Genomic DNA, 57671 nt, shown 5'->3' with positions numbered 1-57671 from the left:
CGGGACGCATGGTCGGCGCCAGCACCTTGGCATAGGCCAGGGCATGGGCGGACTCCAGGGCCGGCATGATGCCCTCGACCCGGGTCAACTCGCGAAACGCCTCGAGCACGTCTTTATCGTTGGCCGCCACGTAGTTGACCCGCCCGACGTCCTTCCACAGCGCATGCTCGGGGCCGACGCCGGGATAGTCCAGGCCCGCCGAGATCGAGTGGGTGTCGGAAACCTGGCCACCCTCGTCGGACATCAGGTAGGTACGGTTGCCGTGCAGCACGCCACGGGGGGCGTTGGAGGCGAGCGGCGCCGCATGGCGGCCGGTCTCGACGCCATCGCCGCCGGCCTCGACGCCATACATCACCACGTCATCGTCTTCCACGAAGGGATAGAACAGGCCCATGGCGTTGGAGCCGCCGCCGACGCAGGCAACCAGCGCATCGGGCAGCCTGCCGAACTCCTCCAGCGACTGACGACGCGCCTCACGACCGACCACGGCGTTGAAGTCGCGCACCAGCATGGGATAGGGGTGCGGGCCGGCCACGGTGCCGATGATGTAGAAGGTGTCGTCGACGTTGGTGACCCAGTCGCGCAGCGCCTCGTTCATGGCATCCTTGAGCGTGCGGGTCCCGGACTCCACCGGAATCACGTTGGCCCCCAGCAGGTGCATGCGATAGACGTTGAGCTTCTGGCGCTGCACGTCCTCGGCGCCCATGTAGACGTCACATTTCAGCCCGAGGCGAGCGGCTACGGTGGCTGTGGCCACGCCGTGCTGCCCGGCGCCGGTCTCGGCGATCACCCGCGGCTTGCCGCTCTTCTTGGCCAAGAGAGCCTGGCCAATGGTGTTGTTCACCTTGTGGGCGCCGGTGTGGTTGAGGTCTTCCCGCTTGAGCCAGATCTGCGCCCCGCCAAGCTGCTTCGACCATCGCTCGGCATGATAGAGCGGTGACGGACGACCCACGTAATGGGCCAGGTCATAGTCGAATTCGGCCTGGAATTCGGGATCGTCGCGAAGGCTCAGGTAGGCCTTCTCAAGATCGTCCAGGGCGAAGCTCAGGGTCTCCGAAACGAACCGGCCACCATAGGCGCCGAAATGGCCACGGGCATCCGGCAGTCGGGTCAGGTCACTGAACTTGCTCACGAAAGACACCTCACAGGGTCGCCAGTAGGAACAGGGGAAGTACAACGAAGATACGGTCGACGCTCAACGGCACCCGCCATCGGCACCATGCACCGCCGCCGCAAAGGCCTTCAGCAGTTCGGGGGCCTTGCAGCCGCGAGCCGCCTCGACGCCACCGGAAACATCCACCGCAAAGGGGCGCACGCTGTCAATGGCTTGGGCCACATTGGCAGGCGTCAGACCTCCCGCGAGAATAACAGGTTTTGCCAGGCTTGCGGGGATTCGCGACCAGTCGAAGGTCTCCCCGGTGCCGCCCGGCACGCCCGGTCGATAGGCGTCCAGTAACAGCGCCTGGGCACTGGAATAGGCCGCTGCGGCCGCATGCAGGTCGAGACCGTCACGCATGCGCAGCGCCTTGACCCAGGGGCGTTCGAAGCCGGCGCAATAGGCAGGGGTTTCATTGCCGTGGAACTGCAGCAGGTCCAGATACCGGCTGACGCGCATGATCAGCTCAGGTGATTGGTCGACGAATAGCCCGACGCGAGTGACAAAGGCGGGCACCCGGTCGACGAGAGCCGCCAGGCGGGCATCGTCGACGCAGCGGCTGCTGCCAGGCCAGAATACGAAGCCCAGGGCATCGGCACCGGCGGCCACGGCATCGTCCACGTCCTGCTCACGGGTCAGCCCGCAGAATTTGATCCGGGTACGAGTCTTAATCCTGGAATTAACGTGATGATCAGACGGAGACATCAACTACCTCAAAGCGCTCTCCCAGCGGCTGGCGCTTGCGAGAACGACATCCTCATTTTTATGCCGATTGACAGAGGCATCGGCCGCTGGCTTGGCCAGATCGGCCTCTATGGCCCGATGCACGGCAGGCAGGTATTCATATCCGCTAGGGTAACATAAGCGTTTGACCGGTACAGACTGGGTGATGCGTGCCAAAAGGTGGAACCGGCTGGCCTTCAGGCCTTGTTTGGCACTCGAATGCGCCTGGCCGAGCAGGCGGCAATCGGCATGGGCGTCGAGAAGTTGTACCAGGAAGGCGTGCCTGACCAGCTGTATCATGGCCTCGCCGGCAGCCACCGGTTCTATTCGCACCCGCTCCGCTCCCCCTGCCGGCTTGCCGGGCAGACAGCGCTCCAACAGATAAATACAGGCTACCGGCAGGGTCGTCGACTGGACCTCCCCGACTCGACTGGCCGGCACGCTAAGCTTGGCAAAGGACGGATGCACCAGCGGAAAGTCATCAAAATCGCCAACGAAGCGCTCGACCTGCTCCGGTGTGAGCTTCATCTGAGGGAAGCCGTGACGGCAATACACGGTGCCGTCATGCGCCGTCAGGGCGGAAATATCGTCGGCCAGCAGCGGAAACCCTTCCTTCACCAGTGAAGCCACCATGGTGCTCTTGCCACCGGTTCGATCTGCGGCAAAAAGCACCGCTTTTTCGCCATGCACCACCGCCCCGGCATGCAGCGCCGCCAAGCCCGAGAGCTCAAGGTAATAGGCCATCACATGTCCCAGCAGACAGACCTCTACCATGAACTCGAGCGAGGGATCGTGAAGTTCGCAGCGGATCTTGCCGGGACACAGCCAGAAATCAGCGACCCGTGGGAAGCGCATTACTATACCGGTCGGCAAGGCATAGCCCTGCACACTGCTCTCCCCGAAGCGGTTCTTCTCGGCACTCTGAAAAAGGCAGGTAACGGGCTCAAACTTCTGGGGTTCTGCTACCCGCACAAGCAGAAACTGCAAATCGTGCGCTCTACCCGGCGGAGCAGCGGTCATGGGCGTACGGAAGCAGTAGTCAGTCTCCAAACAGAAACCGTACAGAACATGTCGATAGGGAGGCATGGCACTACGCTCCTTTGTGAGTAATCCCGATGGATTAACGAACTTCAAGGAATCCGTTTTTGTCGAGCTCCGCCACAAAGGCAGCAAGATCATGTCGCAAGGAGGGCAAATCAACATCGAAGCGCGTAAGCAGCGCCGCTTCGGCAGCGTCAAGGTTGACGTGTTCAAGCAGACAATGCCACATTTCGGCAGCCGAACCCTCGAGGCGGAAACAGGAGGCGCCTGCGTCTGGATCGCTGGGAAATCGGGCCAGCGCGACGGCATTGTCGATCTCTGTCCAGAGAACACGCGGCGCTGATCGGATTGCGCCGCTTCCCGGGACCAGCAGACTCGTTCGCTTCTTCTTCCCCGCCATGACCACCATCCTGATTCGCTCGGCTTCATGCTGACGATTCAAGGAGAATGACGGCGGCACCAGGCTCCAACTAGCCCGATAGCAGCCCGCTTCTGGGTCCCAGTACTTGGACTTCGGTTCACACCAGGCAAAGGCTACTGGCTCCGGTATGCCCAGCCAGTAGCCTTTCTCACCGACTCGTGATCTGCGCTGCTCGAGCCACTGCGGATAGGCTGTACCAAAACGCTCTGGCGCCACGTCTTGGAGGTCGACTGCATTGAGGCAGGCCTCCACCCCGGGCTCGGCTCGCTGGATAGCATCACAAAGCCCGGCGGGCGCAAAGAGTGGGCAAAAAATGACCGAGCGAAACTCGCAGCTTGTCATAAATTGCCGAAAGCGCACACCGGACAGGGCACAGTCGTCCACCACCACCCAGGTCTGTACTTCCCCGTTCTTGGTGAACAGGATCACCGGCACGCGCCGGCCCTCATGCTCGCGGATCAGGCCGGCAACGATCTGCTCCATGTAGCGCAGCGAGAACTCCAGATAGGCCGGCGTGGAGAGTACGCCACCCCAGGTGTCGAAGATCTGTNTCTCGCCAGCAGGGCGAAGGGCACAAAGGTCAAGAACGTCATCAGGATGCCATAGAAGGCCGATAACTGGATCGAGCGTCCGCTGAGCACCCCGTAGAAGAGCCCGCCCAGCGCAGCCAGGATTGGAATGATTCGTTCGGGACGAAGCACTTCCGGCCAGGTGGGCAGCTCGTCGTCACTGATCAGGATATCGCACCCCGCCTCGAGCAGCGCCCTGCCGCCCCGCGGACGGTCCGGATCCACCCCCACCGGCAGTCCGGTCTGGCGTGCCAGCATGCGCGGCTCGTCGCCACAGCGATCGACCGGCGTCGTCTCGGTTACCCGCAGCGGGTAGTCGGTGGCGCTGCCGCCATAGCCCCGCGAGACGATACCCGGGCGCCAGCCCCGCTCGGCCAGGTGCCGCCCCAGCCAGGCCACCATCGGCGACTTGCCGGTGCCACCGAGGGTCAGGTTGCCGACCACGATTACCGGCACCCCTGCCCGCCATGTCCTGCGCCTGCCCCTGCGGTAGGCGTCGACCCGGCGCGCCACCGCGAGACGGTAGAGGGATTCCAAGGGACGCAGCAGCCTGAGCCAGGCAGCTCCACCATAGGCGGCTTCCAGCCAGCGCTCTGCCACCCTCCCCTTCATGGCGTCGGGGTCTCCTGGAACTGCAGCCGGTGGAGAGCGGCATAGGCACCGTCTCGGGCCAGCAACTGATCGTGGGAACCCTGTTCGACGATACGGCCCTGCTCCATGACCAGGATGCGATCGGCCCGCTCGATGGTGGAGAGCCGATGGGCGATGACCAGAGTGGTCCGGCCCCGGCACACCGTCTCCAGCGCCTGCTGGATATAGCGCTCCGACTCGGTGTCCAGCGCCGACGTGGCCTCGTCGAGGATCAGCAGCGGCGCATCCTTGAAGATAGCCCGGGCGATGGCCAGTCGCTGACGCTGGCCGCCGGAGAGCATGACTCCGTTGTCGCCTACCACAGTGTCATAGCCCTGGGACAGCGGTTCGATGAACTCGTGGGCATGGGCCGCCCGAGCGGCGGCCTCGATGGCAGCCGGGTCCGCATCCGGAACGCCGTAGGCGATATTGTCGGCGATGCTGGCATTGAACAGGGTGACCTGCTGAGAGACCAGGCCGATCTGGCGTCGCAGCGGCGCCAGCCGATACTCGTCAATGGGCACGCCGTCTATCAGCACGCGCCCCGCAGTGGGACGATAGAAGCGCGGCAGCAGCCCCACCAGGGTCGACTTGCCACTTCCCGAACGCCCCACGATGGCGATCATCTCACCGGCCTTGACCGTCACGTCGATGCCCTTGAGTACCTCGGGCTGGTCGTCGCCATAGCGGAAGTGCACGTCCTGCAGCTCCACCTGCCCCTCGAGCCGTCCCGGCTCTCGGGTGCCTTCATCGCGTTCGGGAGGCACTTCGAGCAGCCCGAACAGCTCTGCCGCGGCGGCGATGCCCTTCTGGATCTCGCTGTTGACCTCGGTGAGCTGACGCACCGGCTTGGCCATCAACGAGGCAGCGGTGATGAAGGCGACGAATTCACCGGGGGTCATGTCGTCGAGCAGGGCCGGGGACATCGCCAGCCAGACCAGCACCGCCAGCGACAGCGCCACCAGCAGCTGGATGACGGGCGTGCTGATGGCCTTGGTCAAGGCCTCCTTCATGCTCTGCTGGCGATTGTAGTTGCTGGCCTCGGCGAAGCGGGCCTTTTCATACTCCTCGGCCCCGTGGGTTCGCACCACGCGATAGCCGGAAAGGGCCTCCGATGCCACGTGGGTAACGTCGCCCATGGAGTGCTGTATACGCTGTGAAATGCGCCGGAAGCGCTTGCTCGCATATCTCACTACTCCCGCGATCAGGGGAGTCACGGTCATGAAGAGCAGCGTCAGCATCCAGTTGGTCCACATCAGGTAGCCCAACAGGCCGATGACGAACAGTCCTTCACGCAACACGATGGTGACCGCCTTGGTCGCCGCTCCGGTCACCTGCTCGACATGATAGGTGACCCGGGAGATGAGATGGCCGCTGGAGTGGGAATCGAAGAAGCGGCCCGGCAGATGCAACATGTGGTTGAACACATCGCAGCGCAGCGCATGCACCACGTTACGCGCCACGTTGCTCATGAAATAGGTGCCGAGAAAGGTACCCAGCCCCCGGGCGGCAAACATGCCGACCACGAACAGCGGCAGAAAAAGACGAAAGGCGGCGTCCGGGCTCTGGATACCATCGATCAGGCGCTTCATCATTTCCGCCAGGGCGGTACTGGAAGCGGCGTAGATGGCATAGCCGACAATGGCGAGGCCAAAGGAAACCCAGTGGGGCTTCACATAGCCCAGCAGGCGCTTGTATAGGGTCCAGCCCGAATCTTGGGTACCGGGTCGTGTCACGGTGTCTCCGCTTGGGTAGGTGTAGCCTGGGGCTCACGGGTCGCGATTCGCACCTGCCGGATGCCCAGCGCGCCTGCCTGGTCCAATGCACGCACCACGTCCGCATGCATGGCCCGCGCGTCGGCCTCGAGCACCAGGCCGTGCATGCGTGCCTGCTCTGCTTCGGCAGTCAGCGCCTGGTTCAGCTCGGCGGCGCTCAGCTCGCGCTCACTCAGCCGATAGCGCCCCTGCTCGGTAACGACCAGGGTCACCGGCGACAGCTCCAGGTCGGCGCCCGCCACGCTCTCGGGCAGTTCGAGCTCCAGCGCCTGGCGGGTCTCGAAGGTAGTGGACACCATGAAGAAGATCAGCAGCAAAAAGACGACGTCTATCAGCGGAGTGAGGTTGACCTCCACCGGGTCGCGGCGACGGCGCGCAAATCTCACGACTGTTTGACCCCCGGCGCAAGGCGACCATCGGCCTCGACACGCTCCCCATCGCCGCCATCGGACAAGGTCACGTTGCCCTGATAGTGGGCGATGAACTCGACCACCTGGCTAGCCTGCTCCTCCATGCGCACCGTTATATCCTCGACCCGCCGCTGAAAATAGCGATGGAACATCAGCGCGGGAATGGCCACGGTAAGGCCCGCCGCCGTGGTCACCAGGGCGCGGGAGATGCCGCCGGCCAGGTCGGCGGTACGGCTTGCCCCATCGCCGGCAACGATGACTGAAAACACCTCGATCATGCCTACCACGGTCCCTAGCAGGCCGATCAGGGGCGTGATGGCCGCAATGGTTCCAAGAGGGCTCAGGAAGCGCTCCATATCATGGATTACAGCGGTCGCGGCCTCCTGCAGGCGGGCACGCACCTGCTCATGACCCAGGCGGGCATTGCGCAGGCCGGCGGCCAGCACGCCGCCCAGCGGTGAGTGCCCCTCGAGCCAGTAGAGATTGACCTGGCCACGGGATACCAGGGAGCAGACCTCCTGCCCCAGGCCATAGGGTGCAATACGCTTGGCGCGCAGGGTCCACAAGCGCTCGATGATGATAACCGTTGCCAGCAACGAACAGCCCAGCAGCGGAATCATCAACCACCCCCCGGCGATGAGCGCATCCATCATGTTCATCCAACCCCTCCTTACGTAGCCACGACGGCTGCGGTCAGTGGGGCGATTCTACCGCATGGCACTCACCTTCGACACCGCTGCGGCGCCAGGGCATGACACGCGTAGCCTGAATGAAGGACTCCCTTTCTCTTCCGAGCCAAAGGGTCACGGCCCCGTCGAGAGCGGTACTCCACTGGCAGCTCCCCGCTCGACGAAAGCGTCGCACCACTTCATCGTGCGGATGACCGAAGGCGTTATGGCGACCGGCGCTATAGATCACGTGTCGAGGCGCCAGGGACTGAACCAGCTGAGGCCCCGAACTTGTCCGGCTGCCATGATGGCCCGCCAGCAGCGCCGTCACCGGACGCTCGACGTCGAGCAGAAAGGCACGCTCCACCTCGCGGCCGACATCGCCGGTGAGCAGCAGTCGATCAGCCCCCACCGTCACCTCAAGGACGCAGGAGCGATCATTGCTGGAAAGTGCCGCGGTATCCTCGGGCGGCCACAGCACCCGATAGGTCACCCCATCGCGCTGCCAGTGCTGCCCCCGGAGACAAGGTGTAAAGGGTACGTCGATCGTCTCCCCCGGCGGTGCGAGAAACTCACCCACGAGATGCTCCTCCGCCAGCAGCGGCACCCCACCAGCATGATCGATATCATCATGGCTGACCATGACGCGGTCGAAGCGCTGCCCTGGCGGCCACAGCGCAGCCAGCGGAGCGAAGCCGGACGCGAAGCGCGGCCCGGCATCATACAGCATGCGGTAGTTGGCGCTGCGCAGCTCCACCAGTTGACCCTGCCCAACATCCTGTATCCGCACCCGCAGCGAACCGGGCTCCTGGGTTGGCTCCGCCAGCCCCAGCATCGCCGGTACCAGCAGCAGACTGCCACCGACACGCAGCGTCGCCGCCAGTCCCGGGAGTGCCCATAGCAGGGCGATCAGCCCCAGCATGAGCGCCAGCGGCAGAATCATCTCTGTTGACGGCCACCACAACGGTAACCAGGCGACCGCGAGTTCGAGCAATGCGATCAACGCCAGGGTGATGCGCTCGAAGAGCCACCAGCACAGAGTGGAAAGCACCGGCACCGGCGTGAGCAGCCAGCCCAGCAGACCCAGCGGGACGAGCAGGGAGCTGACGACCGGTACGGCCACCAGGTTGACGACCGGTGCGGCGGGGGCCAGCCGAGCGAAGGCAAGCAGCACAGCTGCCGCCATCAGCGGCGCCAGCAACAGCTGGGTTCGCAGCAGCGCCCAGGCCCATCCACGGGGGCCTGCAGGCCGCGGCCGCCCCTGCCAGATCACGATCAGCAGCGCCACGGCGATAAAAGACAGCCATAAACCGGGGCGCCACACCGATAGCGGGTCCAGTACCACGATCAGCCCCAGCGCCAGCCACCAGGCCTGCCACGGACCCGGCGCATGGCGGCCGCTGGCCACCCAGAGACCGATCAAGGTCATGATCATGGCCCGCATGGCCGGGGGCTGCAGCCCTGCCAGCCAGGCATAGCCGATGGCCACTACACCGGCCAGCCACCAGGGCCAGACCGCCAGCCGCCAGCGCCGTGGAGCGACCAGCCGTGCAAGCCCCCGCGCCATGAGCAGTGTAAAGGTCGCCACCAGCCCCACATGCAGCCCCGAAATCACCATCAGGTGTGTGGTGCCACTGGCATTGAGCAGATCCCACTCTTCCCGCGTAAGACGCTCACCCGCACCCAGCGTCAGCGCCGCCAGCCAGCGTGTCGTCAGCGGCGGCAGCTGTCATGCTTCGAGATGCGCCAGTGCCAGCTGCCGCGGGGAAACATCCGCCGGCTGAATACGTTCGGGCGGTGGTTCCCTGCGTACATAGCCGGTGGCCTGAATCCCCTCGCGCCACAGCCAGGCCCCGTAGTCGAACGCGCCTGGGTTGGCGAAGCCACCGGGGGGGCGCAGCCGAACGGTCAGGGCCCAGCGTTCTCCCGGTGACATCTCGGGGGCCTGGTAGTGGCTGAGACGCACTCGGCGCAGCCGATCGCAGGGCAGACCCTCGTCCGCCAGGGGACGGCACTCCTCGACGCGCACCAGCAACCGCGTCAAGTGATCCTCTTCCTCGACAGATTCCAAGCGCCCTTCCAAGGCCAGATCGACACGCAGCAGGCCCAAGGGCAGGTCGCCCCCCTTGGCCAGGAGAACCTGCCCCGCCGTCAATGCCACGAGCAGGACCACTCCCAAGCCTCGCCAGTTGCCTCTGGCCAGCAGCAGCAAAAGCGCAAGGCACCATAGTTCCACCAGGCCCTGAGGCGCCCACCAACCCAGACCGACACCCGCCATGGCAGCTAAAGCTGCCGGCAACGCCATGCCAATTCGCATTCCCTTGCCCTTATCCCCGCCCCCCGACTATTCACTGAGCGAGCCGCTGAACAATAGCCGGCCAGCCCTGGCATATCGGCGCTTTCCTCCTGCCAATCCCCACATACGGCATGGCGAGACAGCACCCTTCCATGGATAATAGCCGGGTCCCGAAGCAGCGAGCCAATCCGTCATGCCGCGCAGATTCCTGCAGCGCTACATGCCTCACCCCGAAACGCTCAGACGCCAGCGCTCGCTGCGTTTTGTGAGCCATATCATCGGCGACCCCGGCCTCTGGGCGCTGTCACGTCGCACCGTGGCCAACGCTTTCTCGGTCGGGCTCTTCAGCGCCATGCTGCCGATTCCCTTCCAGATGGTTGTAGCGGCATTTGGTGCCTGGCTGTTGCGCTGCACCCTGCCACTCTCGGTGGGGCTGGTATGGATCACCAATCCGCTCACCATGCCGTTGATTTTCTATGGCAATTATCGCCTGGGCGCCTGGCTGATGAATACCCCAGTCCGGGAGGCACCGGCCAGAGTTTCGACCCGCTGGATCGCCGACCGCATGGCCGACATCCTGCCGGCCCTGGCGCTTGGCTCGGTGGTATCGGCTATCGTCTTCGCTATCGTGGGCAATGTGATCATCAGGCTGGTCTGGCGATGGCATGTCTCACGCAGCTGGAAGCTGCGCGCCATGAGACGCCGCCAAGCGCGCCTGGACAGGGAGGATTGAGCCCGGCCAGCGGCCGGGCTCGGGTCAGTATCAGAGAGGGTCGTGCTGCTCGGTGAGACGCCCGCCATCGAGCTTGAGTACGCGATCCTGGTGTGCAGCCATGGCAGGGTCGTGGGTCACGATGACAAAAGCACAGGCCGTGGTTCGGGCCAGCTCGTCCATCAGTGCCAGGATGCTGGCGGCCGTGGTCTGGTCCAGGTTGCCGGTGGGCTCGTCCATCAGCACCAGGCTGGGATCGGTAACCAGCGCCCTGGCGATGGCAACCCGCTGACGCTCGCCGCCAGAGAGCTCCCCCGGCTTGTGGTCGGCTCGCTCGGCGATACCTACCCTGATCAGCAGTTCCCGGGCCCGCGACTCGGCCGCCTTCTTCCTCTGCCCACTCACGATCAACGGCAGCGCGGCATTCTCCAGGGCAGTGAACTCTGCCAGGAGGTGATGGAACTGGTAGACGAAGCCGATATGCCGGTTACGAAAGCGACCCAGTGCCGTCTCACCAAGATCGAGCAGTGATTCATCGGCGATGCGTACCTCTCCCCGGCTGGGCCGATCCAGGCCTCCCAACAGGTTCAGCAGCGTCGTCTTGCCGGAGCCCGAGCTGCCGACGATGGCGACCCGCTCTCCCGCCCGCACTTCCAGCTCAAGCCCCTCAAGCACGGTGACATCCTGGGGACCTTCGCGATAAATGCGGGTCAGGTCATGGCATGCCAGCATTATCTTGCCCTTGGCGTTCGCCGCCTGGGTCATGGCGCTCTCCTTCACGGTGGCCGGATCATTCATAGCGCAGCACCTCGGCAGGCTGGACACGTGCCGCTCGCCACGCCGGATAGATCGTCGACAGGAACGTCAGCCCGAAGGCGGCAGCAACGATGTCTCGCACATCGGACCAGTGCAGGCGTGACGGCAGGTCACTGATGAAGTAGACCCCGGCGTCGAGGAACTTGATGCCCAGGGCCGACTCCACCCAGCCGATCAGGTCCGAGATGGTCAGCGCCAGCAGCACGCCGAACCCGACGCCCACGGCAATCCCGATGACCCCGATCGCCATGCCCTGCACCATGAAGATGCCCATGATCGAGCGTGGCGTAGCACCGATGGTTCGCAGGATGGCGATATCGGCGTGCTTGTCGGTAACCACCATCACCAGGGTCGAGACGATATTGAAGGCCGCCACCGCAATGATAACGGTCAACAGCAGCGCGATCATGCGCTTCTCCATCTGGATCGCCTGGAACAGGTTGCCGTGGGTGAAGGTCCAGTCGGTACCGCGATAGCCAGTGCCGAGCTGATTGATGATGGCCCGGGTCTCGCTGGCGGCGACAAAGAGGTCGTCCAGCTCCAGACGCAACCCTCCTACCGCATCGCCCAGGCGGGCAAGGGTCTGCATGTCCTCGATGTTGGCATAGGCGAGGTTGGCATCCAGATCGGCGCCAACGCTGAAGATGCCGCTTACCGTGAAGCGCTTGAGGCGTGGAAAGACCCCCGCCGGGGTGATCGAGGCCTCCGGCACCAGCAGTGTAACCCGGTCGCCCACCCCGACGCCCAGATGTCGGGCCAGCAGGGAGCCCAGCACCACATTCCATTCGCCGGGGGCTAGATCATCGAGGCTACCCTGCTGCATGTGCCGCCCGATAATCGAGACGCGATCCTCCCATTCAGGGTGGATACCGTTGACCATGGCGCCCTCGTTGCGACCCGCCGAAGAGAACATTCCCTGCTGTTCAACGAAGGGTGCCGCACCGATCACCCGCTCGCGCTGCATCAGCTCTTCAGCCAAGGCCTCCCACTCCACCAGGCCGGCGCGCGACTCGATCTTGGCATGGGGCACCATGCCCAGGATGCGGGTGCGCAGCTCGTGATCGAAGCCGTTCATCACCGACAACACGAGTATCAGCACCGCCACGCCGAGCATCAGGCCCAGCATCGAGGTCAATGAAATGAATGAGATGAAGTGATTGCGGCGCTTGGCGCGCACATAGCGCAATCCGATCAACAGTGGCAAGCGGTCGAGCATGATGAGCGTTCCTTGTCAGCGGGGGGTCATGGTACGGTTTTTTGCCGTCCACTGCACCGGGTAGGATTACGTTTCCCCTATGCTTGCAACATTACCCGGCTGGGCCTACATTGCGCCGACTCGGCGATAGGACGCCGGACGACGAGACGCAAACCAGAGGCTCCCACCATGGCCAACCGCCTGCTTCCCGAATGGCACCCTCAGGACGCCATCCAGCTCACCTGGCCCAGCGCTACCAGCGATTGGGCGCCACTACTCGAGCGCATCGAGGCCACGATGGAAAACATCGTGGTGGCAGTCGCGCGCTACCAGTCCGTCGTGATCAGCGTGCCATCGACCGCGACACGCCACCACCTGCGGCGTCGCTTCGCCTACCTCGGCGTTCCTGCCGAGCGATTGCACCTGATCGTCGCCCCGGCCGATGACACCTGGACCCGAGACCATGGCCCCATCGGCATCGAGCGCGACGGTAGTCCCGCGCTGCTCGACTATATCTTTAACGGCTGGGGCGGCAAGTTCGAGGCCGAGCGCGACAACGGACTGACTCAGCGTCTGGCCGACGCAGGCATCTACGCCTGTGCGGCCGAAAGCCGGGACGTCATTCTTGAAGGCGGCGCCATCGAGACCGACGGCGAAGGCACCCTGCTCACCACAGAGGCCTGCCTGCTCAACCCCAATCGCAATCCGCAGCTCGACCGAGAGGCCGTGGAAGCCATGCTCACCGCCGATTTTGGCATAGAGCGTGTGCTATGGCTGGCCAATGGCCATCTGGATGGTGACGACACCGACAGCCATATCGATACCCTGGCCCGTTTCTGCGACCCGACCACCATTGCCTACGTTCGCTGCGATGACGAAGCCGACCCGCACTATCCGGCCCTGGCCGCCATGGAGGCCGAACTGCAGACATTCAGGCGTGCCAATGGCGAGCCCTATCGCCTGGTGCCGCTGCCCTGGCCGCGGCCCTGCTTCGATCCAGTCGATGGACATCGCCTGCCGGCCACCTATGCCAACTTCGTTATCATCAACGGTGCAGTGCTGGTACCCACCTACGGCGATGCCGCCGACAGCCGGGCGCTCGTTGCCCTGGGAGATGCCTTTCCCGGCCGCGACATCGTGCCGATCGACTGTACCAGCGTGATCCGACAGCACGGCAGCCTGCACTGTCTGACCATGCAGCTCCCTCGGGGCAGCCTGGCGACACACACCTGAATCAAAGGCGACGCTCATGCCTTGGGATGTTGCAAGGCACGAAACGCAGGGTGCCAGAGTCAAGTCGTCGAGGCGGTCCTACGTCATGGAAGGCGTCGGTTGCGTACAGGAAGTGTTCGCAGCGCCTCCTCGAAGACTTGACGCAAGGCCAACCCGAGCGGTGGTCGCCATCTGCGATAGCCTTTAGATTAAGCCTAGAGCGTTGACACACGAGGAGAGTTTGCATCATGTCCCGTCATCTCAAGATCGGCCTTGTCCAGCAGCCCGCGTGGCCCGACAAGAGCAGAAGTCTCGCCGAGAGCGAGGCCGGCGTGCGCGAGCTGGCGGCCGCGGGCGCCGAGCTGGTCATGCTTCAGGAGCTGCACGCCACGCACTACTTCTGTCAGTACGAAGATACGACGCTGTTCGACCTGGCCGAGCCGCTGGACGGCCCCACCGGCACTCGCCTGGCCGCACTCGCCGCCGAGCTCGATATCGTGCTGGTAGGTTCCCTGTTCGAGCGCCGCGCTCCCGGGCTCTACCACAACACGGCCGTGGTCTACGACCGCAGCCGTGGCCAGGTCGGCTACTACCGCAAGATGCACATCCCCGACGATCCGGGCTTCTACGAGAAGTTTTATTTCGCCCCGGGGGATCAGGACGACAGCCGCAAACAGGGTTTCCAGCCCATCGACACTTCGGTTGGCCGACTGGGGCTCCTGGTGTGCTGGGACCAGTGGTACCCGGAAGCGGCGCGGCTGATGGCGCTGGCCGGGGCGGAGCTGCTGCTCTACCCCACCGCGATCGGCTGGTGCCCCTCAGACGATAACGGCGAGAAGGCGCGCCAGAAGGAAGCCTGGACGCTGATCCAGCGCAGCCACGGCGTGGCCAATGGCCTGCCCGTGATCGTGGCCAACCGCGTCGGCCACGAGCCGGACCAATCCGGGGTTGGTGAAGGCATCGACTTCTGGGGCGGCAGCTTCGTCGCCGGGCCCCAGGGTGAGCTACTGGCCCATGCCGGCACCGAGGCCGAGCGCCTGCTGGTCACGCTCGACATGAGCCGCGGCGAAGACGTGCGGCGCATCTGGCCTTACCTACGCGACCGCCGTATCGACGCCTATGGCGACCTGACGCGGCGCTATCGGGACTAACGACAATGCGCGGCGCATCTGGCCTCTCTCTACCAGATGCGACCGCCGTATCGACGCCTATGGCGACCTGACGCGGCGCTATCGGGACTGAGTGAAGCACTGCGGTTGATCCGGCGAGAGCAGGAGTACTGGCAAGGAGGCGATGTTTTAGCACCTGTGGGCTCCGCCGGGCGCCTGACGGCGCCAGTCGTGATGCGGAGCATTCCTCCTACAGCGTTATTCTCAATTGAGGGTAGCTGTCTGTCACTTCCAGAAATCGCGGATCGAGGCAATGCCCTGGGCACCGACGGCGCGGGCGTGGTTGGCATCGAAACGGGTCATGCCGCCCAGGGCGAAGACCGGCATGGCGGCACGCTCGACCAGCTGCTGGAAATCGTGCCAGCCCATGGGCGGCACCTCTGGATGGGATGGCGTCGTACGCAGCGGCGACAGGGTCACGAAGTCGCAGCCGATGCGCGAGGCCTGGGTCAGCTGCTTCTGGTCGTGGGTCGAAGCCGCCAGCCACTTGGCCTCCGAAATCGGACGTCGCTCCAGCGACATCAAGCGCTCACTGGTGAGGTGGATGCCATCGGCATCGACCTGCTCCAGCAGCGCGGGATCGGCGTTGAGGAGCAGCCTCGCCCCGTGCTCTCGGCACAGCGCCAGGGCTCGCTCGGCGCGGGCCAGGTAGGCCGCCTCGTCAAGGGACTTCGCGCGCAGCTGCACCAACCGCACGTTGTCCTCGACCAGCGCCCGAGCCAGGCGGGTCTCGAACACCGCGTCATCCGCCTCCTCCGCCGTGATGAAATATTCGGTGGGCAGCATCACGGCCTGGAGTATCGGCAGGTTGGCCGCCGGGAAGGGGTAGTTGACCAGTTCCTGGAGCGGCACCCAGCGTACCGCCTGGCCTTCGCGACCAAACGGTTCGCCGCTGAATTCATGCACCTGCCAGACATCCAGTAGAATGTGCTTGTCAGAGTATTCATGATGGATGCGGATCAGCGGCTGGGCACGCTTGATCTCGACACCCAGCTCTTCATGAAGCTCACGCTTGAGCCCTTCCAGCCCCGTCTCGTAGGGCGCCAGCTTGCCGCCGGGAAATTCCCACAGGCCGCCATGATCGACATTGGACGGACGACGGGCGATCAGTGCCTTATCGCCATCGCTGCTGACGATGGCGGCGGCCGCCACATGCACCCTTCTCTTAACCATTACGTTCATTAACCCTTTACCCGCTTGGCCCATGCCGTCCACCCGGCACAGGGTTGTTCGTCTGCCAAGCTCGCCTCAGCTGCGGTACTCGGCGTTGATGCTGACATAGTCGTGGGAGAGATCGGAGGTCCAGACCGTTGCGCTCTCTTCGCCACGCCCCAGGGTAATACGTATCACGATCTCTTCTTCGCTCATCACCCGACTGCCGGCTTCCTCGGTATAGCCTGCCGCCCTGCCGCCATGCTCGACCAGGCGAATGTCGCCCAGGTCAATGGTGACTCGCCCCACGTCGAAGTCCGTCACGGGAGCGCGCCCCACCGCCGCGAGGATCCGCCCCCAGTTGGCATCGGAAGCGAACAGCGCCGTCTTGACCAGGGGGGAATGAGCGACGGTAAAGGCGACGTCCAGCGCCTCCTCCCGACTCAACGCCTCGTTGACCTGCAGGGTCACGAACTTGGTTGCCCCTTCGCCGTCACGAATGATCGCCTGAGCCAGTTCGGTCATCACACGCTGCAGACCATTGCGGAACACCGCAATTTGCTCGTCACTGACCACCTCGGCGCCTCGCCCGGTGGCGATCAACATGCAGGCATCGTTGGTGGAGGTATCCCCATCGACGGTGATGCAGTTGAAGGAGCGGTCCACTGTCTCGCGCAGCAGTGCATCCAGCAACGGCTGTTCGATAGCGGCATCAGTGGCCACGAAGGCCAGCATGGTGGCCATATTGGGCTTGATCATGCCCGACCCCTTGCTGATGCCATTGATGATAACGGTACGGTCGCCCATTTCCAGGCTCACGCTGGCACCCTTGGGCCGGGTATCGGTGGTGAGGATACCCTCGCCTGCCTGTTGCCACGCCTCGGCGCCCTCGCCCAGGGACGACAGCGCCGCCGGCAGGCCGCCCAACAGCCGCTCCATGGGCAGCGGTTCGCCGATCACTCCGGTGGAAAACGGCAGTACAGCCTCCTCTACCTCCGCCTGTCAGTTCAGCTGATTGCTGATCTGTTGACCTGAACAATTTAAACTTTGAGCTGTTCTCTGGCTGCGACCGAGCAAGGCCTGCAAGGTCGAAACCATTATTAACAAACTATCCCGCCATTAGAGATGGCACAATATTAAATAAGCATGAACACTGAGCATTAATTTTTACAACCTTGTAGCACTGTAAGTACTAGGTAAACTCATGCCCAGTAACGACGCAACCAAAGCTCGAGAGAAAGCGTAGGCCAGAGGTCGAAGATCGGCACCTCACCGCGCACGAAACGCTCGAAGCGCGCTTTCAAGGCTACCTCGTCGATGCAACCAAGATCAGCACAGCGACTGTTGGTCAGCAGGTCCATTACCTTATCGTGGGCCTTGAACCGTAGGGCCTCGATATAGAGAGATTCTGGCGAGACCTTGCCGATCGATTCAATAGCCTGACTGGGCATGATGCCTACCATGGCGCGGCGAGCCATCCTTTTCGACGCCAATACGTTGCCGACCAGATGCTGCGGGCAGGCCAGGATGAAGTCGGCAATTCTCCGGTCACTCCAGGGGTCGGCCAGGCCTATGCCGTGCCGTGCCGTGACGCGTTCGGCATAACCGACGCCTCGCGCCACCAGCGGTGAGCTGATATGAATCAAGCGGTCACGCGCCGCATAGCGAGGCCAGACACGAGAAGCCTCATAGTGGGGCTCAACCGCAGGCAGCCCCACCCGGCCCAGAAAGCTTTCAGACACATGACTTTCGGCATGCCGCACCGGTGCCGGGAGAACTCTTTTCTCACTTCCCTCCCCTTCCACCTCTCCAAATAGCGGAGGCAGCATTACTGCCTGGTAACGGCCTTTTAGCTGGTCATAGAGCAAGGGACGCAGCAGGAAGCGAACAACTGCTTGCCGACGGCCTAGCCCGTGTACTCTGGCCAGGCGGGCCAAAACCCGCCGTGTTTCGCTAAACCTCCCTCCGAGCAGCACTCCAGGTACGTCCTCGACACTGCCACCGCAAACCACATCGCCGCGAAACCCGTAAAACATGGTGCTCACCCTATCTTTCCCCGCTGCTGCCAGTGACATTTCCATGAAAGGCTGGAACATGGAAAAGAAGGGGTCATCCTCGTGAGGCTTGTTGAGATCATCATCGACAAAGGGATAGGTATGCTCGGCGGGGATTTCCGTGACCGGGATGCGGAAATGATCGGCAATTCGATAAATGGTCTCGCTTTCGTCGCATTCGGCAAGATTTTCGGGAAAGACCCAGCTGTAGGCACGCATTGACGGAAGAGTCTCGCCTTGCTGGCGAAGCCAGCCTGCCACGGAAGCCACGCAGGTGGAGTCGACGCCACCACTCAGGCTGATGCCCACGGGGTCACGAGCCCGCAGGCGGGCGCGTACCGATGTCGTCAGAATATCTCGCAGGTGCGCCGCATAGTCGCGCTCGTCTCTATAGCGGATTCGTGCTTCTGGGTCCGGCTGCCAGAAAATCCTGCTGCGTTTGACGGCTGAGGCATCAATGACCACCTCCTCGGCGGGGCGGACTTCATCGATGCCTGAGTAGAAAACCTCGCCCGGGGGCGTCTGCATGCAGCAGAGATGCCAGGCGACAGCCCGCTCGTTAAGGCTTCGGGGCACCCCGGGCACGGAGAGAATCTGCTGGGCCTCACTGGCAAAGAGGATGCGGTTCTCTTCAACTCGATAGTAGAGCGGTCTCAGGCCCATGGCATCTCTGGCCAGGTGGAGTCGTCGATGCCTGCCATCCCAGAGCGCGTAGGCAAAGTCTCCCAGTAGGCGAGAGGGCCCCTCCTCTCCCGCCTGCACCAGCGTGCTTAACATCAGCTCGACATCTGTTGCACTCTTGCCGCCGAAGTGGTTGGAGCCAGCAGCACACTCTTCACGGTTGTCCAGCCGGGCATCCGCCAGGAAAAGGAGCCCGTGGCGGTCTTCACGCGCCAGATGACAGGCTCCCGTGCCATCCGGAGTGACATCGAGCGAGAGGCAGGCAAGCCCCACCGGACCCACGAGATGGTAGTCAATGCCGTTGGGGCCTCGATATGCTGCCCGCTTTGCCATCTGCTCGAGCTGATTTCGCTCGACCGGTCTTCCATTAAGATGGATGATTCCACATATGCCACTCATGATGACCAGCACCCTCACAGTAAGCCTGCTTTCAGAAATCCCTTTAAACCTGCCAGCCCACTCCTGCTCGATGACAAACAGGCACCAGCCACTTCCAAGCTTTCCAGGGACGCACTCGTCAACCTAACGCCATTGACGAAATGTAGCAGAAACAAACATGGGCTTATGTCGACTTGCTGCGAAGATCACCACTTACTGCCGAAAGCTACCTTCTTCCAACGTAGCCTTTTCCAAAGCAGCCTCTTCCAACGTAGCCTCTGTCACCGGCCTTCCACGCCGGAACTGGACCATGGGGCAGTCGGGAAGCGCCCGCTCACCGGTCCACTCGCCCAGGAACGCCAGCAGGTTGGGCCCCAGTGGCTCCCGGGGTAGCTCCCAGACGTCGTCATAGAGCGAATCGACGAAGTGCAGGCCACAGGCCGGGGCCGTAACGTCGGAGAGCGAACGGTCCTTGAGTGCCATCAGCTCCGCCAGGTAGTCGTCATCGCGGTCTCCGCGCCCCACCGTGACCAGGGCGCCAACAATATTACGAACCATATGGTGGAGAAAGGCGTTGCCCTGGACGTCGACGACCACCAGGGGACCATGCCGATGCACCTCGATGAAATGCACCTTGCGCCACGGCGTCTTGGATTGGCAGCCCGCCGCCCTGAAACTGGAGAAGTCATGCTCACCCACCAGCGCCTGGGCCGCGCGATGCATCGCCTCGGCGTCCAGCGGGTCGCGACACCAAGTGACGTTGGCCCTTTCGAGTACCGGCCGACTAGGCTGATTGAGGATGATGTAGCGGTAACGCCGCGCCAGTGCCTTGAAGCGCGCATGAAAGTCATCGGGCACTTCACGCACCCAGCGCACCGCAATGTCCCGCGACAGGTTGGCATTCACGCCAAACACCCACGCTTTCTGGGAGCGCGGTACCGGCGGGTCGAAGTGAACGATCTGGCGGGTGGCATGTACGCCGGAGTCAGTGCGGCCACTGGAGTGTACCGTTACCGGCTGGCTGGCCACCTTCGCCAGCGCCCGCTCCAGTTCGGCCTGCACCGAGGGAGCATTCTTGAGGCGCTGCCAACCGCAGTAGGCGCTACCGTCATATTCCACCCCCAGGGCCAGGCGGCCGCTGAGGGGGGTTCGTTCGTCGAGACGTCGAAAGAGGGTCATTCGGCCATCAGAGTCGATAGTGTATGATCAGTTCCTTGGCCTGGGTCTGTATCCTGGGGTCGGCAGCACTATCTCGCAGGCGCTGAAGCAGGGCGTATGCCCTATCGGTTTCCCCGACGCCGAGCAGACGTCGTGCCTCTTCCAGCTCATCGAACCCGGCCACGGAGTCGTTTGCTCCCTCATTATCCCGCTCCAGCGGCGGAAAGGCCACCTCCTCCACTTCCCATTCGTCCGCTTCAGGCCGTGGCCGCTCGCCAAGCGACGCCTCACCGAGGAATCCAGCATTCTCCGGTGCATTCCTGCTGCCGTCGCCGTCGAACACGTCGGCCACCTCTCCCTTTCCAGCCCCGGTGGTGGGAAAATCGATGCTGGGCTGCATCGGCGTTTCCTCGCGCCTACCTGGCTCCGGATCGAGTGTAGGTGGTTGATAGTCGATCATGTCCCAATCCATCGTCGAGCTTTCACCGGCATGAGCACTATCAGCAGCAGGCGTTACGATCGCCCGCTTGTCCGTGTCGTCCAATGGCGACGGTTCAGGCTCACCACTCTGCGCCTCGGCATCATCGCTATCCGAAGGCTTTACCGCTTCGAAGCGTGGCAGCTGCATCTCGACCTCGTCGACCTTCTCGACCTTCTCGACCTTCTCGACCTTCTCGACCTTCTCGACCTTCTCGACCTCGTCGACCTTCTCGACCTCGTCGACCTCATCGTCCTTCTCGACCTCACCGCCGTGCGGCTCGAGCAGGGAGTCGAATTCCTGTGGTGGCAATTCTCTGGCGGCGACAAACTCGGCTGGCACCCTGCCCCGCCCATCGTCGCCACCGGACGCTGCCGCACGATGAGCGGCCATGAGTCGACTGGCTTCCGCCACCATGGAAGGATCGCCCCCTTCTGCAAGACGCTCCGCCTCGCGCTCGGCCGATGGCCAGTCCCCCTGCTCCACATGGACGGTGAGTAGCTTCAAGCGCAGGTCATCCCGCTCTGGCTCACGCGCAAGCCCGGCCAGTAGGCTCTCCCTGGCCTGGTCGTAGCGGCCATAGGCCATGAAAATATCCGCCTCGCTGATAGCCTCAGCTTGAGGCATCGGCGCAGGCCGCTCCACAGCCTCGTCGGCACTGGCAACGGACATGCCCGTCACGACAGGGGGAGCCGTGGAAGAGGCCGGCGGCATACTCACGGACTCAGTCGGTGCGCCATAAGTCACATTGGGCATGTTGGCGAAACTCTTTGTCGATGCTGTTTCGCGGCTGCGGCGACGGCGTATCAGCAGCCACAGGCCCAGCAGGGCTGCCAGCCCCGCTCCGCCCAGCATCAGTTGGCGATCCAGACCATCCTGGTAGACCGCTCCCCACCAGGGGGTCTCAGCCTCGAAAGTCTCCCCACCTGGCGGCACCATGCCGCCTCCACCAGGGGCATCGACACCCTGGCCCCCGGCGACCAGGGCGGCCAACTGGTCGCGCATGGCATTGACCTCGCTGCGCAGGTCACCCAGCTCTTCCTGCAGTGCATCACGCTCTGCCTGCACCGCCTCAAGCTCGCTTTGACTCTCCAGCCAGCGACGCTCCAGGCTTTCCAGCCGCTGCGATTCGCTTTGGGGGGCTAGCGCCTCTGCATCGAGCGATGCCAGCACTTCGGGGTCGAGTCGCGACTCAGACGACTGCCCTGCCTCGCTCAGGCTGCTCGCTTCCATCTCTCCACCGCCTGCCCCACCCTCGCCAGGTTGATCCAGGGATTCCGAGGCCTCGGCAGCCAAATCGGCGTCACTAAGCAGGGTCAAGCGGGGCTCCGCAGTCTCCTCAACGCCAGCCACCAACCCATTGGCAGACTCACCGCTTCCGGATGCCGGCTCAGGCTCGCCAGCCGTGTCAGCAAGTTCTGCAGCCTGAGCAGCCGCGGGAGCGGCAATGGCAACCTCGGCCGTTCCGAGGGGTACCCGTGCGGGGGAGCCGCTGCCACGGCTTGCCCAGGCCTGGTTCATGGCCTGCACCACATCGCCGGCCTGCTGGGAAGAGCGGGCCACGATGGCGTCGCGTGACGGCACGACCAGGGTATGCCCCGCCCGCATGGCGTTGATGTTGCCAGAGGGGAAAACATCCGGATTGGCCTCGACCAGCGCGACCATCATCTGGTCCATACTGATACCGCTGTCAGGCCGCAGCCGGCCGGCGACGGCCCAAAGCGTGTCGCCGCTGCTCACCCAGGCCGGATCCCCCGACTGCGTGTCTCGCGACTGAGTTACGGGCTGCGCCGGCGCTTCCTGCACAGGTTCGGTGGTGGAACGCTCAGCCGTTGAGGAAGGTTGCCCGGTCGGCAGCCCAACCAGGACCGGCAATTGGTCGTAATCGGGCGGATCCAGTAAAAGCGTGACCTCCCGAAGCTGGCGGCCCCCAGGCCACTCGAAGCTCAGCATCAAGTCCAGCCAGGGTTCACGTACGGCACGCTCGGTGATGAGATCCACCATCAGTTGCCCATCTCGAACGCGCACGGAAGTGCGCACGCTGGCTGCCAACGGCGAGCGGGTCAGCCCTGCGGATTCGAACTCACGCGGTTCTGCCACCGACACTCTCAACAGTTCCGGCTCCAGCCCGGAGGTATCGGTCAATGGGATCGTGGCACGCAATGGCGCATTGAGCGAAGAGCTTACCGCGGCCTCTCCGACCCCAAGTGCCAGCGCCTGGAGGCTCGAGGCCGAAAGCGATAGCAGCATGGCAATTGTCAGCTTGCGTCTCATAGGTTCCCTTGCGCCGCTGTCGTCACCGACGTGCAGCAGTTCGTTTGATTTTTCTCAGGCAATGACCAAGCCAATACGAAATTTGTATCACATTCTCCCTGGTCTGTGCTTGCCCAGACCCATGGGGACTCGTCTTTACCTGTTTTTTCCCAATCGGCATTCTGAGATGAAAACGGGGCGCCTCCCGAAAGAAGCGCCCCGCCATCGCTAGTTAAAGCGTTGGATCACTTTTCGCGCAGAATCTTAAGCATGCGCTTGAGTGGCTCGGCAGCTCCCCAAAGAAGCTGATCGCCGGCAGTGAAGGCGGAGAGGTACTCTCCCCCCATCTGCATCTTGCGCAGACGGCCCACCGGAACGGTCAAAGTACCGGTGACAACCGAGGGCGTCAGCCCGGCGATAGTGGCTTCCTTATCGTTGGGGATTACCTTGACCCATTCGTTGTGCTTGGCCAGGCGATCCTCAATCTCATCTATCGGCACATCTTTCTTCAACTTGATGGTGAAGGCCTGACTATGCGAGCGCATGGCACCGATACGCACGCAAAGTCCATCGATGGGGATCGGATTGTCCTGCAGGCCGAGGATCTTGTTGGTCTCCACGGTGCCCTTCCACTCCTCCTTGCTCTGGCCGTTATCGCGCTTGACGTCGATCCAGGGCAACAAACTGCCGGCAAGGGGAGCGGTGAAATTATCGGTGGGGAAATCACCGCTGCGCATGGCTGCTGTGACCTTGCGATCGATATCCAGGATGGCACTGGCCGGGTCGTCCAGTTCAGTGGCGACGCTGTCGCGCAGTGCCCCCATCTGGTTGAGCAGCTCGCGCATGTGCTTGGCACCGGAGCCGGAAGCAGCCTGATAGGTCATGGAGGTCATCCACTCGATCAGGTCGGCCTCGAACAACCCGCCCAGGCTCATCAGCATAAGGCTGACGGTACAGTTGCCGCCAACGAAGGTCCTGGCGCCACGGGAGAGCTGATCATCGATCACCTTGCGATTGACCGGATCGAGGATGATCGTGGCCTCGTCCTCCATGCGCAGGGTGCTGGCGGCATCGATCCAATAACCTTTCCAGCCGCCGCCACGCAGATCCCCGTAGACCTGCTGGGTGTAATCACCGCCCTGGCAGGTGATCACGACATCCAGCGCCTTGAGCTCCTCGATGTCGGTGGCATCCTTTAGCGGAGGAACGTCCACGCCGATGTCCGGGCCGGGCTTGCCGACCTGGGAGGTGGTGAAGAAGATCGGCTCGATGCCCTCGAAGTCTCCATCCTCCTGCATGCGCTGCATGAGCACTGAACCCACCATGCCACGCCAACCGACGAAACCGACTTTCAACATGTGAAGCCCTCCTGAAAAGTATGAACCAGCCATTATACAGAATTGCGCCGGGTCTTTTTAGCCGCGCCTGTCGCGAGACAGGCTTGCCGGGGCGTCCGCCCCAGGCAACCGATATCTAGGAGCCTGGCGGACTTAACGCTGATCTACTGCGAGATCCGATCTTTCGGCCAATTTCATTCGATCCGATTCGTTAAATAGCGGGCTATTCGCCGCATCAGATCGAAAACTTGTCTCGAAATCCAAATCTCTCGTGACGATCGGTCAAACCCGACAGGCTCCTACGAGGATAGCGGGCATAGCCACCGGCCTGCGTATCAAATTGCGTCGAAGGCCCTCAGCACGGCGTCACCCATTTCACTGGTGGAGACGGTACGCGTCCCCTCGGAGGCAATATCAGCGGTTCTCAGGCCGTCGTCCAGCACCTTGCCCACGGCCGCTTCGATACGCTCGGCTAGTGCAGCCTCCCCTAGGGAATAGCGCAGCAGCATCGCCACCGAGAGAATGGTGGCCAGCGGATTGGCCACGTTCTGGCCGGCGATGTCCGGCGCACTGCCGTGGCAAGGTTCATACATGCCCTGGCCGCTCTCGTTGAGCGAAGCCGAGGGCAGCATGCCGATGGAGCCGGTGAGCATCGCCGCGGCATCCGACAGGATATCGCCGAACATGTTGCCGGTGACCATCACGTCGAACTGCTTGGGCGCGCGCACCAGCTGCATGGCCGCGTTGTCCACGTACATGTGCGAGAGCTCGACGTCGGGATACTCCGGCGCCAGGCGCTCCATGACCTCGCGCCACAGGATAGTGACCTCGAGCACATTGGCCTTGTCGACGCTGCACAGGCGCTTGCCGCGCTTCTGCGCCATCTCGAAGGCGACCCGGCCGATGCGCTCGATCTCGCTCTCGGAATAGATATAGGTATTGAAGCCGACCCGCTCGCCGTTGCGCACCTCGATGCCGCGGGGCTGGCCAAAGTAGATCCCCCCGGTGAGCTCGCGGACGATCATGATGTCGAGGCCGGCCACCAGCTCGGACTTGAGGCTGGAGGCGGAGGCGAGCTGCGGATAGGTGATGGCCGGGCGCAGGTTACCGAACAGGCCGAGGTTCTTGCGCAGGCCGAGCAGGCCCTTCTCGGGGCGCTTGGTGAGATCCTCGAGCTTGTCCCACTTGGGGCCACCCACGGCGCCGAGCAGGATGGCATCGGCGGCCTTGGCCTTGTCCAGCGTAACGGCGGGCAGGGGCTCGCCGTGTTCGTCGTAGGCGCTGCCACCAACCAGACCTTCTTCCACCTCGACGTCGAGGCCGTGGGCCTGGCAGGCGGCCAGGATGCGGCTCGCTTGAGCGGTAATCTCGGGGCCGATGCCGTCACCCGGCAGTACCAGAATCTTGCGTGTCATTCTTTCGTTTCCTTAAGTAGCTACTACCAGTCGTCAAGCGGTGCGCCGGGGGCAGGCCGAAGAGGAGGTCTTTTTACCATGGATGGCAAAAGTAGCGCCCAGGGATGGGTTCACAGCGCCTCCTCGCAGGCCTGCCGCCGGATCAGCCCCGCGGGGCGCCGGGGACAAGCCAGAGAGGAGGTCTGTACCCTACGCCCTACAATTCTAGGTTGATCAGTCCGTTCCCGGATCAGCCCCGCGCTCCCGACGGCTGCAGTGTAAATTGTCAGGCTTGGACAGACTCGCGGAACAGCCACGGCCGCGCGGCGCGATGGCGTTGTTCGAAAGCGCGGATGGCATCCTCATCCTTGAGCGTCAGGCCGATATCATCGAGCCCCTCGAGCAGGCAGTGTTTGCGGAAGCCATCGACCTCGAACTCGATGATCTCGCCGGAGGGCGTAATCACCCGCTGGTTCTCCAGATCGACATCGAGGCGATAGCCTTCGTTGGCTTCCACCTCGGCGAAGAGACGATCGATCGTCTCCTCTGCCAGCGTGACCAGCAGCAGGCCGTTCTTGAAGGCGTTGTTGTAGAAGATGTCGGCGAAGCTCGGCGCGATCACCACACGAAAGCCAAAGTCCTCCAGCGCCCAGGGAGCGTGCTCGCGGGAGCTGCCGCAGCCGAAGTTGCGCCGCGTCAGCAGGACGCTGGCGCCCTGGTAGCGCGCCTGGTTGAGCACGAAATCGGGATTCAACGGACGCTGCGAGCAGTCCTGGCCGGGCTGCCCCTCGTCGAGATAGCGCAGCTCGTCGAAGAGGTTGACGCCAAAGCCGGTACGCTTGATCGACTTGAGGAACTGCTTCGGGATGATCAGGTCGGTGTCGACATTGGCCCGGTCCAGCGGTGCGACAAGGCCTTCGGTGCGTTCAAATTTGTTCATGGCTCAGGCCTCCTCTGCTACGGGCTGGTCGTCCAAACGACGCACATCGACAAAATGGCCGGCAATCGCGGCGGCAGCGGCCATCGCCGGGCTGACCAGGTGGGTACGTCCACCGTATCCCTGGCGCCCCTCGAAGTTGCGGTTCGAGGTGGACGCGCAGTGCTCCCCGGCGCCGAGCTTGTCGGCGTTCATGGCCAGGCACATGGAGCAGCCCGGCTCGCGCCACTCGAAACCGGCTTCGATGAAGATCTTGTCCAGGCCCTCGGCTTCGGCCTGGCGCTTCACCAGGCCGGAGCCCGGCACGACCATGGCAAGTTGAATGGAAGCTGCCACCTTCTTTCCGCGGGCCACCTTGGCCGCTTCGCGAAGATCCTCGATTCGCGAGTTGGTGCAGGAACCGATGAAGACCTTGTCGAGCCTGATATCGCTGATCTTCTGCTTGGGCTTGAGGCCCATGTACTCCAGCGCACGGGAATAGCCACGCTTGACCGTCTCATCGTCCTGCTCGGCCGGGTCGGGCACCTCGCCGGAGATGCCGGTGACCATTTCGGGGCTGGTGCCCCAGCTGACCTGGGGTTCGATCTCGGCGGCATCGAGATCCACCACCTTGTCGAACTCGGCGTCGCTGTCTGAAACCAGGTTGCGCCAATCGGCCACGGCAGAGTCCCACTGCTCACCGGACGGGGCAAAGGGCCGGTTGCCGAGGTAGTCGATGGTGGTCTCGTCCACCGCAATCAGCCCGACCCGGGCACCAGCCTCGATGGCCATGTTGCACACGGTCATGCGGCCTTCCATGGAAAGGTCGCGAATGGCGCTGCCGGCGAATTCGATGGCGTAACCAGTGCCTCCGGCGGTGCCGATCTTGCCGATGATGGCCAGCACAACATCCTTGGCGGTGACACCCGCGCCGAGCTCGCCCTCGACCCGAACCTGCATGTTCTTCATCTTCTGCGCCAGCAGGCACTGGGTGGCAAGCACGTGCTCCACCTCGGAGGTGCCGATGCCATGCGCAAGGGCCGCAAAGGCGCCGTGGGTGGCAGTGTGAGAGTCGCCACAGACCACGGTCATCCCCGGCAGTGTGGCGCCCTGCTCCGGCCCCACTACATGAACGATGCCCTGGCGCGGGTCGTTGATCTTGAACTCCTCGATGCCGAACTCGACGCAGTTGTCATCCAGCGTCTGCACCTGGATCAGCGACACCGGATCCTTGATGCCGGCGTTGCCCTCGGCACGCTCCTTGAGCGTCGTCGGCACGTTGTGGTCAGGCGTTGCCAGGTTGGCATCGAGCCGCCACGGCTTGCGCCCGGCCAGGCGCAGCCCCTCGAAGGCCTGCGGCGAAGTCACTTCGTGGAGCAACTGGCGGTCGATGTAGATCAGAGCTTAGCGCCTGGTCCGACTTTCGGGGACCCTACAGGTATTGGAAAAAACGCTTTAATTTTTTCCACTTTATTGCAGGGCGGCTGTTGGTCTCCATTGGCAAGACTAGGCAACACCGCGGTCGCGAGCTAAAGCTACCTCCAACAACTTCCTTTTCTTATACGGTGCGCGTCATGGGTGCTAGCTGATCAAACTAGCGCTTTGAGGTGCGAGCGCTAGATGCTGCTCAGCGAATCTTCGCCTCACCTTCAGCCAATACGCTCCATGCTTTGCGTTTCAGCGTAAGCGACCGGGCATCACCGCTTGTCAGTGATCAGGCAGTATGCTGCCAGTGGTGAGGCAGGAGTTCGTGGATCTGGCTGGCCTTCTGGGTCGGCAGCCGTTCCAGCACGTCTCGGAGATAGGCGTTTGGGGCCGGCTTCACCCTGGCCAGCCACGACATGGAAATCCGCGGCGCCGGTGAACTACTCGGCGAAGAACAGAGCGGCCAAATGGAGGCGATCGGCTATGGACTCTACATGCAGATGCTCGACCGAGCCGTGGCCGCCATTCGTGCCGGAAAGACACCCAACATCGACGCCCCGCTGGACGAGGGCGTGGAAGTGAGCCTCAACCTTCCGGCACTCATCCCGAGTGATTATCTGCCCGATGTCCAGCAACGCCTGGTGATGTACAAGCGCATCGCCAGTGCCGAGACCGAGGCCGACCTTAAGGAGCTGCAGGTGGAGATGATCGACCGCTTCGGCCTGCTTCCGACTCCGGTGAAAACCCTGCTGCGTCAGACCAGGCTGCGCCAGCGGGCCGAACGCCTGGGTATCGTGCGGCTCGAGGCCGGGGCCGCGAAGGGACGCCTGATCTTCGGCGCTCAGACCCGGGTCGACCCCTTGATCCTGGTACAGCTTATCCAGAAATCCCCGGAGTGCTATCGTCTCGACGGGGCCGATACGCTGCGCTTCACGCTGGAAATGGAAACGGAGGAGGCTCGCTTCCACGCCATCGAGCAACTGCTGACGGTACTCAACCGCAAGGCGGATGCCGCCTGAAACCACCCCCCGCACGGGTTTGTTTCATAGGAGGGACTCCCCGAGACCGGCCAGAGCGCTATAATGTCGATACGTGCTCTCAACATCGCAACCCAAGACACGAAACGGCATCACTGGCGTTCCGCCAGGATGCCTGAACCGTCGCTCCGCAGGGTACCGGGTGCTTCCTGCCTCGGCTGCAGACGACTCTCCAACGAGATCATGACGTTGATGAAAAACCCGACACTGGCCAAACGAACATTGCGCGCTGCCGCACTCTTCGGCCTTGTTGCCCTGCTCTCGGCTACGGCCTACGCCAATGAGTCCGATGAGGAAAGAACACTGCCCCGCGGCCACTTCCTGCTGCCTGAAGAGGGCAACATGATCGGCACGGCCTACACCGTTACCGTCGATGAGGGTGAAACCCTGATCGACATTGGACGTCGACACAATGTGGGCTATGACGAAATCCGCATGGCGAATCCGGATGTCAGCATCTGGGCGCCCTTTGCCGGTACCGAGGTCGTTATCCCGGCCAGATACATCCTGCCCGACGCTCCGCGTGAAGGGATCGTCATCAACCTCTCCGAACTGCGACTCTACTACTACTCCAGTGACGATGTGGTCGAAACCTACCCCATCAGTGTGGGCCGCGACGGCTTTGCCACACCCGTTGGCGTGACGAGGACCACCGTCAAGGTCAAGGACCCTCACTGGTCCCCGCCTCGCTCCATGCGAGAGGAAGCTGCCGCAAGAGGCGAGCCGCCGCCGGCAGTCGTGCCGCCAGGACCCGACAACCCCCTGGGAAGGCACGCCATCCTGCTGGGGCTGCCCAGCTACTTGATTCATGGCACCAACATGCCCGATGGGGTCGGCATGCGAGCCAGCCGCGGCTGTATCCGCATGTTCCCGGAAGATATCGAATCACTGTATGAGCGAGTGCCCAGCGGAACGAAGGTCAATATCATCGACCAGCCCTTCAAGGCAGCCTGGTCTCCCGACGGCATTCTCTATGCCCAGTCCTTCCCGCAGCTCGAGGAGAACCTGGGTGACTTTGAGCCGATTCTCAACGCCATTGAAGTGGTCGCCAGGACCTTCGGTGAAGAGAAACCGCCGGTGGACTATGCCCAGCTTCGCCGCATCGTCGAGAGTCCGAATGGCCAGATGGTCTCGCTGCTGAAGGTCGCCGATGAACAGCCGGGCGAACCGCGCCCTCGCCTGGATGGCATTGAAGAAGGCCTGTTCAGCGAACTGGAGCTGACCCAGCGGGAAGGGCTGATTTACGAGCTGGAGATCGTCCAGCGGTAACGCACCCCATCGCCTCAGTATCACAACGAGAAAACCCCGCCGAAGCGGGGTTTTCTCTTACTGCAGAACCGCCACCACCCTGACGGGCGATGCCGGCACTCCAACAGAATTACTTCTGCATGGAGCGCTGGAACATACGGTTCATTTCTTCGCGGTTCTGCTCGGACATCTGCAGAGCCGCCTGGGCGTCACGCTGAGCCTGGTTGGCAGTGTTCTGAGCCTGGGTCGCGATGCTGCGAGCTTCGGCAGCGTCAGCCTGAGCTGATTCAGCAGTCTGGCGAACTTCATCCAGAGCAGCGTTGGTAGCACAACCGGCCAGAATAGCCATGGATGCTGCAGCGGCGGTGAGCTTCAGGGTGGTCTTCAGAGTCATGGTGTTCTCCTTGAGTCTTCCTTGGTACTGCACGGGTTAGTACAGCGGCGTTAATGAAGCCTGAGATCAGGCGATCCTGCAAATGCAGGATTTCTTGCAGCGACTGCTGCCAAGCACAGGAGTCAAACGCTGTTTTATAATACCTTACGGCGCTTGTCCATAGCTCGAAACGTCCCTTACGCATATTGAGCCTAGCGGATCACGACGCGAGTGCCAATCTCGATTAGCTCGGAAAGCCTTTCGATCTGCTCGTTCGTCACCGCCACACACCCCTGAGTCCAGTGGTAGCTGGCATGCACATCAGGGTCTGCCCCACCGAGGCCATGGATACCGATAAACCCACCCAGCACGGTCTGCTGCGGTGGATAGCCGTGGCGCCGATAGTACGCGAAATAATCTTCGTAATCTCGTTCGGTGTAAAGCCCTGATTCGAGTGCCATGCGTGCGTGGGCCGGCGTCGGGTAGTCAAGGCCGATGAAGATGTGCCAATCGCTCTCGTTATTGAAGCGATTGACGCGAAATTCTCCCATTGGCGTCACATTGCCGCCTTGCAACCGTTCGGGCTTGGCTCCGGCTCTGCCCAGCGACACCGGGGCAAAACGTTCGACCAGGGTATTACCGCGAAAGACAGAAAGTACGGCCCGCTCGTCTTCAACCAGCACCCAGAGCTCATCATCATGGCGAGGAACCTGGGCGCGTGCGAGCAGGGTTTCGATCAAATTGGCTCGGGCGCTGCTAGGCAACAGAAGAGCGAGTGGCGCTGACAGGGCAAGCAGGCCGAAATGGCGTCGAGAGACAGAGGTCATCGGCTCCTCACAGGAGAAGAAGAAAGCAGAAATCAGGCCTTGTGGCGATGTTATAGCCTATCCGTTGTACAGCTGTCAGTCGAAATAGTACTGCAAAAAATTGTAGCTGGCGCGGCCTGCACCATTTCCGTGGCCCACAGAAGGGCCGTCATTTAGCCCCCCGCAGCGCGCTTGGGAAACAAGCACGCATTTATTTTGCGGACCATCATCATGAGCTATTCGCTTGCCATCAATGGGGGAGGATAGCGCCCATACGCAGCACTTCACGCAGCGTAGTCACGCCGGCCTCAGCCTTGGCCAGCCCATCGGAAAGCATCAAAACCTCACCTCTTTCGAGCAGCGCACGGCGCAGTATCGCCTCGTCAGCATGGCGCAAAATTCGTGCATGATCCTCAGGGGTCAGCTGCCACACTTCAAATACGCCGGTGCGCCCTCGGTAGCCAATATCGTTACAGTGCGCGCAACCGGTCGCCAACCAGACCCGCTCGGGTACGGGCAGGCCAATGGCATCCAGCCAATCGATATCACCGGGCGCCGGCTCCCCCGGCATACGACAATGCTCGCACAATCGGCGGACCAGTCTCTGAGCTATCACCAGACCCAGGTTTGCGCTGATCTCCGCATCGGTAAGCTCGAGATGGCGCAACGAAGATATAACGCCCACTGCATCACGACTGTGCAGCGTCCCCATGAGCGACCGGCCACTGCTGGAGACATTCAAGCACGCCTGCGCAGAGGCCGGACTGCGCACCTCGCCGATCAGCACATAGTCTGGATCAAGGCGCAGCACCGAGCGCGTGCCTGACACGAAGTCCAACCCGCTGTGGCTATCCACCTGGATCTGGTTGATGCCGGGAATTTCATACTCCACCGGATCTTCCAGAGTAACCACATGGCTGTCGGTGAGGCGAAGCTGGTTGAGCAGCGTGTAGAGTGTGGTCGTCTTGCCCGCTCCGGTGGGACCGGCTACCAGCAGCATGCCGCCCGTGGCATCCATCCAGCGGCGTATGCCCTGGGAGGCATGCTCGCCGATGCCCAGTTCGAGCGTATCGTCAAAGGAGCGCGGCGACGCGAGGAAGCGAATGGCAAGCTTTTCGCCAGCCACGCAGTTTACCGCTGTTACCCGTAGAAACACCTCTTCGTCAACAGAACGGGGCCAACTGAAGCTGCCCTCGGCGCTCACCAGCGTGGGAACGGGATTGAGCCCAGAGAGTACCTTGAACTGATTTACCAGACGCAGGCCAATGGCAGCATCCACTTGCACGGCATCAATGACACGACCGTCGATTCGCAATCTGATGCGATACGCCGCCTGAATGGGATCAAGATGTACGTCTGTCGCTCGGGCGGCAATCGCATCATCGAGCAACGCATGTGCCTCCAACGCCTCATCCCCAGGCCCCGGTGAGTTTTCCAACAGAGGGGCCAGGGAGGGCAACAATCGCGGATGGCGATCGGTGGTGGGTTTCATGAGCATCTCCTGCGTGCTTGGGAGCGCGAAGTCAGGTTTGACGTTACCGTAGCGTCCTGCCCAGTCAGCCTAGCCCCTGTCAGCGCTTCTGCACGCCCTGGCGCCGCTCATATCGACGAGCTCTAGCACCAGCCCTGCTCAGTTGGGCAGCCCCTGGCTCCTCAAGTAATCATCATAGCTTCCAGTGAAATCGACGATCCCGGTGTCGCTCATATCGAGGATGCGGGTGGCCAGGGAGGAGACGAATTCGCGATCATGACTGACGAAGATGAGCGTACCGGGGTAGTGCTCCAGCGCCAGGTTGAGCGCCTCGATGGACTCCATGTCCAGGTGGTTGGTAGGTTCATCCATCAGCAGTACGTTGGGTCGGGTCAACGTGAGCTTGCCGAAGAGCATTCGCCCCTGCTCTCCGCCCGAGATGACCTTCACCGACTTTTCGATATCATCGCTGGAAAAGAGCATTCGACCCAGGGCACCGCGGATCACCTGCTCCCCCCCATCGCTCCACTGGGCCATCCATTCGAATAGCGTCGCATCGTTGGAAAAATCGATGGTGTGGTCCTGGGCAAAAATGCCCAGCTCCGCACTGTCGGTCCAGCGTACCATGCCGCTTTGGGGATGGAGATCACCGGCCAGGGTCCGCAGAAGTGTTGTCTTGCCGATCCCGTTTGGACCGATGATGGCGATTCGCTCCCCGGCCTCGACGGTCATGGAGAGCCCTTCGAACAGCAACGGCTCACCCGCATACCCCTGGCTCAGGGCCTCGACATTGACCGCGTTGCGATGGATCTTCTTGCCCTGCTCGAAGCGAATGAAGGGACTGACGCGACTGGAAGGCTTGATGTCCTCGAGCTTGATCTTCTCGATCTGACGCGCCCGGGAAGTCGCCTGCTTGGCCTTGGAGGCGTTGGCCGAGAAGCGGCTGACGAAGGTCTGCAGCTCGGCGATCTGAGCCTTCTTCTTGGCATTGTCGGCGTACTGGCGCTCGCGGGCCGCCGTGGCAACGGTCATGTAGTCGTCGTAGTTACCGGGGAACAGCTTGATCTCGCCGTAGTCCAGGTCCGCCATATGCGTGCAGACACTGTTCAGGAAATGGCGGTCGTGGGAAATGATGATCATTGTGCTGCTACGGGCCGTGAGGATGCCTTCCAGCCAGCGGATCGTATTGATATCCAGATGGTTGGTGGGCTCGTCGAGCAGCAGCACATCGGGATCGGAGAAAAGCGCCTGAGCCAGCAGCACGCGTAGCTTCCAGCCCGGCGCCACTTCGCTCATGGGGCCGGCATGCTGCTCGATGGGAATTCCGAGCCCCATCAGCAACTCACCGGCACGGGACTCGGCGGTATAGCCGTCGAGCTCGGCGAACCGCACCTCCAGGTCGGCCACAGCCATGCCATCCTCTTCGCTCATCTCGGGTAACGAATAAATGCGCTCTCGCTCTGCAGCCACTTCCCAGAGTTCGCGATTACCCATGATGACGGTATCAATGACCCGCTCGTCTTCGAAGGCGAACTGATCCTGGCGCAGCTTACCGAGGCGGAGGCCCGACTCGACCATCACCTGACCGGAGGAGGGGTCCAGGTCGCCCCCCAGGATTTTCATGAAGGTGGACTTGCCGCAGCCGTTGGCTCCGATCAAACCGTAGCGGTGACCGTTGCCAAACTTGATGGAAACGTTCTCGAACAGGGGCTTTGCCCCGAACTGCATGGTGATATTGGCGGTGGAGATCACGTAGAAGGCCCAATCGTAGGGAAACGCTGAACAAATCACCGAGCGAGATGAAGCGCAAGGCGCACGGAGCACAGGAACCGGAGCATATGGGGTATATGTGAGGATCCGACGGTCCGACGCTTCGGCACCGCGCAACGCAGCGATTCGCTCGTGTAGGCTTTGGGTAGTGTTTCCGTATTGCAAAAGAGCGCGATTGTACCGCTTATGGCCGCCGATCACATGGCTATTGCCCCCACCGACCCTAACTATCGCCCCGCCAGAGCGGAATCCAGCGGGACGATAGCAAGGAGAGAGCTGGTGTCTGGGGCAATATCAGTCCTGTCGCTCCACGGTAAAGATGCTCTGCAGCTTGTGCTTCTTGCCGTAGATATGAACGGTGGTCTCATCGAAGGGGAAGCGGTCCCGATACTCGCTATGGTTATTGAAACGCGGCTTGTGGGCATTGATCATGGCCGCCGCAAGCCGCTCGCGATTGGCGTGACCGGCCAGCCCGACGGCATACCAGACCTCCTCGCCCGGCTGCAGGAAGGCCTCCCACTGGTCGTGATCCTCATGGTGTTCCAGGCCGTAGCGGGCACTCCGATGCTCGCCCACATAGAGCAGTTCCTGCACGTCCATTTCGCTGGTTTCGGGATCTTTGGCGGCCCGAAACACGCAGTAGATACCGGATTCATCCGGGGTATCATGCAGTTGATCTCGAGTCCAGTAGCCCAGCATCTTGGGAGATAAAAGCTGTTCTGACATGGGGGTCTTCCTCCTGGTTGCTCAGTAATCCTCGAGTCGCTGCATGTCGCGGACAATTCGCCGAACCTCAGCTTCATGCCCGGCAGCGAGGGCTTCGAAGAACGCTCTTTCGTCGCTCCCCCCGGCCAGCTCGCTGCGGTGTGCATAGAGATCCTGCAGCATTCTGTGCGCGGTCAGTGCCGTCGCCAATACGCTTTGCACACTCTCACTGTCGACCCCATCTGGCAGACGTTCAAGTACAGGCGCATGGGGAAAATCGTTGGGCTCGTCGAACCAGGCCTCAAGCACGGCTGTATGATCGCTGCCGTCATCCAGGTAGCCGGCCAGATCGGCCTGCTGCTTGCGCTCACGCTCCGCCAGATAGTCCAAGGCCATGCGCACACGGTCGTCAACGCCGCTGGCTGCCAACCTCGTGTAATTTGAGGCTAGATTGGCATGGTAGTCAGCCGCCCAATGCACCAGCTCCTTCACTTGGTGAAAGCGCATACGAATTCCCCCGTTAGCATCAACGGCAGCCGCCATCGGCTTACCTTGATTTCATCTTAGCCAATGCACGACAGGGGTGGCTTGATGCATATCAACGTGAAGCGATATGCACTAGCGAAGCAGTGAGGAGTCGATGGCAATGAAGTCGCTGGCCGCCCGTATCAGCGAGTCGGCCGTCAAGCGTTCCACCCCGACCACGTCCACGGGGATGTCGCAGCGCTGCCGGATTCGCTCGACCAGCAGGTCGAAGTCGCCGTCGCCGGAGACGAGTACCAGCCGCTCCACGGCTGGGGCCGCCTCCATGGCATCCAGCGCAATTCCCACGTCCCAGTCGCCCTTGGCCGAGCCATCGCTGCGCTGGATGTAGGGCTTGAGCTTCACGCTGAAGCCGATGCCACGCAGGATGTTCTGGAACTGGCGCTGCCTGGGATCGCCTCGCTCCACGGCGTAGGCGTTGGCCACGACCACGTCACGGCCGGCAGCAAAGCGGGCCCAGAAGGCGTAATAGTCGAAATGTCGGCCGAAGGCCTGACGGGTGGTGTAGTAGACGTTCTGCACATCGACAAAGATCGCGACACGCTCGGCTCGATTCACCACTCCTGGCTGGTCTCGCGCAGGGCCGCCACTTCGCGCTTGGCCTCCTTCAGGCAGGCGCGCAGCTCATCGCCCAGCGCCGCCGCGCTGCCCACTGCGATCAGGCCGGGGGCTGCTGTTGCGCCTCGACGGCGTGCCACTCCGCCGCTTTCATGCAACGCCTCGATCCTACCGAGTAGCCAGGCCAGCCAGCTCTCCGGACGGGCCGCGAGTTCACGAAGCCGATGGAGCTCTGCCACCGGCTCGCCCCGGGGATCGAGAAGCTCACGCCAGTCATGACGGGGCAGACGAGCGTGTTCTGTGACTTCCTGCAGCAGCGACTCCAGCGCCAGCTCCGCCAGAGCCAACGCCCCCTCCTCGGCCGCCATGCGGCGCGCTTCGGCATGCTCATCGCTACCCGGCGGCGTATCGAGCAGCAGTTCAGCCTGATAGAGCAGCTGATTGGTGCGGGCTCGCGGGGTCATTTCCGCTTGTCCTCCACCTGCCATCTGCCGTTGTCGAAGAAGGCCTTCCAACCGGTCGCCTTGCCCTCCTCCTCGGTCATCACGAACTGCTCCTTGGTCTTGCGCGAGAAGCGGATCTGGCTCGGTCGACCATCGGGATCCTCGACGGGAGCATCGAGCAGGTAGTGGTATTTCTCGGGCAGCGCCTCGGCATGCGCCTTGAGTTCACGCACCAGCGGCGGACGCGTTTCCCGATTCTTGGGAAACTTGCTGGCAGCCAGGAACAGCCCGCTGGCACCGTCACGCAGGACATAGTGGTCCTCCACCTTCTGACACGCCAGCTCAGGCATGGGGATCGGATCCATCTTGGGCGGTGCCACTTCGCCGCTCTTGAGCAACTTGCGGGTGTTCTTGCACTCGCTGTTGGTACAGCCAAAGTACTTGCCGAAGCGACCGGACTTGAGCTGCATCTCGCTGCCGCACTTGTCGCACTCAATGGTGGGGCCGTCATAGCCCTTGATGCGGAACCGACCCTGCTCGACTTCGTAGCCGTCACAGTCGGGACTGTTACCGCAGATATGCAGCTTGCGCTGCTCGTCGATCAGGTAGCTGTCCATGGCCGTACCGCACTTGGGGCAACGGTGCTTGGCACGCAGCGCCTCGGTCTCGGCTTCCTCGTCGGCATCGGCGGCTACCGCCTCCTCGCCGGGCAGCAGGTCGATGGTGGTCTTGCAACGCTCCTTGGGCGGCAGGTTGTAGCCGGAGCAGCCCAGGAAGACGCCAGTGGAGGCCGTACGGATCTGCATCTTGCGCCCGCAGGTGGGGCAGTCAATATCCGTGGGGACCGGCTGATTCGGCCGCATCCCGTCCTCGCTCTGGGCCGCTTCCAGCTCTTCACGGAATTCCGCATAGAAGGCATCGAGCAGCTCCTGCCAGTTGCGCTCACCTTCGGCCACCTCGTCGAGGCCATCTTCCATGCGCGCCGTGAACGAGAAATCCATCAGGTCCGGGAAGGACTCCTTGAGCCGCTCGGTGACGATATCGCCAAGCTTTTCGGCATAGAAACGACGGTTCTCGAGCTTGACGTAACCGCGGTCCTGGATCGTGGAGATGATCGAAGCGTAGGTGGAGGGCCGGCCGATGCCGCGCTTCTCGAGTTCCTTGACCAGGCTCGCCTCGGTATAGCGAGCCGCCGGCTTGGTGAAGTGCTGCCTTGGGTCCAGCGCCGCGAGGCTCATGGGAGTCCCGGTTGGCAGATCGGGCAGGGCCTGGTCTTCGTTCTTCCCGGCCGGCTTCATGACACGGGTATAGCCATCGAACTTGAGCACACGGCCCTTGGCACGCAACTCGTATCCTGCGGTTTCCACGGTCAGGGTACTGGAGAGATACTCCGCCGGCGTCATCTGGCAGGCCACGAACTGACGCCAGATCAATTCATAGAGGCGCTCGGCATCACGCTCCATGCCGGCCAGTTCACCCGCCTTGCGCTGCACCTCCGAGGGACGGATGGCCTCGTGCGCCTCCTGGGCCCCCTCTTTGCTGGAGTAGCGATTGGGTGCTTCAGGCAAGTACCGGCTGCCGAATTCCGCATTGATGTACTCACGCACGTTCTCAACCGCATCTTTCGACAGGTTGGTGGAATCGGTACGCATATAGGTAATGTAGCCTGCCTCGTAGAGGCGCTGGGCCAGTGTCATGGTCTTCTTCACCGAGAATCCGAGGCGGCCACTGGCGGCCTGCTGCAGGGTCGAGGTGATGAAGGGAGCATTCGGCTTCGAGCGGGTAGGCTTGTCCTCACGGGCGGTAATGGCGAGGCTCGCCTTACGCAGCGCCGCAATGCGTTCCATGGTTTCGGCTTCCGAGGTGGGCCGAAACGCCTTGCCATCCTGGCGAACCAGTTCAAAGCGAACGGGCTCACCATCGCTCGACACCAGATCGGCGTGTACATCCCAGAATTCCTCGGGCACGAAGGCACGTATTTCACGCTCGCGCTCGACGATCAGGCGCACGGCCACCGATTGGACTCGGCCTGCGGAAAGGCCACGGGCGATCTTTGCCCATAGCAGTGGCGACAGCATGAAGCCCACCACGCGGTCCAGGAATCGACGTGCCTGCTGTGCCTCGACACGAGGTATGTTGAGGCTGCCCGGCTCGGTGAAGGCCTCCTGAATGGCGTTCTTGGTGATCTCATTGAAGACCACGCGCTTGTAGCGTGAGTCCTCGCCGCCGATGGTCTCTTTCAGGTGCCAGGCAATGGCCTCCCCCTCGCGATCAAGGTCGGTCGCGAGATAGACGGCATCGGCTTTTTCAGCAAGCTTCTGCAATTCTGCCACGACCTTTTCCTTGCCGGGCAGAATCTCGTAATGCGCCTTCCAGCCATGTTCCGGATCGATACCCATCCGGCGGATCAGTTGATCCTTGGCCCGGTGCTGCTTGTACTCGGCCTTCTCCTCGGGCGACATCTTGCGGGTAGCCGCAGCCTGGCGTGCGCGCTCCTTGGGATCTGAGGCCGTCTTGCCCGAGCCGCTGGTCGGCAGGTCGCGGATATGGCCCACGCTCGACTTCACGATGAACTCGCTGCCGAGATACTTGTTGATCGTCTTGGCCTTGGCCGGCGACTCGACGATGACCAATGACTTGCCCATAGTGCTCCACTTTCTGCGCGGCGAGGACCCGATGGTCCCCCCTGACGGTTCCGGCCCGCCTGTCCGAGCGGACGATCCTCGCGGGGGTGAAAAATGCGCTTACCCTACCCCAGCAACCCGCTTTGCGCCAGTCACGGCCCGAATGGTAGCACGGCGCAAGTACTCTGAACGTAGCAGCAAGGCAGGCCTGTTGTCGTCTACGACAGCAGGCCTGCCAACGCCATGGCCATAATGCGTGTGCCCCCGCCGATGGAATCGGCAGGGGCACGATACTGCAACAAGCCATCAGCGCTTGCGAGGTTTACGAGTCGCTTTCGGCTTTGGTTTCGTCTCGGCCTGCTTGGGCTCGGCTTGCTTGGGCTCGGCTTGCTTGGGCTCGGCCTTGGTCTGCTTTGGCTCGGCCTGCTTGGGCTCGGCTTGCTTTGGCTCGGCCTGCTTTGGCTCGGCCTGCTTTGGCTCGGCCTGCTTTGGCTCGGCCTTGGTCTGCTTAGGCTCCGACTTGGAGGGCGAAGTGCTGCCAAGCAGCTTCTCGACCTCGCCACGGGCAACTAGCTCAGCCCTGGCGCCACTCTCCACATCGGCATGCAGCTCGGCCATTGCCTGGCGCTGATCCGCCGGCTCGACCCGCTCCAAGGCAATGGCAAAAAGCTGTCTAATACGCTCGTAGCGCTTGCTTGCCTGCTCGCTGAGCTCTCCGCTGGCGGCCAGCACATGATCGATATGCTCAAGATGACCGCGAATGGCATCGCCCTTCTCTCCGGACAGAAGCTCGGGAATTGCCTCCAGCGCAGCGTCCCGGTCCAGCTTGAGGATGAAGAACTGGTCACGCACGAGCTGCTTGAAATCAGCGAGGTCAAGGCCCGGCTCGAGTTCAGCGCGTGAGGCACGCAGGCGCTTGAAGTTCCTCTCATCGGTGGTAGGTGCGCCACCCAGCACGTGGATCACGGAACGCATCACGGCTTCATGACTGCTACCCTCGGCAACGTGTTGGCGAAGCTCTTCACGGCGATGCTCGATGAAGCGGCGATGCTCGGGCTCGCTTCCCGGGCGACGCCGGTGTGAATGGGCGTCTCCGCCCAGTCCCACCATGGCCTGCAGCAGCGGCTGGCCATAGATCTGCAGGAATAGCTGCTCGGTGGCGTTGTCGCGTAGCTCACGCCAGGCATCGAGCCCCCGGGTAAGCTGGTCAGAGGCGATTCCTTCGAAGGTGCGAAAGATATTATCCTTGCCCACCGGATGACGATCCTGGCGCACCCAGTCAGCCAGCACGGGTAGCGGGACGGAAAGCGGATTACGGTCTGAGAGCAGCTTGTAGCCCAGGCGAATGGGATGCGTGCGACGAATCAGCCGCGATGCCTCAGGCGTCATCACCCCCCTCACCCACGGCTGAACGAAGAGCCGATAGAGTCCCAGATTGATCTCCGAGATCCGTGCCACCGTGGCGAAACGCGTGTCATCGTCTTCCCTGTGCCGAATGACATCCCGGTTCATGCCTTCGATGGAGCGAGGCTTGAACTCGAGGAGGTAGTCACGTTCGATCAGTTCCGCATCGCTCCGCTCAGCCGCACTCGTCACCTTGGTCTCGTAGAGCCCCGGAGGCAACACATCGATGTAATCGATGTTGGCGGTGAATTCGGTATGCTCCTTGCGGGATACACTGCCCGAGACGAAGATGCCCAGGTGGCCGGTGGTGTCATGCACGCAGTAGACAATTGTCTGGTTGCTGGCGATGATGTCGTCCACGTCTTCATAGAGATCCCGCACCCAGCCCAGTGCCTGGGGCGGCGGCGTGATGTCATCGCCCTGGGAGCAGAACACCACTACCGGCGAACGCACGTTGCGCAGGTCGATGCGCCGACCGTCGGAAGTGACCAGCTGCGAGGTGGAGAGACGGTTGCCGATGAAGAGGTTATCGACGATGTACTGGATCTCCTCTCCACCGAGCACCACGTGGCCGCCCCACCAGCGTTCGAAGTTCAGGTACCGGTCGGCTTCGGTGTCGACGTTAGCAAATAGCTGGTACTGCTTGCCCCACCAGGTGTTGGCCGGGTTGAGCTTTTCGAAGTTCTGCACCAGCAAGGCGCCGTCGAACTGGCCGCTACCGATGTCGCTGGCCAGCGCAGTCATCCAGCTGCCCCCGGACATGCCGCCGGTATACCGCATCGGTGCCTTGCCACGCTCACCGGCCCAGTAGGAGAGCGGGGCACCGGCAATCAGAATCGGCCCGAACAGGTCGGGTTCGAGCGATGCGGCCATCATGATCTGCCACCCGGCCTGGCAGTTACCCACGACCATTGGCTTCTCTTCAGCCTCAGGGTGGAGCTCTATGACACGTCGCAGGAACGCGATTTCTGCTTCTACCACGTCCTCCACCGTCTGCCCCACTTCGGGATAGGGCAAGAAGCCGATGAAATAGCAGGGGTGACCGGCACGCAGGGCCACGCCGATCTCACTGTCAGGCTTGAAACCACCAATCCCCGGGCCGTGTCCCGCACGCGGATCCACTACCACAAAGGGGCGGGATTGAAGGTCCAGCTCAACATCGCGCGGGGGCAGAATTCTCATCAACTCATAGTTGACCGGTCGCGGCAGCGTGCGGCCATCCATTACAACCTCGGCATCGAAACCCAGAACATTGGGGTTGGATTTCTCGATATGCTCAAGGTACTGGTTGCCGCGCTCGCGCATCACATCCATGTACAACACGCTGCGTTCGGCGGCATCACGCCAGTAACCGAACGCGGCACGGCCGAAACCGAAGGGATCGAAAAAGCTAATCGCCGCTTCAGGCGGTGTCGGCATCAGTGAGGTCATGTGCGACTCCAGGGTTCGCTGGCACCGATTGTGTCGGGCACCAGGAGGAGAAATTGATTGCTGCAATGCAACAAGCATAGTACGTCGAGGGTCCTGATGACGAGTCATTTTGTCGACTTTCTGTATCGAGAATCCGTAAGATTCTGTTTTGGCTGCCTTTTCCACGACACTCTATACGCCACTCCACTCTGCCAAGGCGCGCCGCTCCCTGCGGTTTGCCTCGGCGGCATCACGCCCCCAGACCAGCAGCCGCGCATCAGGGGCACCGGCGCCCTCCCCCCGGGGCCGATCGAGCCTGACACCCGGCCCACCGCTCAGGAAACCACCGGGAAACGACAAAAGATGCAAGCGTGCCTGGCCGGGACGTCCCGGCCCATGCCCCATCTGCCCTACCCTCGGACGCCTCAGCCGACCGCCCCCCATCAGACGTAGCTGTTCAACGGCAAGGTCGAGCCCGGTAAGCACTTCTGCCAGGCCCTCATAGCCGGTCAAGCCGGCACGAATGCCGGTATAACCCAGGCGATTGCCGACCAGCGTAAAGCTCAACGTCGCCAGGCCAACCAACCCTATCGACCGGGCTCCCCTGACGGCAAGCTGGCCCAGGTAAGCGCGCTGTTCGGGCGTCAGCCTGTCACTGGGCGCTACCGCATGCCTCGGTCCGAGAATCTCATGCTCGACAAGAGCGAGCGACTGCCCTCGGGCATCGACCAGTACCGGCAGGTGGAGCGGAGGGGATGACGCCTCCAAGGGACTTAGCGGCACCCCCGCCTCTCGCATCAACTGTCGACTCACCGCCCGGTCATGCATTGCTGCCTGGAGACTGGCGTGGGGGCCAACAAATCCCAGACCGGCCTGCCGGCTGGTTCGCGCCAAGCAGCAGTGTTCGCCGCTTCCTGCCTCGCCGGGATGCAGGAGATCACAGCCTAAGCGCAAGGCATGCGCCACCAGTTCGGCGCCGGCCTTGCCATCGCTACCGTGCCAGGTCAGTCCCAGCTCGGTGCATGCCTGGCCGGGCCGTAGCGCCTCGAGGCCATTACCCGCCACCATGACCGTTTTCCAGGCGCTACGCTGGCTTGCACCAGTGTCGCTAGGCTCCATGACGCTGTTCCCCGTGATCGTGAACGCCCCCAACCGGGCATGACCGCTGCCCGCAGCGGTGATAGCATGAAAACGATGTTCAATGGGTGCCTGGCGCCCCTCCAGCGGATCGATCAATGACCACGCCAAGTCTGCTGAACCGCCTGACCTTCCGCCAACTCCAGGTCTTTCAGGCCGTCTATCGCCAGCACTCCTACTCCCGGGCGGCCGAGTCGCTGGGATTGACCCAACCGGCGGTCAGCGCCCAGATACGGCAGCTGGAACAGGCCCTGGGTCAGCCACTGTTCAAGTATTCCGGAAAGACACTGCATGTACTGCCTGCAGCCGATGCACTGTACGCTTCGTCCCAGGCCATTTTTGGCCAGGTGTCACGACTGCAGATGGCACTCTCGGATATGGCCGGCACGATTTCCGGGGAGCTCAACCTGGCGGCCGTGTCCACCGCACAATATGTTGTGCCGCATCTGATCGCACGTTTTCGCGCCCATTACCCCAATGTTCAGGTTCGCCTCCAGGTATGCAACCGGAGCCAGGCACTCCAGCGTCTGGCCGAGCGCCGCGACGACCTGGTGATCATGGCCATGGTGCCCGAAGACGATGATAGCCTGGAGTTTATGCCGATACTGGAGAACGAACTGATTCCGATAGTATGGCCCGGACATCCACTGCTGGCGGCCCACGATCCCACACTGGAGGATCTGGCCCAGCACTATCTGCTGATGCGCGAATCGGGTTCCGGGGTTCGTACCGCCTTCGAGCAGCAGGCGGCCGACCAGGACGTAGCCCTCCCTCACACCATGGAGCTGGGCACCAACGAGGCCATCAAGCAGGGCGTGATGGCACATTTGGGCGTGGCGGTCTTGCCGCGGCTGGCCGTGAGGCTGGAGCTGAGAGCCGGTCTGCTGGCCGAACTTGAACTGCCCGGCTTTCCCCTGCGCCGCTCCTGGTGCACGGTCTACCCCCGTGACCGCTTCCCCACCCCGGTGACTGAGCTATTTCTGCGCTTCGTCCGCGAGCGTCTCGGCGAGTTCGAGGCTCACTTCAAGGCGCCTCCGAGGCCGATTCCGGACCACGGCGTGGTGTGCCTGCCAATTCCGCCCCACTGAGCGGAGACACGCGTCCCTCCGCTGTCCCCTCCCGAGGCAAATATGGTAGATTAGCGGCCTGCGACCAACGTATCAATCTGCGGGCCATACTGTGCTCGTGCCATTGGCGTCGTCCCTTCCGGGCGCGTGCGGCACATACCCAAATGGCCCCGGCAGCCGCCGAGTGGAGGGGCTCACACCCTTATGAGCGACAGCACCTCAAAACGCGTTCCCAGCGGTGAGAAATTCCGCAACGAACATGGCATGGCCGTGATCAAGGATGGCATCAAGCAGCAGCGCAAACAGGCCGAAGAGCAGCCCGAGCCGGGCAGGAAGCCGCAGTGGCTGCGCGCCCAGATCCCCGGCGGCGAGCGCTTCGAGGCGGTCAAGAAGAATGTCAGCACACACCGCCTGAGTACCGTCTGTGCCGAGTCGCACTGCCCCAACATGGGAGAGTGCTGGAGCAACGGCACGGCTACCATCATGCTGATGGGATCAGTGTGTACGCGTGCCTGCCGCTTCTGCGCCGTGGATACCGGCAACCCCAAGGGCTGGCTGGACAGCGAAGAGCCTGCCAACACCGCCAAGTCTGTCGAGCTGATGGGGTTACGCTACGTAGTGCTGACCTCGGTGGATCGCGACGACCTGCCCGATGGCGGTGCGACACACTACGCCGATTGCATCCGCGCCATCAAGGCGAACACGCCCAAGGTGGTGGTGGAAGCCCTCACCCCCGATTTCGACGGCGACCTGCCGGCCATCGAGCGCGTCGTCGACTCCGGCCTGGAGGTCTTTGCCCAGAACGTCGAGACGGTGGAGCGCCTCACGCACCGGGTCCGCGATCCACGGGCCGGCTACCGCAAGACGCTCGACGTTCTGGCACATGCCAAGCGATACAAGCCGGAGGTCCTGACCAAGACAAGTCTCATGCTGGGCCTGGGCGAGACCGAGGAGGAGATCCTGGCCACCCTGGACGACCTGCGCGCCATCGGCGTGGATATCGTCACCCTCGGCCAGTACCTGCGCCCCACGCGCAACCACCTGCCGGTCGAACGCTGGGTCACTCCCCATGAATTCGAGCGCTATCGCCAGTTGGGCCTGGAAAAGGGCTTTCTGGAAGTGGCCTCGGGGCCGCTGGTTCGATCCAGCTATCGGGCTGATCAGGTTTTCGAGAAGAACAATCTCGGTCTCGCAGCGCCCGCCGAGGTGCCGGGCCAGGAAGCGAACCCCAACCGCATCGACGCCGTCAACGTGGGTTAACCAGCTCCCCTTCCAGCTCGAGCGCCAGGGCCTGTGCCAGGCGCTCTCCCACTGCCTCAACGCCGGGACAATCGACAATAAGGTCGGCAAGACGCGTCATGGCCATGCCCGCGTAGCCACAGGGGTTGATGCGGTCGAAGGGGGAAATGTCACCATCAACGTTGAGTGCCACCCCATGAAAGCTCGCCCCGCGACGAATGCGCAGCCCCAGCGAGGCGATCTTGGCCTGACCCACGTAGACACCTGGGGCATCGGGCCGCGCTCGCGCCTCCACATCGAACTCCGCCAGCACGGCGATCACGGCATTCTCCAGGGCTGAAACCAGATCTCGCACGCCTAGCCGGGCACGTCGTACATCCAGCAGCGGGTAGAGCACCACCTGCCCGGGGCCATGATAGGTCACCTGTCCACCGCGATCGGTCTGAACCACGGGTATATCGCCCGGCATCAGCAGATGCTCGGGCTTGCCAGCCTGGCCCTGGGTAAATACCGGATCGTGTTCCACCAGCCACAGCTGGTCGGGTGTACGTTCGTCACGGGTATCAGTCAGCGTGCGCATGGCTTGCCAGACCGGCTCGTAGGCACAGCGGCCCAGGCGGTGAAGCTCAAGTTCACCCATCAAACCACCATGTGGACACGCCCGGTGGCCTTGAGCTCGGCAAACAGCGCCTTGAGCTGGGCCTCACCGGTGGCGCGCATGGTCAGCCGTACCGACTGGAAGCGTGCGTTGCGGCTCTCCACCACTTCCAGTGTCGTCGCATCGAACTCGCTGTCATGGCGTGACACCACCTGACAGACCATGGCAGCAAAGTCCTCGGCGGCATCCCCCACCACCTTGATCGGGTAATCACAAGGGAAAGCGATCGTCGGCGGCGCACCGGGTGGCTCTGCCTTTGTCTTTGACGCCCGACGCAGGTCGCGCAGCTTCCTGTCGCTCATGTCCTTTCTACCCTTCAGCGCATTTGCGAATATGTTACTCGTCTATTCTACAGTGCCCAAGATCGACACCATCCAGGATGCCGACTAGCCGAACCAGCCACCGATCAGATTACTGAAGAAGCGCCTGACCTGGTCAAACAGCTGCTTGAAAATATTGCCCTCTTCGATCGACTCGAGGGCAACCAGGGCCTGCTCGCCGACGATGTCATCACCTAGGCGTACTTCCAGCGTTCCGACACGATCGCCCTGGTTGACGGGGGCACTGATGTCCTGATTAATGTCGAGACGGGCGCCGAGCTCTTGATTTCGGGCTCGGGGAACGGTCATGAAGACGTTCTCATCGACACCAACGCGCAATTCGTTTCTCTCCCCCCCCCAGATACGCGGAGTATTCAGCACGGCACCCTGCTCGTAGAGGTTCAGCGTCTCGTAGTAGCGAAAGCCATAGCTGAGCAATTTCTGCGTTTCCTGGGCCCGGGATTCTTCGGAGCTGGTGCCCATCACCACCGAAATCAGACGCATGTCGTCACGCATTGCCGAAGCCACCAAGCCATAGCCCGCCTCGGTCGTCCAGCCAGTCTTCAAGCCATCGACGGTGGGATCGCGCCACAGCAGGCGGTTACGATTGGGCTGACGAATATCACTGTAGGTGAAGTACTTTTCGGCGTAGACCGCGTAGTGCTCGGGATAGTCGTTGATGATGTATTGCGAAAGCAGCGCCATGTCGCGAGCAGAGGAGTACTGCTCCGGATGCGGCAGGCCGGTGGAATTGGTGAAATTGGTATTGTGCAGGCCCAGGCGCGTGGCGTGCTGGTTCATAAGGTCGGCAAAAGGCGCCTCTCCGCCGGCCAAGTGCTCTGCCACGGCGACGCTGGCGTCGTTACCGGAGGCGATGATAATGCCGTAGAGCAGGTCGCGAATCGATACTTCGGTATCGACCTCGATAAACATCTTCGAACCACCGGTGCGCCAGGCATTCTCACTGACACGTACCATATCGTCCATGCTGATATTACCGCGATCCAGCTCCCGCTCCACCAGATAGGCCGTCATCAGCTTGGTGAGACTCGCCGGGGGCAGGCGCTCATCGGCGTTATGCTCGACCAGCACCCGGCCGCTGTTGGCATCCATGAGAAACCATGACTTGGCCGCAATTTGCGGGGGAGCGGGAATCATGGTTTGAGGCGTCGGCACCGCCTGGGCCAGCGCCTGTGCGGTCATCAGAACCAGGCTCAGCAGCATCGCCGGCAACAATAGCGGGCGGAGTTTACGGAACAGCACTCTCATTGGTTTGGATCTCATCGGAAACATCGGAAAGTGAGAAGCAAGGCGCCGATCAGTCGGCGCCATTGACGATAAACGCCTGGTCGAAACCGGCGCGCCTGAGTTCGGCGCGGGCCGGCTCGACCTGGGTAGCACTAGACAAGGGTCCAACTTGTACCCGATACATGCCGGCCGAGTCGGCCACCCGTACCGGATGCGACAGCTCGCCATCGAGCCTCGCCTTCAGCGCCTGTGCATTGTCCACCGAACCCAGGGCCGCAATCTGCAGATAGATGGCGGCCTGGTCAACGGCGGGCTCCGTCGTGCCTTGACTCGACGCAGAAACCGCCTGAGCCGAACCGCTGGCTGGTGCGGAGACGGCCTGCTGGGCCGGCTCCGCCTGGATCGTCCGAGCCTCGGCGGCTGGCGAGGATTGGACCGCCGACGAAGCTGTCCGGTTCTCGCCGTTGCGACCATTTTCTGCCAGCCATCGCTCGGGGTCGATCGCCTCCACCTTCACCCGGCCAGTGCCGCGATCCAGAATATCCAGGCGCGCAGCAGCGGCATAGGAAAGGTCGATCTCACGGTCATTGTGGAAGGGACCCCGGTCGTTGACCCGCACGATCACTGAACGGCCGTTCTCGAGACTTGTCACCCTGGCATAGGTCGGAAGCGGAAGCGAACGGTGAGCGGCGGTCATCTTGTACATGTCGTAGATTTCGCCGTTCGAGGTGGCATACCCGTGGAATTTCTCGCCGTACCAGGAAGCGGTTCCCTGCCGGGCGTAGCCGCTGGCATCTGGCAGTACCCGGTAGGTCTTGCCCCACACCTCATAGGTCGAACGGTTGCCGCCTCGGGACAGTGGCTCGACACGGGGCACCGCATCCGGGATCTTGCTGACGTCCGGTGGGTTTTCGGGATAGGCATCGCCACTCATGGCATAGCGCCCACCGCCGGTGGGTGCCGACGAGGGTACGCTACGCGAAGCCTCACGCTCGCCCGAGGGCGGTGAACCACCGCCACCGGCACAGCCGGCCAGCAGCGTGGCCAGTGCCAGGCCGAGATACCAGGGCTTCATTCCCCACCCCCGCCGTTGCTCGTCGGCTCGAGCGGGTGGGCCTCCAGCTCACGCGCGGCTTCGATCGCCTCGGCAAGCTCGGTCACCGCCATGGCGTAGAGGTGACTGTGATTGTAGCGGGTGATGACGTAGAAATTCTCATGACCCACCCGGTAACGCCAGGCCTCTTCGGACACCTCCAGGGAGAGCGGCACCACCAGGGCATCGTCATCGAGGCCGGCCTCGACCCGGATACCCGCCTCGGCAAGCTCGGCGACGCTGGCATAGGGCCTGGCCGTGCGGTTGAAATCCACCGTCGCCGGCGGCGCGTCCGGCCCTTGGGCTTCATGATAGATCGGGCTGCCCGGCTGCCAGCCATGTACTGCAAAATAGTTGGCGACGCTGCCGATGGCGTCCACCGGGTTGGTCCACAGGTCCCGCACGCCGTCATCGTCAAAGTCCACGGCATAGGCGCGGTAGCTGGTCGGAATGAATTGCGGGTAACCCATGGCGCCGGCGTAGGAACCCTTCAGGCTGCCCGGGTCCACGTCCTGCTCCCGGGTGATTTCGAGAAAGGCCGTCAGTTCGCCATGGAAGAAACTGCCCCGGACGGGATGATGGAAGGCCAGGGTCGACAGCGAGTCGATGACCCGATGGCGACCGGTAAAGCGTCCATAGCTGGTCTCGACGCCGATGATGGCGGCAATCATTTCCGCCGGCACGCCATATTCGGCCTCGGCGCGGGCGAACGCATCATGATGCCCCTCGATGAAGGCCACGCCCCGCTCGATCCGCTCCGGCTGCAGGAAGATTTCCCGGTACTCGTCCCAGCGCAACCGACGCTCCGCGGCGCCTTCCATGGCGTCCAGCACACCTTGCTGGAACTCGGCACTGCGCAGGGCCGCCTCCAGCCACTCTCGCTCGATACCCCGATCGACGAGAGTATCGACAAGCTGCCTCGCTCCATCGTGTTCCGCTGGGTCGAAGTCTGCGGCACTCGACCCTGGCGCCAGCATCAACAAGGCCAATGCGGCAACGGCGGTACCGCTGGCCCTTTTCCATTTACCCACTGGCATCATTCGCTCGCCACTCCTGCTGGGGCTTGTCGTCCAAGTATGACCATCGCTCACCGTCGCTAACGCGGCAACAGGCGACGGTGGCCATGAATGGACATGAGAATACCGAAACCTGCCAGCAAGGTCACGCTGGAGGTGCCACCGTAACTGACCAGCGGCAGGGGGACGCCGACCACCGGCAGGATCCCGCTGACCATGCCTACATTGACGAAGACATAAATGAAGAACGTCAGGATAATACTGCCAGCGAGAAGCCGGCCAAAGGTGTCGTGTGCCCCTGCCGCCAGCCAGAGACCGCGGGTGACAATCATCAGGTAGAGGACCAGCACGACGAGCATGCCAACGAGCCCGAACTCCTCGCCCAAGACGGCGACGATGAAGTCTGTATGCCGCTCAGGCAGAAACTCCAGCTGGGACTGTGTGCCCTGCAGCCAGCCCTTGCCCCATACGCCGCCACTGCCGATGGCCGTGGTCGACTGGATGATGTTCCAGCCGGACCCCAGCGGATCGCTTTCAGGGTTGAGAAAGGTGAGTACCCGCTGCCGCTGATAGTTGTGCAGGTTCATCCACAGCAGCGGCAAGGCGGAGGCGGCCAATACCAGCAGGAAGGCGATGAAGCGCCAGGAGAGGCCGGCCAGAAGCACTACGAATACCGCAGCACTGGTGACCAGCAGGGACGTGCCCAGGTCAGGCTGTCGCGCAATCAGCAATACCGGGACACCGATCAGCACGCCACAGACCAGCAGGTCATACCAGCGGGGAGGCAGCTCACGCCGGCTCAGCCACGCTGCCACCATCAGCGGCATGGCCAGCTTCATCAGCTCCGATGGCTGGAAACGCACCACGCCGGGAATGGTCAACCAGCGCTGCGCGCCCATGCCCATGTCACCCACCAGCTCGACCGCCACCAGCATGAGCAGGCTGGCACCGTAGACAAGCGGAGCCCAGCGCAACAAGGTGGTTGGCGTCATCTGCGCCAACACTAGCATGACAACCACCGCCACCAGGAAACGAGACCCCTGGGCGATGACGGCATCCATGTTTTGCCCGCTGGCGCTATAAAGCACGCCCAGGCCGGCCACCATCAGTATCAGCAGCATGAGCAACAGCCAGGGGTCGAGATGAGCACGCTCCCAGATGCTCTTGCGACGCGCGATTCCGCTCTCGGGTGGACGCACCGGTCGGCGGCGCAGGCTTCTGGTCAGATACGTCAACGCCATTGATCAGTTACCTGCAATCGTGCCGGTCTCATTCTCCATTGTCTCCCGCAGTTGCTCGACATCCACTTCCTCTTCATCCAGCAGCCAGGCATCGGTCATGGCCCTGGCCAGGTGCGCCGCATGGGTACTGCCCCCACCGGCATTCTCCACGATCACCGCCACGGCAATCTGCGGATCCTCCAACGGTGCAAATGCCATGAACAGCGCATGGTCCCGCAGGCGTTCAGCCAGCTCCTCGGCGTTATAGCGCTGATCCTGCCCCAGCGAAAAGACCTGGGCGGTGCCTGACTTGCCTCCCATGCGGTACTCGAGCCCAACCCCGGTACGACGGGCCGTTCCTTCGTGGCCGGTGAGTACTTTTTCCATCCCGGAGAATATCCTGTCCCACCAGTAATCATTGTCGATTGGTAGAGCGGGCGGGGTGTCCGGCAGCGCGATCTCCACGGACTCGCCCCCGATACGGCTGGCCAGGCGAGGCTTTACCCACTCGCCTCGATTGGCCAGGACGGCCGTGGCGGTGGCCAGCTGCAGCGGTGTGACCTGCCAGTAACCCTGGCCAATGCCGACCGATAGCGTTTCACCCGGGTACCACGGCTGGCCGAAACGGCCACGCTTCCAATCCCGCGAGGGCATAAGGGCGGCGCTTTCGCCGAATACATCATGCCCTACCCGCTGCCCGAAGCCGAAGGCACTCATCTGGTCATGCACCCGATCAATACCGAGTTCATGGGCGAGCGAATAGTAGTAGGTGTTATTGGAAACGGCGATGGAGCGCTCCATGTCGACACGGCCATGCCCCCAGCGCAGCCAGTTGCGATAGCGGCGACTGTCGTTGGGTAATTGGTAGAAGCCGGGATCGTTGATGGTACGATCCGGCGTGATCACCCCTTCGGCCAGGCCCGCCATGGCCAGAAACGGCTTGATGGTCGAACCCGGTGGATACTGGCCACGTATGGCCCGATTGAACAGCGGCAGGTCGAGGTCTTCCTGCAACGCCCGGTAGGAGGCGAAGTCGATGCCGGTAACGAATTGATTGCTGTCAAAACCCGGGGCCGAAACCATGGCCAGGATCTCCCCGGTGGCGGGGGCAATGGCCACGATGGAGCCGCGCCGGCCGTCGAGCAGCTCATAGGCCAGGGACTGAAGCTGCATGTCGATGGTGAGGGTCAGATCCTTCCCGGGCACCGGATCCGTACGCCCCAGCTCGCGCAAAACCCGCCCGCGCGCGTTGGTCTCGACCTTGCGTAACCCTGCCTGACCATGGAGCACATCCTCGTAGAAGCGCTCGACCCCGGTCTTGCCGATGAAATGCGTCCCGGCATAGCGGCCCAGGTCCAGCGACTTCATCTCCTCAGCGTTGATGCGACCAACATAGCCCAGGGCGTGCGCCGTGATATTGGCATCGGGGTAGTAACGCAGCAGTTGGGCTTCGACCTCGACGCCCGGCAGACGATGTCGGTTGACCGCAACACGCGCGATCTGGGCTTCGTCCAAATCACTCATCAGCAGAGCCGGCTGGAAAGGACGCTGACGTTGCCGTGAGCGCAGCCGAAAGGCATCCGATTCCTCTGGGGACAATTCCAGCAAGGCTTCCAAGAGGTCGAGCGTGCCGTCCAGGTCCTCGACCCGCTCACGGATCAGAGTCAGGTTGTAGGTGGGCCGGTTCTCGGCCAGCAGCACGCCATTGCGATCCTGAATCAGGCCACGGGTCGGGGGCAGAGGCTCAACTCGCACACGATTCTTTTCAGAGCGGGTACTGTAGACCTCATGCTGCACTACCTGGAGGTAGACCAGGCGACCCATCAGCAGACCGGTCAATGCCACGATTAGCAAACCGGCAAGCAGCGAACGGATTCGAAAGATACGCAGCTCCTGCTGCGGATTCTTGAGGGTGTCACGGCGATCGCGCATGCCGGCTATGACCTCGAATGACTATTTCGGGGAACCACCGTTCAACGGTGATAGGGATGCCCCACCATCAGGGTCCAGGCACGATAGAATTGCTCGGCCAGGATCACCCTGACCAGCGGGTGCGGCAGGGTGAGCGGCGATAGCGACCATCGCCGATCGGCACTGGCGGAGAGCTCCGGCAAGAGGCCATCGGGGCCTCCCACCATCAGCACCACATCACGACCTTCACGTCGCCACGCCTCGCCTTCACGGGCCAGCCTCTCGGTACTCCAGGTCTGGCCCTGGACTTCCAGCGCCACAGTGAACTCATCCCCTTTCAGACGCTCGCGAATACGCTGCGCCTCCAATGTGACTGCACGCGTCACATCGGCATTCTTGCCTCGCTGCCCCGGGGCAATTTCCTCAATCTCCAGGGCAAAATCCCGGGGCAGGCGTTTGCGGTACTCCTCCACGCCCGTATTGACCCAGGAAGGCATGCGCGTGCCCACCGCCAGCAGGCGGATTCTCATGCGCTACCATGCTCCTCTCTGGGCTCCATATCACTTGGCAGGTCGGCCCAGAGACGCTCAAGGTCATACAGTTGGCGGGTTTCGGGAAGCATCACATGCACCACCAGATCACCGAGGTCCACCAGCACCCAGTCGGAGCCGGCCTGCCCTTCCACACCCAGAGGCGGGTGGCCACCGGCCTTGGACTGCTCGACAATGTGGTTGGCCAGCGCTGCCACATGCCGGGTGGAAGTCCCGCTAGCCACAATCATCAGGTCGGTCACGCTGGTGAGTCGCGATACGTCCAACATGGCCACGTCCTTGGCCTTGAGGTCATCCAGTGCATCTACCACCAATGTCTTGAGCGAATCGTTGTGCATAGCCCCTCGTCAACGGGAAGTCTTGGTCGGTGCCCATTGTAGCGTCTTGCGCGGCCCCTGGCAGCGTTCAATGCTGCCGATATAGTGCTCTTTCGTGAATTCGCGCCTCTACGGCCTCGGGGAGCAGATAGCGGATACTGCTGCCTGCGGCAAGCCGGCGACGCACTTCGGTGGCCGAGATCGCCATTCGCGTCGGCAGTGCCAGACGCAACAGGCTTCCCGAAGGGTGCTGAAACAGTGCCTCACAGCTATCGACCTCCCGCCGGGCGATCAGTTCTGCCAGGGTATCGGGCAATGGTGCCTCATGATCCGGGCGATCGATTACCACCAGATGGGCCAGCTCGAAGAGGCGATCCGGCGTTCGCCACTCCGCCAGCCGGAGGAAGGCGTCATGCCCCAGCGCCATTACCAGCCGCGCCTGGGCGCCGTACTCCTCCCGCAGGCTGGCCAGGGTATCGGCGCTGTAGGAAGGTCCGTGGCGTTCGAGCTCACGGGCATCGGCCATCAGGCCCGGTGTCCGGCCGATGCCCAGCCTCAGCAGAGCGAGACGCTCTTCAGGCGGTACCGTGGGCTTGTCACGCAGCGGCGGCATGCTGGCGGGCACCATATGCACCCGGTCGAGACTCAGGCATTCACGCAATTCGACGGCGCTGCGCAGGTGGCCCAGATGCACCGGGTCGAAGGTCCCGCCCAGCATGCCGATACGCTGCGGCATAGCCACGCCCCCCTGGCCAGCCGAGGCTCCCGGGTCCCGTCGGCTCACCCTCTGACCTGGCCGTCGCCCAGCACCACGTACTTGCGTGTGGTGAGGCCTTCAAGGCCCACCGGGCCACGGGCGTGCAGCTTGTCGGTGGAGACCCCGATTTCCGCACCAAGGCCATACTCGAAGCCGTCGGCGAACCGGGTCGAGGCATTGACCATCACCGAACTGGAATCGACTTCGGTCATGAAGCGACGAGCCAGGCCATAGTGCTCGGTGACGATGGCGTCGGTATGGTGCGAGCCGTAGCGTTCGATATGCGCTATCGCCGCCTCCATGCCGTCGACCACGCGAATCGCCAGCACCGGCGCCAGGTACTCGGCTTCCCAGTCCTCCTCGCTGGCGGGGGTGGCACTGTTAAGCACACGGCACGTCCGCTCGCAGCCACGCAACTCGACCCCATGCTCGGCATAGGCGTCGGCCAGCCGGGGCAGGAGCGAGTCGGCCAGCGGCGCATCGATCAGCAGCGTCTCCATGGTGTTGCAGGTGCCGTAGCGCTGGGTCTTGGCATTGATCGCGATGGCCATGGCCTTTTCCGGATCGGCGGTGGCATCAACATAAACATGGCAGACACCATCCAGGTGCTTGATCACCGGCACACGCGCCTCTCGGGTGATGCGCTCGATCAGCGACTTTCCGCCGCGGGGAATGATCACATCCACGTACTCCGGCATGGCGATCAGGCGGCCCACGGCGGCGCGATCCGTTGTGGCCACCACCTGTACCGCGGCGTCGGGCAGCCCGGCCTCAAGCAGGCCCGCACTGATACAGGCGGAGATGGCAGCGTTTGACTCGCGAGCCTCCGAACCACCGCGAAGTATGCAGGCATTGCCGGACTTGAGGCACAGGCTGGCAGCCTCGAGGGTCACATTGGGGCGCGACTCGTAGATGATGCCGATCACACCCAGTGGCACCCGCATCTGGCCGACCTGGATACCACTGGGGCGCATCCGCATGCCATCGATCTCCCCCACCGGATCGGGCAGGGCCGCGACCTGCCGGAGGCCTTCCACCATGGCGTCCAGTCGTCCATCATCAAGTGCGAGTCGATCGAGCAGGGCAGCATCGAGCCCACTGTCGCGACCACTGGCCAGGTCCCTTTCATTGGCGGCGAGTATCTCACCGCGGCGATGCTGAAGTTGATCGGCCATGGCCTGCAGGGCGCCGTTCTTGTCGGCGGTGACGGCCCGGCGCATTTGCGTGGCAGCGGCACGTGCAGCCTGACCCAGGCGCACCATGTAGCTATCGACATCGCCAATGGCCTGGTCGGCGGCGGTTTCGGTTCGAGAGACGTAAGCGGACATGCGGTATCAATATCTCCTGGACTACAGCCTCAGAGGGGGCTGTGGACGTTATACTGGCGCAACTTCGTGTCGATCACCATAGATAGTAAGGCACCATGCAAAGCAAGTACAAAGTCGGACTGATGCGCCTGAACCTCTTGGTCGCGGCACTGCTTCTGGCCCTTCTGGCCTACCGGACGGAGCTTTTCGCCAGCGCCTTGCTACTGTGGCTGGCTGTGGCCTGTCTGACGGTGACTGCGTCCCTGCTCGAATTCAGCCACCGGCGGCCCGCCACGGTACCCTGGCAGCTGCTGCCAGGCCTCTTGCTCGCCGGCCTGCTATGGACGGACCCCGAGCGTCATGCCCTATGGATCTGGGGCTGGCCGGCCCTGCTGATGCTGCCTCAGCCAAGGTGGATGCTGGGCCTCACCTTCATCCTGGCAGGTCTTACCTGGTGGTCTCTCATCGGCGTACTCGGCTTCGAACAGTCCTTCTTCTCGGGCCTGCTTCTATTGACGCTGATGCTGCTCGGGCTGGCACGCAACCTTCAGCGCCAGCCGCAGCGACTCGCCTCACGCCAGCGCGTTCGCCTGGCACCCGGGCTTCCGCTCTGGACCGCGCATCAACTGGCTACCGACCTGCGTCGCGAACGGGCGCGCTGCCGGCGTGAAGGGGTGCATGGGGAATTGCTGCTGCTCGGCACATCGCGCCATCAGCTTTGGCCGCTTGCCCAGGACCTGTGCCGGCAGACCCACGACTTCGAGACATGCTATCGACTCAATCAGCGAACACTGGCTGCCCTGCTGCTGAGCCGGGACCAGGAACAGGCCCGGTCACGTCGCAAGGCGCTACTCGACGGCTTGCGCGCCCCGGTGAAGGCTCGCTTCACCACCCTCGAGGTCGCAGGTTCCCTCAACGAACAGCTGGCGAGGTTCGAGCAACAGCAAAACGCCCTTGCGATCGATCCGGAGCCCAGCCATGGACCATGAGAGCAAGTGGTCGTCGACCCGCACAGTCATTGCCTATGCCGCTGGCGCCCTGCTGCTGGGAGGCTACGCCCTGTGGCATTATCTCATGGGCGACTATGACCGCATCCTGATCCCTGCCATCCTGGCCCTGCTCATCATGGTCGCCATGCTGCTACGCCTTGCACTGACCAGCAACGCGCGCCTTTCGGCCTACCTGGTGCTGATAGCCGGTTATCTGATGCTGGCGCTGGAGCTCCCCCAACTGGATAACGCCGCCCCCTTCTGGGCCGGCCTGGCGCCGCTACTGACGCTGCTGCTGGTGCCTCTGCCCCCGGCCATACTGCTGAACATCCTGCTGGCTCCGGTGTGGCTGGTTCTGGTCAACGATGGGCAACTCAACAGCGAACTGGCCCTCGGTTACCTCGCCCTGATGGTCGTTGCGGCTCTGGCG

Annotated in this window: 48 protein-coding genes and 6 pseudogenes (2 of these 54 only partly in view); 9 read left to right on the top strand and 45 right to left on the bottom strand. The window is 62.7% G+C overall.

Going from position 1 to position 57671, the window contains the following annotated elements; translation table 11 throughout:
• From trpB to LOKO_RS20095, 11 genes and pseudogenes are all read right to left on the bottom strand, one after another.
• On the bottom strand, window positions 1-1132 hold the 5' portion of the coding sequence (gene trpB / locus LOKO_RS06435) for a tryptophan synthase subunit beta (RefSeq protein WP_144439624.1). Its footprint begins 83 nt before the window's first position; only the first 1132 of its 1215 coding nucleotides appear in the window; its start codon is at window positions 1130-1132; the stop codon falls past the left edge of the window.
• 63 nt (window positions 1133-1195) lie between these two features.
• The gene (locus LOKO_RS06430) at window positions 1196-1861 is read right to left on the bottom strand and encodes a phosphoribosylanthranilate isomerase (RefSeq protein ID WP_066446546.1); all 666 of its coding nucleotides are present in this window, start codon (window positions 1859-1861) and stop codon (window positions 1196-1198) included.
• Between the two features lie 3 nt (window positions 1862-1864).
• Window positions 1865-2965 (bottom strand): hypothetical protein, encoded by a 1101-nt coding sequence (locus LOKO_RS06425; RefSeq protein WP_066446544.1) that lies wholly within the window; start codon window positions 2963-2965, stop codon window positions 1865-1867.
• A 34-nt stretch (window positions 2966-2999) separates the two neighbouring features.
• A complete protein-coding gene (locus LOKO_RS20595; RefSeq protein ID WP_417935394.1) occupies window positions 3000-3683 on the bottom strand; it encodes a PqqD family protein in 684 nt (227 codons plus the stop codon).
• 63 nt (window positions 3684-3746) lie between these two features.
• A pseudogene (locus LOKO_RS20105) lies at window positions 3747-3896 on the bottom strand (uroporphyrinogen decarboxylase family protein); the annotation flags it as partial.
• Between the two features lie 161 nt (window positions 3897-4057).
• Window positions 4058-4522, bottom strand: a pseudogene (lpxK, locus tag LOKO_RS20100) (tetraacyldisaccharide 4'-kinase); the annotation flags it as partial.
• Window positions 4519-6276 carry a lipid A export permease/ATP-binding protein MsbA gene (gene msbA, locus LOKO_RS06410; RefSeq protein ID WP_066446527.1) on the bottom strand — a complete coding sequence of 586 codons (1758 nt, stop codon included), beginning with the start codon at window positions 6274-6276 and terminating at the stop codon, window positions 4519-4521. The gene msbA and the pseudogene lpxK, both read right to left, overlap by 4 nt.
• Window positions 6273-6701, bottom strand: a complete 429-nt coding sequence (locus tag LOKO_RS06405) for an ExbD/TolR family protein (protein WP_066446519.1) — start codon at window positions 6699-6701, stop codon at window positions 6273-6275. Before LOKO_RS06405 ends, msbA begins: the two co-directional genes overlap by 4 nt.
• Window positions 6698-7384 (bottom strand): MotA/TolQ/ExbB proton channel family protein, encoded by a 687-nt coding sequence (locus LOKO_RS06400; RefSeq protein WP_066446517.1) that lies wholly within the window; start codon window positions 7382-7384, stop codon window positions 6698-6700. Before LOKO_RS06400 ends, LOKO_RS06405 begins: the two co-directional genes overlap by 4 nt.
• Before the next feature lie 34 nt (window positions 7385-7418).
• Window positions 7419-9110 (bottom strand): DNA internalization-related competence protein ComEC/Rec2, encoded by a 1692-nt coding sequence (locus LOKO_RS06395; protein WP_417935393.1) that lies wholly within the window; start codon window positions 9108-9110, stop codon window positions 7419-7421.
• Window positions 9111-9122: 12 nt separating this feature from the next.
• Window positions 9123-9698 carry a ComEC/Rec2 family competence protein gene (locus LOKO_RS20095; protein ID WP_235588953.1) on the bottom strand — a complete coding sequence of 192 codons (576 nt, stop codon included), beginning with the start codon at window positions 9696-9698 and terminating at the stop codon, window positions 9123-9125.
• Between the two features lie 184 nt (window positions 9699-9882).
• Here LOKO_RS20095 and LOKO_RS06390 point away from each other — a divergent pair, with 184 nt between their 5' ends.
• Window positions 9883-10422 (top strand): DUF2062 domain-containing protein, encoded by a 540-nt coding sequence (locus LOKO_RS06390; protein WP_066446515.1) that lies wholly within the window; start codon window positions 9883-9885, stop codon window positions 10420-10422.
• 30 nt (window positions 10423-10452) lie between these two features.
• On the opposite strand, the gene LOKO_RS06385 is transcribed toward LOKO_RS06390, so the two are convergent.
• Both LOKO_RS06385 and LOKO_RS06380 read right to left on the bottom strand, forming a co-directional pair.
• The gene (locus LOKO_RS06385; protein ID WP_066446512.1) at window positions 10453-11166 is read right to left on the bottom strand and encodes an ATP-binding cassette domain-containing protein; all 714 of its coding nucleotides are present in this window, start codon (window positions 11164-11166) and stop codon (window positions 10453-10455) included.
• A gap of 25 nt (window positions 11167-11191) precedes the next feature.
• Window positions 11192-12433 (bottom strand): lipoprotein-releasing ABC transporter permease subunit, encoded by a 1242-nt coding sequence (locus LOKO_RS06380; protein WP_066446510.1) that lies wholly within the window; start codon window positions 12431-12433, stop codon window positions 11192-11194.
• 168 nt (window positions 12434-12601) lie between these two features.
• Here LOKO_RS06380 and LOKO_RS06375 point away from each other — a divergent pair, with 168 nt between their 5' ends.
• Window positions 12602-13645 carry an agmatine deiminase family protein gene (locus LOKO_RS06375; protein ID WP_066446508.1) on the top strand — a complete coding sequence of 348 codons (1044 nt, stop codon included), beginning with the start codon at window positions 12602-12604 and terminating at the stop codon, window positions 13643-13645.
• Between the two features lie 227 nt (window positions 13646-13872).
• Window positions 13873-14775: a carbon-nitrogen hydrolase gene (locus tag LOKO_RS06370; protein ID WP_066446505.1), complete on the top strand. Its 903-nt coding sequence runs from the start codon at window positions 13873-13875 to the stop codon at window positions 14773-14775.
• A gap of 243 nt (window positions 14776-15018) precedes the next feature.
• On the opposite strand, the gene LOKO_RS06365 is transcribed toward LOKO_RS06370, so the two are convergent.
• The 10 genes and pseudogenes from LOKO_RS06365 to LOKO_RS18650 all read right to left on the bottom strand — a co-directional run.
• On the bottom strand, window positions 15019-15966 hold the full coding sequence (locus LOKO_RS06365) for a Nudix family hydrolase (protein WP_066446502.1): 948 nt from the start codon (window positions 15964-15966) through the stop codon (window positions 15019-15021).
• 75 nt (window positions 15967-16041) lie between these two features.
• Window positions 16042-16926, bottom strand: a pseudogene (argJ, locus tag LOKO_RS06360) (bifunctional glutamate N-acetyltransferase/amino-acid acetyltransferase ArgJ); the annotation flags it as partial.
• A 221-nt stretch (window positions 16927-17147) separates the two neighbouring features.
• Window positions 17148-19079, bottom strand: a complete 1932-nt coding sequence (locus LOKO_RS06355; protein ID WP_144439622.1) for an asparagine synthetase B family protein — start codon at window positions 19077-19079, stop codon at window positions 17148-17150.
• Window positions 19080-19271: 192 nt separating this feature from the next.
• A complete protein-coding gene (gene truA, locus LOKO_RS06350) occupies window positions 19272-20237 on the bottom strand; it encodes a tRNA pseudouridine(38-40) synthase TruA (RefSeq protein WP_066446497.1) in 966 nt (321 codons plus the stop codon).
• Between the two features lie 7 nt (window positions 20238-20244).
• Window positions 20245-22968 carry a type IV pilus assembly protein FimV gene (locus LOKO_RS19625; RefSeq protein WP_066446494.1) on the bottom strand — a complete coding sequence of 908 codons (2724 nt, stop codon included), beginning with the start codon at window positions 22966-22968 and terminating at the stop codon, window positions 20245-20247.
• Window positions 22969-23192: 224 nt separating this feature from the next.
• The gene (asd, locus tag LOKO_RS06340; protein ID WP_066446492.1) at window positions 23193-24305 is read right to left on the bottom strand and encodes an aspartate-semialdehyde dehydrogenase; all 1113 of its coding nucleotides are present in this window, start codon (window positions 24303-24305) and stop codon (window positions 23193-23195) included.
• A gap of 314 nt (window positions 24306-24619) precedes the next feature.
• Window positions 24620-25699, bottom strand: coding sequence for a 3-isopropylmalate dehydrogenase (gene leuB, locus LOKO_RS06335; protein WP_066446478.1), 1080 nt, complete (start codon window positions 25697-25699; stop codon window positions 24620-24622).
• 265 nt (window positions 25700-25964) lie between these two features.
• Window positions 25965-26618, bottom strand: coding sequence for a 3-isopropylmalate dehydratase small subunit (leuD, locus tag LOKO_RS06330; RefSeq protein ID WP_066446475.1), 654 nt, complete (start codon window positions 26616-26618; stop codon window positions 25965-25967).
• Window positions 26619-26621: 3 nt separating this feature from the next.
• Window positions 26622-27998: pseudogene (gene leuC / locus LOKO_RS06325) on the bottom strand (3-isopropylmalate dehydratase large subunit); the annotation flags it as partial.
• 310 nt (window positions 27999-28308) lie between these two features.
• Window positions 28309-28407: pseudogene (locus tag LOKO_RS18650) on the bottom strand (transposase domain-containing protein); the annotation flags it as partial.
• Between LOKO_RS18650 and LOKO_RS06320 the strand changes: the two are divergent.
• Together LOKO_RS06320 and LOKO_RS06315 are read left to right on the top strand one after the other, a co-directional pair.
• Window positions 28406-29038, top strand: a pseudogene (locus LOKO_RS06320) (TRCF domain-containing protein); the annotation flags it as partial. The pseudogenes LOKO_RS18650 and LOKO_RS06320 overlap by 2 nt on opposite strands.
• 210 nt (window positions 29039-29248) lie before the next feature.
• Entirely contained in the window at window positions 29249-30325 is a 1077-nt protein-coding gene (locus LOKO_RS06315) for a L,D-transpeptidase family protein (RefSeq protein WP_066446469.1), read from the top strand.
• A gap of 109 nt (window positions 30326-30434) precedes the next feature.
• On the opposite strand, the gene LOKO_RS06310 is transcribed toward LOKO_RS06315, so the two are convergent.
• The 11 genes from LOKO_RS06310 to LOKO_RS06260 form a co-directional block, all read right to left on the bottom strand.
• Window positions 30435-30698 carry an Lpp/OprI family alanine-zipper lipoprotein gene (locus tag LOKO_RS06310; protein ID WP_043518089.1) on the bottom strand — a complete coding sequence of 88 codons (264 nt, stop codon included), beginning with the start codon at window positions 30696-30698 and terminating at the stop codon, window positions 30435-30437.
• A gap of 191 nt (window positions 30699-30889) precedes the next feature.
• Window positions 30890-31504 carry a L,D-transpeptidase family protein gene (locus tag LOKO_RS06305; protein ID WP_066446467.1) on the bottom strand — a complete coding sequence of 205 codons (615 nt, stop codon included), beginning with the start codon at window positions 31502-31504 and terminating at the stop codon, window positions 30890-30892.
• 229 nt (window positions 31505-31733) lie between these two features.
• Window positions 31734-32873 (bottom strand): GspE/PulE family protein, encoded by a 1140-nt coding sequence (locus LOKO_RS06300; RefSeq protein WP_235588952.1) that lies wholly within the window; start codon window positions 32871-32873, stop codon window positions 31734-31736.
• A 240-nt stretch (window positions 32874-33113) separates the two neighbouring features.
• On the bottom strand, window positions 33114-34706 hold the full coding sequence (locus LOKO_RS06295; RefSeq protein ID WP_066446461.1) for an ABC-F family ATPase: 1593 nt from the start codon (window positions 34704-34706) through the stop codon (window positions 33114-33116).
• Window positions 34707-35018: 312 nt separating this feature from the next.
• Entirely contained in the window at window positions 35019-35450 is a 432-nt protein-coding gene (locus LOKO_RS06290; RefSeq protein ID WP_066446460.1) for a hypothetical protein, read from the bottom strand.
• Window positions 35451-35471: 21 nt separating this feature from the next.
• Window positions 35472-35972 (bottom strand): 2-hydroxyacyl-CoA dehydratase, encoded by a 501-nt coding sequence (locus LOKO_RS06285; RefSeq protein ID WP_235588951.1) that lies wholly within the window; start codon window positions 35970-35972, stop codon window positions 35472-35474.
• A gap of 75 nt (window positions 35973-36047) precedes the next feature.
• Window positions 36048-36533: a LabA-like NYN domain-containing protein gene (locus LOKO_RS06280; RefSeq protein ID WP_235588950.1), complete on the bottom strand. Its 486-nt coding sequence runs from the start codon at window positions 36531-36533 to the stop codon at window positions 36048-36050.
• Window positions 36527-36994 carry a DUF6586 family protein gene (locus LOKO_RS06275; RefSeq protein ID WP_066446451.1) on the bottom strand — a complete coding sequence of 156 codons (468 nt, stop codon included), beginning with the start codon at window positions 36992-36994 and terminating at the stop codon, window positions 36527-36529. Before LOKO_RS06275 ends, LOKO_RS06280 begins: the two co-directional genes overlap by 7 nt.
• The gene (gene topA / locus LOKO_RS06270; protein ID WP_066446449.1) at window positions 36991-39618 is read right to left on the bottom strand and encodes a type I DNA topoisomerase; all 2628 of its coding nucleotides are present in this window, start codon (window positions 39616-39618) and stop codon (window positions 36991-36993) included. Before topA ends, LOKO_RS06275 begins: the two co-directional genes overlap by 4 nt.
• A 285-nt stretch (window positions 39619-39903) precedes the next feature.
• The gene (locus LOKO_RS06265; protein ID WP_083517454.1) at window positions 39904-42432 is read right to left on the bottom strand and encodes a DUF3141 domain-containing protein; all 2529 of its coding nucleotides are present in this window, start codon (window positions 42430-42432) and stop codon (window positions 39904-39906) included.
• Window positions 42433-42603: 171 nt separating this feature from the next.
• Complete coding sequence (locus LOKO_RS06260; RefSeq protein ID WP_144439621.1) at window positions 42604-43530, bottom strand: ATP-binding protein; 927 nt, start codon at window positions 43528-43530, stop codon at window positions 42604-42606.
• A gap of 116 nt (window positions 43531-43646) precedes the next feature.
• On the opposite strand from LOKO_RS06260, the gene LOKO_RS06255 reads away from it, so the two are divergent.
• Both LOKO_RS06255 and lipA read left to right on the top strand, forming a co-directional pair.
• Window positions 43647-44636, top strand: coding sequence for a LysR family transcriptional regulator (locus tag LOKO_RS06255; protein ID WP_066446443.1), 990 nt, complete (start codon window positions 43647-43649; stop codon window positions 44634-44636).
• Window positions 44637-44819: 183 nt separating this feature from the next.
• On the top strand, window positions 44820-45875 hold the full coding sequence (lipA, locus tag LOKO_RS06250) for a lipoyl synthase (protein ID WP_066446440.1): 1056 nt from the start codon (window positions 44820-44822) through the stop codon (window positions 45873-45875).
• On the opposite strand, the gene lipB is transcribed toward lipA, so the two are convergent.
• The 11 genes from lipB to LOKO_RS06195 form a co-directional block, all read right to left on the bottom strand.
• Entirely contained in the window at window positions 45862-46494 is a 633-nt protein-coding gene (gene lipB, locus LOKO_RS06245; protein ID WP_066446437.1) for a lipoyl(octanoyl) transferase LipB, read from the bottom strand. The genes lipA and lipB overlap by 14 nt on opposite strands.
• Window positions 46494-46814 carry an HP0495 family protein gene (locus tag LOKO_RS06240; protein ID WP_066446436.1) on the bottom strand — a complete coding sequence of 107 codons (321 nt, stop codon included), beginning with the start codon at window positions 46812-46814 and terminating at the stop codon, window positions 46494-46496. The genes lipB and LOKO_RS06240 overlap by 1 nt, the downstream gene beginning before the upstream one ends.
• A gap of 84 nt (window positions 46815-46898) precedes the next feature.
• Complete coding sequence (locus LOKO_RS06235; protein WP_144439718.1) at window positions 46899-48056, bottom strand: D-alanyl-D-alanine carboxypeptidase family protein; 1158 nt, start codon at window positions 48054-48056, stop codon at window positions 46899-46901.
• A 94-nt stretch (window positions 48057-48150) separates the two neighbouring features.
• The gene (locus tag LOKO_RS06230; RefSeq protein ID WP_066446431.1) at window positions 48151-49155 is read right to left on the bottom strand and encodes a septal ring lytic transglycosylase RlpA family protein; all 1005 of its coding nucleotides are present in this window, start codon (window positions 49153-49155) and stop codon (window positions 48151-48153) included.
• Window positions 49152-50213 carry a lytic murein transglycosylase B gene (gene mltB / locus LOKO_RS06225; protein WP_144439620.1) on the bottom strand — a complete coding sequence of 354 codons (1062 nt, stop codon included), beginning with the start codon at window positions 50211-50213 and terminating at the stop codon, window positions 49152-49154. Before mltB ends, LOKO_RS06230 begins: the two co-directional genes overlap by 4 nt.
• 56 nt (window positions 50214-50269) lie before the next feature.
• Window positions 50270-51430, bottom strand: coding sequence for a rod shape-determining protein RodA (gene rodA / locus LOKO_RS06220; RefSeq protein ID WP_066446427.1), 1161 nt, complete (start codon window positions 51428-51430; stop codon window positions 50270-50272).
• A 3-nt stretch (window positions 51431-51433) separates the two neighbouring features.
• The gene (mrdA, locus tag LOKO_RS06215) at window positions 51434-53341 is read right to left on the bottom strand and encodes a penicillin-binding protein 2 (protein ID WP_066446425.1); all 1908 of its coding nucleotides are present in this window, start codon (window positions 53339-53341) and stop codon (window positions 51434-51436) included.
• Between the two features lie 41 nt (window positions 53342-53382).
• Complete coding sequence (gene rlmH, locus LOKO_RS06210; RefSeq protein ID WP_066446423.1) at window positions 53383-53850, bottom strand: 23S rRNA (pseudouridine(1915)-N(3))-methyltransferase RlmH; 468 nt, start codon at window positions 53848-53850, stop codon at window positions 53383-53385.
• Window positions 53847-54209, bottom strand: coding sequence for a ribosome silencing factor (rsfS, locus tag LOKO_RS06205; RefSeq protein ID WP_066446420.1), 363 nt, complete (start codon window positions 54207-54209; stop codon window positions 53847-53849). The genes rlmH and rsfS overlap by 4 nt, the downstream gene beginning before the upstream one ends.
• A 67-nt stretch (window positions 54210-54276) precedes the next feature.
• The gene (gene nadD / locus LOKO_RS06200; protein ID WP_066446415.1) at window positions 54277-54924 is read right to left on the bottom strand and encodes a nicotinate-nucleotide adenylyltransferase; all 648 of its coding nucleotides are present in this window, start codon (window positions 54922-54924) and stop codon (window positions 54277-54279) included.
• Window positions 54925-54968: 44 nt separating this feature from the next.
• Window positions 54969-56273 carry a glutamate-5-semialdehyde dehydrogenase gene (locus LOKO_RS06195; RefSeq protein ID WP_066446412.1) on the bottom strand — a complete coding sequence of 435 codons (1305 nt, stop codon included), beginning with the start codon at window positions 56271-56273 and terminating at the stop codon, window positions 54969-54971.
• 95 nt (window positions 56274-56368) lie between these two features.
• On the opposite strand from LOKO_RS06195, the gene LOKO_RS06190 reads away from it, so the two are divergent.
• Window positions 56369-57241: a hypothetical protein gene (locus LOKO_RS06190; protein ID WP_066446410.1), complete on the top strand. Its 873-nt coding sequence runs from the start codon at window positions 56369-56371 to the stop codon at window positions 57239-57241.
• On the top strand, window positions 57231-57671 hold the start of the coding sequence (locus LOKO_RS06185; protein ID WP_066446407.1) for a diguanylate cyclase domain-containing protein. It continues 495 nt past the right edge of the window; only the first 441 of its 936 coding nucleotides appear in the window; the start codon lies at window positions 57231-57233; the stop codon falls past the right edge of the window. The genes LOKO_RS06190 and LOKO_RS06185 overlap by 11 nt, the downstream gene beginning before the upstream one ends.

This window comes from Halomonas chromatireducens (genome assembly GCF_001545155.1).
Classification (GTDB): Bacteria; Pseudomonadota; Gammaproteobacteria; order Pseudomonadales; family Halomonadaceae; genus Halomonas; species Halomonas chromatireducens.
Note: the sequence above shows the minus strand (reverse complement) of the source record. Positions and strands in the feature narration are given on the sequence as shown.

What these genes read in the sequence shown, in the direction of transcription:
- rlmH (WP_066446423.1), bottom strand. Translation starts at nt 53,850, where the DNA reads ATGAGAATCCGCCTGCTGGCGGTGGGCACGCGCATGCCTTCCTGGGTC.
- LOKO_RS06390 (WP_066446515.1), top strand. Translation starts at nt 9,883, where the DNA reads ATGCCGCGCAGATTCCTGCAGCGCTACATGCCTCACCCCGAAACGCTC.
- LOKO_RS06285 (WP_235588951.1), bottom strand. Translation starts at nt 35,972, where the DNA reads ATGGCGGCTGCCGTTGATGCTAACGGGGGAATTCGTATGCGCTTTCAC.
- LOKO_RS06290 (WP_066446460.1), bottom strand. Translation starts at nt 35,450, where the DNA reads ATGTCAGAACAGCTTTTATCTCCCAAGATGCTGGGCTACTGGACTCGA.
- mrdA (WP_066446425.1), bottom strand. Translation starts at nt 53,341, where the DNA reads ATGCGCGATCGCCGTGACACCCTCAAGAATCCGCAGCAGGAGCTGCGT.
- LOKO_RS06365 (WP_066446502.1), bottom strand. Translation starts at nt 15,966, where the DNA reads ATGGTTAAGAGAAGGGTGCATGTGGCGGCCGCCGCCATCGTCAGCAGC.
- LOKO_RS06230 (WP_066446431.1), bottom strand. Translation starts at nt 49,155, where the DNA reads ATGAAGCCCTGGTATCTCGGCCTGGCACTGGCCACGCTGCTGGCCGGC.
- LOKO_RS20095 (WP_235588953.1), bottom strand. Translation starts at nt 9,698, where the DNA reads ATGGCGTTGCCGGCAGCTTTAGCTGCCATGGCGGGTGTCGGTCTGGGT.
- LOKO_RS06425 (WP_066446544.1), bottom strand. Translation starts at nt 2,965, where the DNA reads ATGCCTCCCTATCGACATGTTCTGTACGGTTTCTGTTTGGAGACTGAC.
- LOKO_RS19625 (WP_066446494.1), bottom strand. Translation starts at nt 22,968, where the DNA reads ATGAGACGCAAGCTGACAATTGCCATGCTGCTATCGCTTTCGGCCTCG.
- LOKO_RS06370 (WP_066446505.1), top strand. Translation starts at nt 13,873, where the DNA reads ATGTCCCGTCATCTCAAGATCGGCCTTGTCCAGCAGCCCGCGTGGCCC.
- LOKO_RS06315 (WP_066446469.1), top strand. Translation starts at nt 29,249, where the DNA reads ATGAAAAACCCGACACTGGCCAAACGAACATTGCGCGCTGCCGCACTC.
- lipB (WP_066446437.1), bottom strand. Translation starts at nt 46,494, where the DNA reads ATGGGTGAACTTGAGCTTCACCGCCTGGGCCGCTGTGCCTACGAGCCG.
- LOKO_RS06310 (WP_043518089.1), bottom strand. Translation starts at nt 30,698, where the DNA reads ATGACTCTGAAGACCACCCTGAAGCTCACCGCCGCTGCAGCATCCATG.
- LOKO_RS06375 (WP_066446508.1), top strand. Translation starts at nt 12,602, where the DNA reads ATGGCCAACCGCCTGCTTCCCGAATGGCACCCTCAGGACGCCATCCAG.
- LOKO_RS06400 (WP_066446517.1), bottom strand. Translation starts at nt 7,384, where the DNA reads ATGAACATGATGGATGCGCTCATCGCCGGGGGGTGGTTGATGATTCCG.
- asd (WP_066446492.1), bottom strand. Translation starts at nt 24,305, where the DNA reads ATGTTGAAAGTCGGTTTCGTCGGTTGGCGTGGCATGGTGGGTTCAGTG.
- mltB (WP_144439620.1), bottom strand. Translation starts at nt 50,213, where the DNA reads ATGATGCCAGTGGGTAAATGGAAAAGGGCCAGCGGTACCGCCGTTGCC.
- LOKO_RS06260 (WP_144439621.1), bottom strand. Translation starts at nt 43,530, where the DNA reads ATGGAGCCTAGCGACACTGGTGCAAGCCAGCGTAGCGCCTGGAAAACG.
- LOKO_RS06380 (WP_066446510.1), bottom strand. Translation starts at nt 12,433, where the DNA reads ATGCTCGACCGCTTGCCACTGTTGATCGGATTGCGCTATGTGCGCGCC.
- leuB (WP_066446478.1), bottom strand. Translation starts at nt 25,699, where the DNA reads ATGACACGCAAGATTCTGGTACTGCCGGGTGACGGCATCGGCCCCGAG.
- leuD (WP_066446475.1), bottom strand. Translation starts at nt 26,618, where the DNA reads ATGAACAAATTTGAACGCACCGAAGGCCTTGTCGCACCGCTGGACCGG.
- LOKO_RS06255 (WP_066446443.1), top strand. Translation starts at nt 43,647, where the DNA reads ATGACCACGCCAAGTCTGCTGAACCGCCTGACCTTCCGCCAACTCCAG.
- LOKO_RS06265 (WP_083517454.1), bottom strand. Translation starts at nt 42,432, where the DNA reads ATGACCTCACTGATGCCGACACCGCCTGAAGCGGCGATTAGCTTTTTC.
- LOKO_RS20595 (WP_417935394.1), bottom strand. Translation starts at nt 3,683, where the DNA reads ATGACAAGCTGCGAGTTTCGCTCGGTCATTTTTTGCCCACTCTTTGCG.
- lipA (WP_066446440.1), top strand. Translation starts at nt 44,820, where the DNA reads ATGAGCGACAGCACCTCAAAACGCGTTCCCAGCGGTGAGAAATTCCGC.
- topA (WP_066446449.1), bottom strand. Translation starts at nt 39,618, where the DNA reads ATGGGCAAGTCATTGGTCATCGTCGAGTCGCCGGCCAAGGCCAAGACG.
- LOKO_RS06305 (WP_066446467.1), bottom strand. Translation starts at nt 31,504, where the DNA reads ATGACCTCTGTCTCTCGACGCCATTTCGGCCTGCTTGCCCTGTCAGCG.
- LOKO_RS06275 (WP_066446451.1), bottom strand. Translation starts at nt 36,994, where the DNA reads ATGACCCCGCGAGCCCGCACCAATCAGCTGCTCTATCAGGCTGAACTG.
- rsfS (WP_066446420.1), bottom strand. Translation starts at nt 54,209, where the DNA reads ATGCACAACGATTCGCTCAAGACATTGGTGGTAGATGCACTGGATGAC.
- LOKO_RS06385 (WP_066446512.1), bottom strand. Translation starts at nt 11,166, where the DNA reads ATGACCCAGGCGGCGAACGCCAAGGGCAAGATAATGCTGGCATGCCAT.
- LOKO_RS06430 (WP_066446546.1), bottom strand. Translation starts at nt 1,861, where the DNA reads ATGTCTCCGTCTGATCATCACGTTAATTCCAGGATTAAGACTCGTACC.
- LOKO_RS06195 (WP_066446412.1), bottom strand. Translation starts at nt 56,273, where the DNA reads ATGTCCGCTTACGTCTCTCGAACCGAAACCGCCGCCGACCAGGCCATT.
- truA (WP_066446497.1), bottom strand. Translation starts at nt 20,237, where the DNA reads ATGACCCTCTTTCGACGTCTCGACGAACGAACCCCCCTCAGCGGCCGC.
- LOKO_RS06240 (WP_066446436.1), bottom strand. Translation starts at nt 46,814, where the DNA reads ATGAGCGACAGGAAGCTGCGCGACCTGCGTCGGGCGTCAAAGACAAAG.
- nadD (WP_066446415.1), bottom strand. Translation starts at nt 54,924, where the DNA reads ATGCCGCAGCGTATCGGCATGCTGGGCGGGACCTTCGACCCGGTGCAT.
- LOKO_RS06190 (WP_066446410.1), top strand. Translation starts at nt 56,369, where the DNA reads ATGCAAAGCAAGTACAAAGTCGGACTGATGCGCCTGAACCTCTTGGTC.
- LOKO_RS06235 (WP_144439718.1), bottom strand. Translation starts at nt 48,056, where the DNA reads ATGCTGCTGAGCCTGGTTCTGATGACCGCACAGGCGCTGGCCCAGGCG.
- rodA (WP_066446427.1), bottom strand. Translation starts at nt 51,430, where the DNA reads ATGGCGTTGACGTATCTGACCAGAAGCCTGCGCCGCCGACCGGTGCGT.
- LOKO_RS06355 (WP_144439622.1), bottom strand. Translation starts at nt 19,079, where the DNA reads ATGAGTGGCATATGTGGAATCATCCATCTTAATGGAAGACCGGTCGAG.